Origin of the sequence: Gordonia jacobaea, assembly GCF_001186365.1 — a bacterium.
In the GTDB taxonomy this organism is placed as follows: Bacteria; Actinomycetota; Actinomycetes; order Mycobacteriales; family Mycobacteriaceae; genus Gordonia; species Gordonia jacobaea.
In genome coordinates, this window is the sequence record NZ_LDTZ01000013.1 from 345,095 (window position 1) to 402,765 (window position 57,671).

54 protein-coding genes and 1 riboswitch (2 of these 55 running past the window's edge) are annotated in these 57,671 nt (G+C 66.6%); of the genes, 46 read left to right on the forward strand and 8 right to left on the reverse strand.

Annotated elements, in window-relative coordinates; all coding sequences use genetic code 11:
- The 4 genes from ABW18_RS01685 to ABW18_RS01700 all read left to right on the forward strand — a co-directional run.
- Nucleotides 1–832, forward strand: partial view of a circularly permuted type 2 ATP-grasp protein gene (locus ABW18_RS01685; RefSeq protein WP_049697254.1) — the end only. It extends 1,910 nt beyond the left edge of the window; 832 of the gene's 2,742 nt are visible here — the last part of the coding sequence; the start codon falls outside the window, past its left edge; it ends in the stop codon at nt 830–832.
- Nucleotides 829–1,743 (forward strand): transglutaminase family protein, encoded by a 915-nt coding sequence (locus tag ABW18_RS01690; protein ID WP_049697255.1) that lies wholly within the window; start codon nt 829–831, stop codon nt 1,741–1,743. Before ABW18_RS01685 ends, ABW18_RS01690 begins: the two co-directional genes overlap by 4 nt.
- Nucleotides 1,744–1,938: 195 nt before the next feature.
- Complete coding sequence (locus ABW18_RS01695) at nt 1,939–3,078, forward strand: protein kinase family protein (RefSeq protein WP_049697256.1); 1,140 nt, start codon at nt 1,939–1,941, stop codon at nt 3,076–3,078.
- Between the two features lie 5 nt (nt 3,079–3,083).
- A complete protein-coding gene (locus ABW18_RS01700) occupies nt 3,084–4,496 on the forward strand; it encodes a replication-associated recombination protein A (protein ID WP_049697505.1) in 1,413 nt (470 codons plus the stop codon).
- A gap of 6 nt (nt 4,497–4,502) precedes the next feature.
- On the opposite strand, the gene ABW18_RS01705 is transcribed toward ABW18_RS01700, so the two are convergent.
- The gene (locus ABW18_RS01705; protein ID WP_083444273.1) at nt 4,503–5,696 is read right to left on the reverse strand and encodes an MFS transporter; all 1,194 of its coding nucleotides are present in this window, start codon (nt 5,694–5,696) and stop codon (nt 4,503–4,505) included.
- Between the two features lie 75 nt (nt 5,697–5,771).
- The gene (locus ABW18_RS01710; protein ID WP_049697257.1) at nt 5,772–6,644 is read right to left on the reverse strand and encodes a helix-turn-helix transcriptional regulator; all 873 of its coding nucleotides are present in this window, start codon (nt 6,642–6,644) and stop codon (nt 5,772–5,774) included.
- A gap of 236 nt (nt 6,645–6,880) precedes the next feature.
- On the opposite strand from ABW18_RS01710, the gene alaS reads away from it, so the two are divergent.
- The 8 genes from alaS to aroB all read left to right on the forward strand — a co-directional run bounded on the left by alaS (nt 6,881) and on the right by aroB (nt 16,099).
- Nucleotides 6,881–9,553: an alanine--tRNA ligase gene (gene alaS, locus ABW18_RS01715; RefSeq protein ID WP_049697258.1), complete on the forward strand. Its 2,673-nt coding sequence runs from the start codon at nt 6,881–6,883 to the stop codon at nt 9,551–9,553.
- Nucleotides 9,550–9,978, forward strand: a complete 429-nt coding sequence (gene ruvX / locus ABW18_RS01720; protein ID WP_049697259.1) for a Holliday junction resolvase RuvX — start codon at nt 9,550–9,552, stop codon at nt 9,976–9,978. Before alaS ends, ruvX begins: the two co-directional genes overlap by 4 nt.
- Before the next feature lie 67 nt (nt 9,979–10,045).
- Nucleotides 10,046–11,842, forward strand: a complete 1,797-nt coding sequence (gene mltG / locus ABW18_RS01725) for an endolytic transglycosylase MltG (RefSeq protein ID WP_049697260.1) — start codon at nt 10,046–10,048, stop codon at nt 11,840–11,842.
- A gap of 4 nt (nt 11,843–11,846) precedes the next feature.
- Nucleotides 11,847–12,704, forward strand: a complete 858-nt coding sequence (locus ABW18_RS01730; RefSeq protein ID WP_049697261.1) for a shikimate dehydrogenase — start codon at nt 11,847–11,849, stop codon at nt 12,702–12,704.
- 108 nt (nt 12,705–12,812) lie between these two features.
- Nucleotides 12,813–13,199: a prepilin peptidase gene (locus ABW18_RS01735; protein ID WP_049697262.1), complete on the forward strand. Its 387-nt coding sequence runs from the start codon at nt 12,813–12,815 to the stop codon at nt 13,197–13,199.
- Nucleotides 13,200–13,230: 31 nt separating this feature from the next.
- Nucleotides 13,231–14,439 carry a chorismate synthase gene (gene aroC, locus ABW18_RS01740; protein WP_049697263.1) on the forward strand — a complete coding sequence of 403 codons (1,209 nt, stop codon included), beginning with the start codon at nt 13,231–13,233 and terminating at the stop codon, nt 14,437–14,439.
- Between the two features lie 62 nt (nt 14,440–14,501).
- Nucleotides 14,502–14,996, forward strand: a complete 495-nt coding sequence (locus tag ABW18_RS01745) for a shikimate kinase (protein WP_197494645.1) — start codon at nt 14,502–14,504, stop codon at nt 14,994–14,996.
- Complete coding sequence (gene aroB / locus ABW18_RS01750; protein ID WP_049697265.1) at nt 14,993–16,099, forward strand: 3-dehydroquinate synthase; 1,107 nt, start codon at nt 14,993–14,995, stop codon at nt 16,097–16,099. Before ABW18_RS01745 ends, aroB begins: the two co-directional genes overlap by 4 nt.
- A gap of 15 nt (nt 16,100–16,114) precedes the next feature.
- Here aroB and ABW18_RS01755 read toward each other — a convergent pair whose 3' ends face one another.
- The 4 genes from ABW18_RS01755 to ABW18_RS01770 all read right to left on the reverse strand — a co-directional run bounded on the left by ABW18_RS01755 (nt 16,115) and on the right by ABW18_RS01770 (nt 19,815).
- A complete protein-coding gene (locus ABW18_RS01755) occupies nt 16,115–16,675 on the reverse strand; it encodes a B-4DMT family transporter (RefSeq protein WP_049697266.1) in 561 nt (186 codons plus the stop codon).
- An 85-nt stretch (nt 16,676–16,760) separates the two neighbouring features.
- Entirely contained in the window at nt 16,761–18,113 is a 1,353-nt protein-coding gene (locus tag ABW18_RS01760) for an MFS transporter (RefSeq protein WP_049697267.1), read from the reverse strand.
- A 43-nt stretch (nt 18,114–18,156) separates the two neighbouring features.
- Nucleotides 18,157–19,029 carry a shikimate dehydrogenase gene (locus tag ABW18_RS01765; RefSeq protein WP_049697268.1) on the reverse strand — a complete coding sequence of 291 codons (873 nt, stop codon included), beginning with the start codon at nt 19,027–19,029 and terminating at the stop codon, nt 18,157–18,159.
- A 141-nt stretch (nt 19,030–19,170) separates the two neighbouring features.
- Nucleotides 19,171–19,815 carry a TetR/AcrR family transcriptional regulator gene (locus ABW18_RS01770; protein WP_049697269.1) on the reverse strand — a complete coding sequence of 215 codons (645 nt, stop codon included), beginning with the start codon at nt 19,813–19,815 and terminating at the stop codon, nt 19,171–19,173.
- Nucleotides 19,816–19,892: 77 nt separating this feature from the next.
- Between ABW18_RS01770 and ABW18_RS01775 the strand changes: the two genes are divergently transcribed.
- The 11 genes from ABW18_RS01775 to pyrF all read left to right on the forward strand — a co-directional run bounded on the left by ABW18_RS01775 (nt 19,893) and on the right by pyrF (nt 32,783).
- Complete coding sequence (locus ABW18_RS01775; RefSeq protein WP_049697270.1) at nt 19,893–21,665, forward strand: bifunctional sugar phosphate isomerase/epimerase/4-hydroxyphenylpyruvate dioxygenase family protein; 1,773 nt, start codon at nt 19,893–19,895, stop codon at nt 21,663–21,665.
- Between the two features lie 56 nt (nt 21,666–21,721).
- Nucleotides 21,722–22,837 (forward strand): M24 family metallopeptidase, encoded by a 1,116-nt coding sequence (locus tag ABW18_RS01780; RefSeq protein WP_049697271.1) that lies wholly within the window; start codon nt 21,722–21,724, stop codon nt 22,835–22,837.
- A 66-nt stretch (nt 22,838–22,903) separates the two neighbouring features.
- Complete coding sequence (gene efp / locus ABW18_RS01785; protein WP_049697272.1) at nt 22,904–23,467, forward strand: elongation factor P; 564 nt, start codon at nt 22,904–22,906, stop codon at nt 23,465–23,467.
- A gap of 30 nt (nt 23,468–23,497) precedes the next feature.
- A complete protein-coding gene (nusB, locus tag ABW18_RS01790) occupies nt 23,498–23,962 on the forward strand; it encodes a transcription antitermination factor NusB (RefSeq protein WP_049697273.1) in 465 nt (154 codons plus the stop codon).
- Between the two features lie 88 nt (nt 23,963–24,050).
- A complete protein-coding gene (gene pyrR / locus ABW18_RS01795; protein ID WP_049697274.1) occupies nt 24,051–24,623 on the forward strand; it encodes a bifunctional pyr operon transcriptional regulator/uracil phosphoribosyltransferase PyrR in 573 nt (190 codons plus the stop codon).
- Entirely contained in the window at nt 24,623–25,594 is a 972-nt protein-coding gene (locus tag ABW18_RS01800) for an aspartate carbamoyltransferase catalytic subunit (protein ID WP_049697275.1), read from the forward strand. The genes pyrR and ABW18_RS01800 overlap by 1 nt, the downstream gene beginning before the upstream one ends.
- Nucleotides 25,591–26,922 (forward strand): dihydroorotase, encoded by a 1,332-nt coding sequence (locus tag ABW18_RS01805; protein WP_049697276.1) that lies wholly within the window; start codon nt 25,591–25,593, stop codon nt 26,920–26,922. Before ABW18_RS01800 ends, ABW18_RS01805 begins: the two co-directional genes overlap by 4 nt.
- Complete coding sequence (locus ABW18_RS01810; RefSeq protein ID WP_049697277.1) at nt 26,919–27,440, forward strand: PH-like domain-containing protein; 522 nt, start codon at nt 26,919–26,921, stop codon at nt 27,438–27,440. Before ABW18_RS01805 ends, ABW18_RS01810 begins: the two co-directional genes overlap by 4 nt.
- A complete protein-coding gene (gene carA, locus ABW18_RS01815) occupies nt 27,437–28,606 on the forward strand; it encodes a glutamine-hydrolyzing carbamoyl-phosphate synthase small subunit (RefSeq protein ID WP_049697278.1) in 1,170 nt (389 codons plus the stop codon). The genes ABW18_RS01810 and carA overlap by 4 nt, the downstream gene beginning before the upstream one ends.
- Nucleotides 28,606–31,941, forward strand: coding sequence for a carbamoyl-phosphate synthase large subunit (carB, locus tag ABW18_RS01820; protein ID WP_049697279.1), 3,336 nt, complete (start codon nt 28,606–28,608; stop codon nt 31,939–31,941). The genes carA and carB overlap by 1 nt, the downstream gene beginning before the upstream one ends.
- Entirely contained in the window at nt 31,941–32,783 is an 843-nt protein-coding gene (gene pyrF / locus ABW18_RS01825; RefSeq protein WP_049697280.1) for an orotidine-5'-phosphate decarboxylase, read from the forward strand. Before carB ends, pyrF begins: the two co-directional genes overlap by 1 nt.
- A gap of 69 nt (nt 32,784–32,852) precedes the next feature.
- Here pyrF and ABW18_RS01830 read toward each other — a convergent pair whose 3' ends face one another.
- On the reverse strand, nt 32,853–33,407 hold the full coding sequence (locus ABW18_RS01830) for a hypothetical protein (RefSeq protein WP_235434262.1): 555 nt from the start codon (nt 33,405–33,407) through the stop codon (nt 32,853–32,855).
- A 614-nt stretch (nt 33,408–34,021) separates the two neighbouring features.
- Here ABW18_RS01830 and mihF point away from each other — a divergent pair.
- The 12 genes from mihF to ribD all read left to right on the forward strand — a co-directional run bounded on the left by mihF (nt 34,022) and on the right by ribD (nt 46,113).
- Entirely contained in the window at nt 34,022–34,336 is a 315-nt protein-coding gene (gene mihF / locus ABW18_RS01840) for an integration host factor, actinobacterial type (protein WP_005173231.1), read from the forward strand.
- Nucleotides 34,333–34,935 carry a guanylate kinase gene (gene gmk / locus ABW18_RS01845; protein ID WP_197500791.1) on the forward strand — a complete coding sequence of 201 codons (603 nt, stop codon included), beginning with the start codon at nt 34,333–34,335 and terminating at the stop codon, nt 34,933–34,935. The genes mihF and gmk overlap by 4 nt, the downstream gene beginning before the upstream one ends.
- Nucleotides 34,932–35,231, forward strand: a complete 300-nt coding sequence (gene rpoZ / locus ABW18_RS01850) for a DNA-directed RNA polymerase subunit omega (protein ID WP_005202695.1) — start codon at nt 34,932–34,934, stop codon at nt 35,229–35,231. Before gmk ends, rpoZ begins: the two co-directional genes overlap by 4 nt.
- A gap of 12 nt (nt 35,232–35,243) precedes the next feature.
- The gene (gene coaBC / locus ABW18_RS01855) at nt 35,244–36,488 is read left to right on the forward strand and encodes a bifunctional phosphopantothenoylcysteine decarboxylase/phosphopantothenate--cysteine ligase CoaBC (RefSeq protein WP_049697283.1); all 1,245 of its coding nucleotides are present in this window, start codon (nt 35,244–35,246) and stop codon (nt 36,486–36,488) included.
- A gap of 129 nt (nt 36,489–36,617) precedes the next feature.
- Nucleotides 36,618–37,829 carry a methionine adenosyltransferase gene (metK, locus tag ABW18_RS01860; protein ID WP_005202699.1) on the forward strand — a complete coding sequence of 404 codons (1,212 nt, stop codon included), beginning with the start codon at nt 36,618–36,620 and terminating at the stop codon, nt 37,827–37,829.
- 64 nt (nt 37,830–37,893) lie between these two features.
- A complete protein-coding gene (locus ABW18_RS01865) occupies nt 37,894–39,825 on the forward strand; it encodes a primosomal protein N' (protein ID WP_049697284.1) in 1,932 nt (643 codons plus the stop codon).
- A gap of 39 nt (nt 39,826–39,864) precedes the next feature.
- A complete protein-coding gene (gene fmt, locus ABW18_RS01870; RefSeq protein ID WP_049697285.1) occupies nt 39,865–40,809 on the forward strand; it encodes a methionyl-tRNA formyltransferase in 945 nt (314 codons plus the stop codon).
- A complete protein-coding gene (locus ABW18_RS01875; RefSeq protein WP_049697286.1) occupies nt 40,806–42,179 on the forward strand; it encodes an RsmB/NOP family class I SAM-dependent RNA methyltransferase in 1,374 nt (457 codons plus the stop codon). The genes fmt and ABW18_RS01875 overlap by 4 nt, the downstream gene beginning before the upstream one ends.
- Before the next feature lie 110 nt (nt 42,180–42,289).
- Entirely contained in the window at nt 42,290–43,600 is a 1,311-nt protein-coding gene (locus ABW18_RS01880) for an HNH endonuclease (protein WP_083444274.1), read from the forward strand.
- Nucleotides 43,601–43,831: 231 nt separating this feature from the next.
- Complete coding sequence (locus tag ABW18_RS01885; RefSeq protein ID WP_049697509.1) at nt 43,832–44,398, forward strand: GtrA family protein; 567 nt, start codon at nt 43,832–43,834, stop codon at nt 44,396–44,398.
- A gap of 10 nt (nt 44,399–44,408) precedes the next feature.
- Nucleotides 44,409–45,107, forward strand: coding sequence for a ribulose-phosphate 3-epimerase (rpe, locus tag ABW18_RS01890; protein ID WP_235434263.1), 699 nt, complete (start codon nt 44,409–44,411; stop codon nt 45,105–45,107).
- A 22-nt stretch (nt 45,108–45,129) separates the two neighbouring features.
- Nucleotides 45,130–46,113 carry a bifunctional diaminohydroxyphosphoribosylaminopyrimidine deaminase/5-amino-6-(5-phosphoribosylamino)uracil reductase RibD gene (ribD, locus tag ABW18_RS01895; protein WP_049697511.1) on the forward strand — a complete coding sequence of 328 codons (984 nt, stop codon included), beginning with the start codon at nt 45,130–45,132 and terminating at the stop codon, nt 46,111–46,113.
- A gap of 2 nt (nt 46,114–46,115) precedes the next feature.
- Here the strand turns inward: ribD and ABW18_RS01900 are convergent, their stop codons facing one another.
- Nucleotides 46,116–46,373 carry a lipopolysaccharide assembly protein LapA domain-containing protein gene (locus tag ABW18_RS01900; RefSeq protein WP_049697512.1) on the reverse strand — a complete coding sequence of 86 codons (258 nt, stop codon included), beginning with the start codon at nt 46,371–46,373 and terminating at the stop codon, nt 46,116–46,118.
- 176 nt (nt 46,374–46,549) lie between these two features.
- Nucleotides 46,550–46,708: riboswitch (FMN riboswitch) on the forward strand.
- A gap of 118 nt (nt 46,709–46,826) precedes the next feature.
- Here ABW18_RS01900 and ABW18_RS01905 point away from each other — a divergent pair.
- From ABW18_RS01905 to tpiA, 11 genes are all read left to right on the forward strand, one after another.
- Nucleotides 46,827–47,477: a riboflavin synthase gene (locus tag ABW18_RS01905; protein ID WP_049697287.1), complete on the forward strand. Its 651-nt coding sequence runs from the start codon at nt 46,827–46,829 to the stop codon at nt 47,475–47,477.
- Nucleotides 47,478–47,482: 5 nt separating this feature from the next.
- Entirely contained in the window at nt 47,483–48,823 is a 1,341-nt protein-coding gene (locus ABW18_RS01910) for a bifunctional 3,4-dihydroxy-2-butanone-4-phosphate synthase/GTP cyclohydrolase II (protein ID WP_049697513.1), read from the forward strand.
- The gene (gene ribH / locus ABW18_RS01915; protein ID WP_049697288.1) at nt 48,820–49,308 is read left to right on the forward strand and encodes a 6,7-dimethyl-8-ribityllumazine synthase; all 489 of its coding nucleotides are present in this window, start codon (nt 48,820–48,822) and stop codon (nt 49,306–49,308) included. Before ABW18_RS01910 ends, ribH begins: the two co-directional genes overlap by 4 nt.
- Nucleotides 49,309–49,325: 17 nt before the next feature.
- Complete coding sequence (locus ABW18_RS01920) at nt 49,326–49,811, forward strand: PH domain-containing protein (protein ID WP_200903204.1); 486 nt, start codon at nt 49,326–49,328, stop codon at nt 49,809–49,811.
- 48 nt (nt 49,812–49,859) lie between these two features.
- Entirely contained in the window at nt 49,860–51,890 is a 2,031-nt protein-coding gene (gene uvrC, locus ABW18_RS01925; RefSeq protein WP_049697290.1) for an excinuclease ABC subunit UvrC, read from the forward strand.
- Entirely contained in the window at nt 51,883–52,785 is a 903-nt protein-coding gene (gene rapZ / locus ABW18_RS01930; RefSeq protein WP_049697291.1) for an RNase adapter RapZ, read from the forward strand. The genes uvrC and rapZ overlap by 8 nt, the downstream gene beginning before the upstream one ends.
- Nucleotides 52,782–53,792 (forward strand): gluconeogenesis factor YvcK family protein, encoded by a 1,011-nt coding sequence (locus ABW18_RS01935; RefSeq protein ID WP_049697292.1) that lies wholly within the window; start codon nt 52,782–52,784, stop codon nt 53,790–53,792. Before rapZ ends, ABW18_RS01935 begins: the two co-directional genes overlap by 4 nt.
- Before the next feature lie 108 nt (nt 53,793–53,900).
- Complete coding sequence (gene whiA / locus ABW18_RS01940) at nt 53,901–54,878, forward strand: DNA-binding protein WhiA (protein ID WP_200903193.1); 978 nt, start codon at nt 53,901–53,903, stop codon at nt 54,876–54,878.
- Between the two features lie 139 nt (nt 54,879–55,017).
- A complete protein-coding gene (gene gap, locus ABW18_RS01945; protein WP_049697293.1) occupies nt 55,018–56,040 on the forward strand; it encodes a type I glyceraldehyde-3-phosphate dehydrogenase in 1,023 nt (340 codons plus the stop codon).
- Entirely contained in the window at nt 56,040–57,251 is a 1,212-nt protein-coding gene (locus ABW18_RS01950; RefSeq protein ID WP_049697294.1) for a phosphoglycerate kinase, read from the forward strand. The genes gap and ABW18_RS01950 overlap by 1 nt, the downstream gene beginning before the upstream one ends.
- Nucleotides 57,251–57,671, forward strand: the 5' portion of a protein-coding gene (gene tpiA / locus ABW18_RS01955; RefSeq protein WP_049697295.1) for a triose-phosphate isomerase. It continues 368 nt past the right edge of the window; only the first 421 of its 789 coding nucleotides appear in the window; it begins with the start codon at nt 57,251–57,253; its stop codon lies off the right edge, out of view. The genes ABW18_RS01950 and tpiA overlap by 1 nt, the downstream gene beginning before the upstream one ends.

Consider the following 57,671-nt stretch of genomic DNA (forward strand, 5'->3'; position numbering starts at 1 on the left):
CGTGAAGATCGCCGAACTGACCGTCAATCGGTACACGCAGGGCACCATCGCGCACTCGACCGAACGCCTCGTCGCCACCGCCAGGGCCGTCCGCGACCAGATGTCGACGAGTACGTGGATGGTGTTGACCCCGATGGAGCGCGCGCTGGAGGCGATGACACGCCAGATCGAGCGCGCCCGCGACGACGTCGGGGCGGGCACGGGGGTGTTCGGCGACGCAGCACTCGACCTCGGACCCGATCTGGCCCGTACGCACGAGCACATCCTGCACGGCGCTCTCGCGCTGTCCGGTCTGCAGGCCGAATCGATGGTGCACGACGCCGCCTGGCTGCTCATGGATCTCGGTAGGCGTATCGAGCGGGTGATCACGCTCGCCGACCTCACCCGCGCGCTGTTCGAGTACGAGCACCCGCTGGACATGGAACAGACCCTGTTGGAGTCGTACCTGAGCGCCACCGAGTCGTCGGTCATCTACCGTCGACGCAACCGTGGTCTCTACCGTGCCGAGGCCGTCGCCGAGCTGCTGATGTTCGACGAGACCAACCCGCGCGCGATGATCTACCAGCTCGCCAAGATGCACGACGATCTGACGTCGCTGCCCGAGGCGTTGCGCTCGGCTGCTGCTGAGCGCGCGGTCGAGGAGATGACAGCGGAATTGCGTCGCTGCGACCCGGCCGATCTGAGTAGCGTCGACGGATACGGCAAGCGCGCCGACCTCGTCGAACTGACAAGCACTCTGCGCGACCGCGCACGGGCGTTGTCCGATCTGCTCAACCGCACGCGGTTCGCTCCGCCTCGTACCGCGCAACCGATCTGGGGAGGTCAGCTGTGACGACACCCGACGAGACGCCCGCAACGCGCAAGTACCGCGTCTTCCACCGCACCTGCTACACCTACGACGACGAGGTGTCGTCGTCGTACGGCCGGTGCTATCTGACCCCGCGCGACCTCCCGTATCAGCGTGTCCGTGAAACCGAGACGGTGATCTCGCCCGAGCCTGCCGACCGGTCTGTCGGTGTGGACGTCTACGGCAACATCGACGCGTACTTCCATGTCCGCACCGCGCACCGGGCCCTGGAGGTGACCACGACGTCGATCGTCGAGGTCGACCCCATCGACCAAGGACTCGTGCACAGCGTCGCCGCACGGGCGCCGTGGGAGGACGCTCGACCGGCTGTCACGGGCGCTGTTCTCGTCGACGAGTTCGTTCTCGATCTCGACCCACCGGAGATCACGCCCGCGGTGCGCGACTACGCCGCAGCGGTCTTCACGCCGGGTCGTCCGCTCGTCGACGCGATCATCGACCTGACGTCGCGCATCTTCTCCGACTTCACCTACCGCTCCGGATCGACGGCGATCAGCACGCGCGTCGATACTGTGCTCGAACGTCGGATGGGCGTCTGTCAGGACTTCGCCCGCGTGGCCATCGCCTGCCTACGGTCGGTGGGACTCGCGGCGCGCTACGAGTCCGGCTACCTCGCGACCGACCCGCCCCCCGGTACCGAGCGCATCTTCGGCGCCGATGCCAGCCATGCGTGGGCCGCGGTCTGGTTGCCCGGTGATCGGTGGCTGGCCTTCGATCCGACGAACAACAAACTCGTCGACGAACGTCATGTCACCGTCGCGTGGGGTCGTGACTACGACGACGTCCCGCCGCTGCGTGGCGTGATCTACACCGACGCGTCGAAGAGCGAGATCGAGGTCTCGGTCGATGTCAGTCCCTTGTCAGAGGTGATTACGTGAGTGCTGCGCGAGGCAGCCGAGCGGGGCCGGGTCGGTCGAAAAGCCGTCGTCGCAACGAATTGTTGTCTTTTGCGACGCAAAAGGATCTCGCGAACGAAAACTGCAGGTCGAAGCCGTGCCGTGCAGTTCGCTCTTCAAGTCAGTCGCATAACCCGGTGACGCGTGTCGGCGCCGACGAGTAGGTTGGTTGGTGCCATGACGGTCATCACAGAAAGCCGCGTCACCAGCGTGGTGCGTGCCGCAGAAAACATGTTGTCCCGCAGAGCGGGGTCGCCGGTGGTTCTCGCCGATCCCGAGGATCTCGGAGGGAGCGGCCGAACCACAGTCGTCCGGGTACGCGTGGCGCAGAACCCACTGTCGATGGACCGCACCCTCGTCATCAAGGCGCTCCCGAGTCACGAGGACCCGCAGGCGTTTCACCGCGAGATCGCATCGTACAAATACGCGACGGCACTGCCGACGGAGTCACGGCCCGGTCCGCAACTGATTGCCTCCGACCCCGACAACCGGTTGATGGTGCTCTCCGACCTCGGCCGCGGGCACCCGTTGACGGTGCTGCTCGCCGACGCCGACGTGGTCGAGATGAGCCGCGCGGTGAGCGCGTGGGGCCAGGCGCTCGGCCGGATGCATGCCGCAACAGTCGGCGGAGAAGGCGACTTCGACGCCCTCGTGCGCCACGGTGCGGCGGGCACCGCGGGCAGGGACATCCTCCGCGACGAAGCGATCCGTGCGGTGTCCGCAGCATCGGCGCGGGTTGCCGACCTCGGGCTGACGCTTCCCGACGCCGTCGCCGAGGCGCTGACGTCGGCCTGCGCACTCTTCGACGAGGGTGATCACCGCGCGTTCAGTCCCTCCGACGTCGGCCCCGAGAACATCCTCCTCAACGACGACGGCGTGCAGTTCATGGATTACGAGTGGGGCGGATTCCGCGACGCCACACTCGACATCGCCTACGGGTTGGTCACCTTTGCCCCGCAACTCGGGCCGGCGGGCGTCGCCCACCGCCTCGACCTCGAGGTGTCGATGGTCGACGCCTGGCGCTCAGAAGTGGTGCCGATCTGGCCCGCCCTCGAGCGCGATCGCTACATGGCGCGCCAGTTGCTCACGGCTCGGCTGCTGTGGGTGTGGTTGTCGACGGTGTGGATGCTGCCCGATTCGTCGACCGACACCGTTCCGATGACGCACTACGCCCACGACTGGGCGCTGCACACCAACGATCCCCGCGTCCTCGTGGCACGCTGGTCCGATCTCGCCGCCGCGGCGACGAGCAACGCCGAGATCTCTGAGTTCGCAACCGAAGTGGGCCTCGCGCTGCAGCGTGCGTGGCTGGACTGACCGCAGTGGGGGGATTGTTCGACCCGCCGCCTCAGAGTTCGACGAGCGGCGCCACATCGCTGACATCACCGCCGTCACCATCCGCACCGCTGGCGGTGCGGATGCGTCCGCAGAGTCTCGACGACATCGTCGGCCAGCAACATCTCCTCGGCGCCGGGTCGCCATTGCGGCGTCTGATCAACGGGTCGGGCGCGGCGTCCGTGATGCTCTACGGCCCGCCGGGAACCGGAAAGACGACGATGGCGTCGCTCATCTCGAGCGCTGCGGGAGGTCGCTTCGAAGCGCTTTCCGCGTTGTCCGCGGGCGTGAAGGAGGTGCGCGCGGTCATCGAGGTCGCGCGGCGCCGACTGGCGGCGGGTGAGCAGACCGTCTTGTTCATCGACGAGGTCCACAGGTTCTCCAAGACCCAGCAGGATGCACTGCTCGACGCCGTCGAGAACCGCATCGTCCTCCTCGTCGCCGCGACCACCGAGAATCCGTCGTTCTCCGTCGTGTCGCCGCTATTGTCCAGATCGCTTGTGCTGCAGCTGCGTTCGCTCACCGACGACGACATTCGCACGGTGCTGCGCCGCGCGGTCGCCGACGAACGCGGACTCGGCGGCGCGGTCACCGTCACCGACGACGCATACGCCCACCTCGTGGCCGTCGCGGGCGGCGACGCGCGCAGAGCACTGACCGCACTCGAAGCCAGCGCCGACGCAGCGCTGCGCGAACCGGCACCCGGTGCCGAGGAGATCGGTGAGGAGGGGGTAGGCGAGATCCCCGAGATCGGTGTGTCCGACGTCGAGGCGGCCATCGACCGTGCGGCTGTGCGGTACGACCGCGACGGCGACCAGCACTACGACGTGACCAGCGCGTTCATCAAGTCGATCCGCGGGTCCGACGTCGACGCCGCGGTGCACTACCTCGCCCGGATGATCGCCGCGGGCGAAGATCCCAGATTCATCGCACGACGTCTGATGATCCACGCGAGCGAAGACATCGGGATGGCCGATCCGATGGCGTTGCAGACCGCTGTCGCCGCGGCGCAGGTGGTGGCTCTCGTGGGGATGCCGGAGGCCAAGCTGGCGCTCACGCAGGCGACGATCCACCTCGCGACCGCACCGAAGTCCGCGGGCGTCGTCAGCGCCATCGGCGCTGCGCTCGCCGACGTCGAAGCGGGCAAGGCCGGAGCGGTGCCGCCCGGATTGCGCGATGCCCACTACAGCGGCGCCAAGAAGCTGGGTAGCGGCGTCGGATATCAATACCCGCACAACGATCCCGACGGTGTTGTGCCGCAACAGTATCCACCCGACGAGCTCGTCGGCGTCGACTACTACGTGCCGACCGATCACGGTTTCGAGCGCGAGATCGGGCCGCGGGTGGCCAAACTGCGGTCGATCGTGCGACGGGCGACGCGCCGGTCCAAGAAGGCGTGACGCGACTCAGCGGTGGCGTGTTGCGAACGCCAGAACTGTTGCTGCCGCGGCCATTCCGGCGCCGACCCACACCGGCGACACCCAACCGAGTCCTGCACCGATCGTCAGTCCACCGAGGAACGTGCCGATCGCATTGCCCACGTTGAACGCGGCGATGTTCGCTGCCGACGCCATGGTCGGAGCATCGCCCGCGAAGTGCATGACACGCAGTTGCAGTGGCGGGCTCGTCGCGAAGCCCACGAGTCCCATGACGAAGAGCAGGATCGCGACGGCGACCGGCACGTGTGCAAGCAGTGCGTAGGCGACGAGGGTGAGGGTCAGCAGCACGGCCAGGATGCGCAGCGTGAGTGAGAGGTTGCGATCTGCGGCCCAGCCGCCCGCGACGTTGCCGACGCACAATCCGAGTCCGAAGATGATCAGCAGCCAGGCCACCGCGGACTCCGGATAGCCCGTCACATGCGTGACGAGGGGCTCGACGTAGATGAACGCGCCGAAGACTCCGCCGAAGAGCACCATTGTCAGGACGATCGAGATCAGCACCTGCGGGCGGAGCAGCACGCGGTAGGCCGATCCGCCGTTCGACGTCGGCGCGGGGCGTGACGGGACGAGTGCCACGATCCCGACCAGTGCGACAAGCCCGACGACGCTCACCATCCAGAACGCCGCACGCCAGCCGAAGTGTTGGCCCACAACGGTTCCGAAGGGAACCCCGATCACATTCGCCGCAGTCAAGCCGGTGAACATGACCGCTATGGCGCTGGCTCTGCGGTGCGGCGCCACGAGGTCGGCCGCCAGCACGGCGCCGATACCGAAGTAGCCGCCGTGGCACATCGCTGTGACCACGCGGCCGAGCAACGCCACGTCGAACGTCGGTGCGAGGGCGGTGAGCACGTTGCCGACGATGAACAGGCACAGCAGCACCACCAGCGCGCGTTTGGGTGGTCGCCTGCTGAGGAATGCGGTGACGGTGAAGGCTCCGACGGCGACGGCGAGCGCATATCCCCAGATCAACGCGCCCGCGGAGGGCACCGATACGCGCAGCGACTCGGCGACGTCGGACAGCAGTCCGGAGATGATGAACTCGGTCAGGCCGATGCCGAATCCGCCGACAGCCAGTGCGGTCAGGGCCGCTCGGGCGTGTGGTCTGGCGGTGGTCTTGTCCGGGGTGGAATCTGTTGCGGGCGTTGTCGTCTCGCTCATGGTGTTTCCTTCACGACGAAATGACGCGCGGTCGGGTGACCGGCGTGGGAAAAGGGCGAACGGGGTGGCGCGGGCTCAGCCCGAGAGAGTTGTGCTCGCGAGCAGACGTAGCGCGTCGTCGTGCGACGAACCGGGCGTGGCGTGCATGAGCATCAATCGATGCCCGTCCTCCTGGGGGAGATGCAGCATGTCGTAGGTGAGGTCGAGCTCGCCGACGATGGGATGTCGGAAGCGTTTGGTGCCGCTCGAACAGGATTCGACGGGGTGCTGCGCCCAGATGCGAGCGAAATCGGCGCTGCTGGAGGCGAGGTCCGAGACGAGATCGGCGATGTCGTCGTTGGCGCCGTTGGCGTTCACGTGTCCGGTGACCAGCGGCCCCGTGACGTATCTCAGCGAGGCGACTGCCAGTCGTGCCTCGAACTCCCAGTCACGGTGCAGCGCACGCGTGGCCGGGTCGGTGAACAGCATCGACACCTTGTTCGGTGGTGTGTCGGACGTCGGGGCCGCAGGGTCGAGGTGACTTGCCAGCACCGCGTGGCCAAGGCGGTTCCACCCGACGATGTCCTGCACGGGCGACAGTGCGATCGCCGCGACGTCGGGCATCGCGTCGAGCAACGTCGCGAGACCGGGACGCATCCGCGACCGGACGGGCCGGGGCGTCGCCGAGCCCGCGAGGTGATAGAGATGTGCGCGCTCGACCTCGTCGAGGCGCAGCGCGCGTGCCAACGCGTCGATCACCTGCGTCGACGGATTCGACGCCGCGCCCTGTTCGAGGCGGGTGTAATAGGTGAGCGAGACACCTGCGAGTTCTGCGAGTTCTTCGCGACGCAGCCCCGGTACCCGCCGGAGACCCGTCGTGACGACGCCGAGGTCGGCGGGTACGAGCGCGGCGCGGCGGCTGCGCAGGAAGTCGGCGAGTTGCTCGGCGGCGGTGGATGCGTTGGTCACCGATCCATGGTCGCGCGATCGGCCGCGGCGTGCCTGTCCCTGTCGGTGACAGTCGACCAGACGGCCACAACACCGCTGTCCAGCACGGCCTTCTCGTGCTGCTGACGACGCAATTCAGGTGTCCTCGTCGCGCGGCGGTAGGCTGGTATGTCGCAGATCGTCGGATTCGCGCACGCCCCGAGTCAGTCCGACGCAGACCTTCCAGACGCACCACGACGACCGAGGACGAGAACCCAGTGCAGACGCATGAGATCCGGCAGCGATTCCTTGATCACTTCATCAAGGCCGGACACACCGAGGTGCCCAGTGCCTCACTGATCCTCGACGATCCCAACCTGCTGTTCGTCAACGCCGGCATGGTGCCGTTCAAGCCCTACTTCCTCGGTGAGCAGACCCCGCCGTTCGACCGCGCCACCAGCGTGCAGAAGTGTGTCCGCACACTCGACATCGAAGAGGTGGGCATCACCACCCGCCACAACACCTTCTTCCAGATGGCGGGCAACTTCTCGTTCGGCGACTACTTCAAGCGCGAGGCCATCCGCTTCGCGTGGGATCTGCTCACCTCGTCGGTGGACGACGGCGGATACGGCATCGACCCGCAGAAGCTGTGGCCGACGGTCTACCTCGACGACGACGAGGCATTCGCGATCTGGCGTGACGAGATCGGTGTTCCCGCAGAGCGCATCCAGCGGCGCGGGATGAAGGACAACTACTGGTCGATGGGCGTGCCCGGCCCGTGCGGTCCGTGCTCGGAGATCTTCTACGACCGTGGCCCCGACTACGGCGTCGAAGGCGGACCCGAAGCCGACGAGGATCGCTACATCGAGATCTGGAATCTCGTGTTCATGCAGAACGAGCGAGGCCCCGGCGGAGCCAAGGAAAATTACGAGATCCTCGGCCCGCTGCCGAAGAAGAACATCGACACCGGCATGGGTGTCGAGCGCGTGGCCTGCCTGCTGCAGGGCGTCGACAACGTCTACGAGACCGACCTGCTCAAGCCGCTGATCGACCTTGCGTCGGAGCTGACCGGTCGGGGCTACGGGGCGGGCAATCACGACGACGACGTGAGGTTCCGCGTCATCGCCGACCACGCCCGCACCGCGGTGATGCTCATCGGCGACGGCGTGCTCCCCGGCAACGACGGACGCGGCTACGTGCTGCGGCGCCTGTTGCGCCGTGTGGTGCGCTCCATGCGGTTGCTCGGCGATGCCAAGCCGACGATGGAGATCATCGTGAACACGGTGATCGACGTCATGTCGCCGTCCTATCCCGAACTCGCCGAGCAGCGCGCCCACATCGTCTCGGTCGCCGTCGGGGAGGAGACGTCCTTCGCGAAGACGCTCGAGGCAGGCTCCAAGCTGTTCGCCGACGCCGCACAGGCCACCAAGGCCGCACACAAGAAGACGATCAGCGGCAACGACGCCTTCACCCTGCACGACACCTACGGATTCCCGATCGATCTGACGCTCGAGATGGCCGCGGAAGCGGGCCTCGACGTCGACCAGCAGGGATTCACCGAACTGATGGCGGAGCAGAAGCAGCGCGCGAAGGACGACGCGGTCGCCCGCAAGACCGGGCACACCGACGCCGCTGTGTACCGCGAGTTCCTCGACCGCGGTCCCACGGAGTTCACCGGCTTCGACGAACTGGTGTCGGAGGCGCGAGTGCTCGGCCTCATCACCGACGGCACGCGTGTGCGGTCGGCGGGGCCGGGGGAGCAGACCACGGTGGTCCTCGACCGCACCCCGTTGTACGCGGAGTCGGGCGGCCAGATGGCCGACGTCGGCACCATCACCACCAGCGACGGCACCCGCCTCACCGTCAGCGACGTGCAGAAGGTCGGCAAGTCGGTGTGGCTACACAAGGCCACTGTCGACGCCGGTGAGATCCACGACGGCGACGAGGTCATCGCTTCCGTCGATCAGTCGTGGAGACACGGTGCGACACAAGGGCATTCGGGTACGCACATGGTGCATGCCGCGCTGCGCGAGGTGCTCGGCCCCAGTGCGACACAGGCCGGATCGCTCAACCGGCCCGGCTACCTCCGATTCGACTTCCACTCCGGCTCGGCGCTGAGCGAGGATCAGCGACAGCAGATCGAGGAGATCTCGAACGCCGCCGTCGAATCCAATTACCCGGTGCACACCTTCGAGACCGGCCTGAGTGAGGCGAAGGCGATGGGCGCGATGGCGCTCTTCGGCGAGAACTACGGCGACGTCGTCCGCGTCGTCGAGATCGGCGGTCCCTTCTCGATGGAGCTCTGCGGCGGAACGCATGTGGCGTCGTCGGCGCAGATCGGGCCGGTCACGCTGATCGGCGAATCCTCCGTCGGATCGGGTGTGCGGCGCGTCGAGGCATACGTCGGAATGGACTCGTTCCGCTACCTGTCCAAGGAGCGTGCGTTGCTCGCGGGACTGGCCTCGTCGCTCAAGGTCCCGTCCGCTGAGGTCCCCGGTCGCGTCGAGCAACTCGTCACCCGCCTGCGCGACGCGGAGAAGCAGCTCGAGAAGGTTCGCGCCGATGCCGCTCGCTCGGCGGCCGGAGGTCTGCTCGATTCCGCCGACACCGTCGGCTCGACACTCGTGGTCGGTGGGGTGGTCCCGGGAGTCGGGGCGAACGACCTACGCGGCATCGCGACCGATCTGCGAGGCCGTGTCGGTGATCGGCAGGCCGTGATCGCGTTGTTCTCGACGACGGGTGAGGGTGACGAGACCAAGGTTCCGTTCGTCATCGCCACCACCGATGCCGCACGAGGCGCAGGCATCAAAGCGGGCGATCTGGTCAAGGAGATCGCGCCACTCGTGGGCGGACGCGGCGGCGGCAAACCCGACCTCGCGCAGGGATCGGGGACCGACGCCGCGGGGATCGACGCGGCGCGGACCCGCATTCGGGAGATCGTCGGCCGATGAGTCTGACTCGGGGGCGTCGTCTCGGCGTCGACGTGGGGAGCGTGCGGATCGGGGTCGCCGTGAGCGATCCCGACGGCATCCTCGCGACACCCGTCGAGACGGTCGCCGGAGCCGATGTCGACGCCGCTGTGGCGCGACTGCGCGCGCTGGTCGAGGAGTACGAAGCCGTCGAGGTGATCGTCGGGTTACCCAAGACGCTGCGCAACACGGACGGTCCGGCAGCCGAGAAGGCGCGCGCCTTCGGGGCCCGACTCGCCGAAGAACTTGAGGGGATTTCAGTCGTGTTTTCTGACGAACGACTCACCACCGTAGCTGCGCAGCAGGCGCTGCACGCCAGTGGACGCAGCGTCAAGGCGTCGCGTGGGGTGATTGATCAGGCGGCGGCGGTCGCTATTCTTCAGGGGTGGCTGGATTCGCGACGATGAGTGGTTCAACGCTGTCCACGGACCATCTCGCCGTGCGAGCCGTTCGATGTGAGGGAGGGGACGTTCGGTGACCGACGAACGGCATCGGAATCGTCATCGTGAAGCCTCTGATCACCCTACCGAAGGACTCGATCTCGAGCGACTGCGGTACTTCACCCAACCGGCCGATGGCAAGCCGCACAATCGACATCGGCGTCGGCGTACCGGCACCACCGGACAGATACCGGTAGTCCGAACCGACACCCCGAGATCCGAACGACCGCGACCCGACGGCGCGCAGGCGCCACAGCCGACGCGGAACGTCGCAGAGGGTCGTGCTCCGCGTCCGGTGCAGCGTGCGCCACAGGCCCCCGCCACGTCGCCGCGGCCGGCTGATCGGCCAGTCCGCCGTCCGGAACCGGTCTCCGACGTCGAGCCGGTGGACACCTTCCACATGGCCGCACCGCGTCGCGCCCGCCCGCAACGGATCGCGCCGACACCTCCCGTCGACAAGCAACTCGACACCGCACCGGTCGAGCCGACTCCGGTCGAAGCCCCGGTGGCGTCGAGGGCGTCGGTTTCACAGGACTCATACGATGCGCGCGACTACCAGAGCGCAGGCGTCGCACTCGAGTCGATCGAGACCGACGAGTCGTACGACTCGATAGACCACGACCAGCCGATCTCGCCGACGCGCAGGGGGAGGGTTCGCGCCCACACTCCCGAATCGCGACGCAGGCGACGTAAGCGACGAACCGTGCTCGCAGCGGTCATCGCCATCATGCTGATCGCGGTGGTCGGGGTCGGCTACTACGGATTGCGTGCGGCGGGCATGCTCGACTCGCGCAAGGACTACACCAACGCCGCGGGTACCGGCGACGTGATCGTCGACATTCCGCAAAACTCCACGCTGAAGGATTTCGGGCGAATCCTCGCAGACGACAACGTCGTCGGCAGTCAGCGCGCATTCATCAATGCTGCTGATGGACAAGCGATTTCGGGCGGCTACTACAAGCTGCGCACCGAGATTCCCGCGTCGACAGCAGTGCAGATGCTGACAGATGGGACGACGCACCGGGTCGGTCGGGTCGTGGTTCCGGAGGGTCTGCAGCTCGACACGAAGAAGGGTGCCGACGGCAAGACGACGCCCGGCATCTTCCAGATGATCTCCGACGCCACATCCGTCACCGTCAACGGACAGAAGGTCGGGGTATCGGTCGACGACCTGCAGAAGGCAGCAGCAGGCACCTCCGCGCAGGAACTCGGTGTTCCCGATTGGGCGGTGGCCGACGTCGAGAAACTCAATGGTGATCACCGGCGGATCGAGGGGCTGATCGCTCCCGGAACGTGGGAGACGATCGACCCGCACATGTCGGCAACACAGATCCTGCAGCAGTTGATCTCGCAGAGTGCGCAGCGTTTCGCGCAGTGGGGCCTGAGCGATCAGGGTTCCAACGACTCGGGTCTGACGCCGTACCAGACCTTGGTGTCGGCGTCTGTTGTCGAGCGCGAGGTCGCCAAGCCCGACGACTACGCCAAGGTCGCGCGGGTGATCCTCAATCGCCTCGACAAAGACCAGCGTCTCGAGATGGATTCGACCGCCAACTACACCGCGACGGTGACCAACATCGACCTCGACGGTGAGGCGTACAAGTCGGACAACGCGTGGAACACCTATCAGATGAAGGGGCTCCCTGCGACGCCGATCGGAGCGGTCGGCGAGCGTGCGCTCGAGGCGACCGAGCATCCGGAGGACGGCAACTGGCTCTACTTCGTCACCGTCGACCGCGAGGGTACGACGCTGTTCGCCGACACCTTCGATCAGCACAAACGCAATCGTGAGCAGGCGTGCAACAACAAGCTCCTGACCACCGGGTGTAGTTGAGTCGATGGATCTGACACCTCCGCCGCGGCGCGCTCCCGTCGGTGGCGCGGTCGGGCGCCGCGCTGCGGTCCTCGGCTCGCCCGTCTCGCATTCGCGCTCACCCGACCTGCATCTCGCGGCCTACCGGTCGCTGGGCCTCGACGACTGGACCTACGAGCGGATCGAATGCGACGAGCGTCGGCTTCCCGACCTGGTGGGCGAGCTCTCACCTGAATGGGTGGGTCTGTCGGTCACCATGCCCGGCAAGCGTGTCGCACTCGAGGTCGCGGACGAACGCACCGAGCGGGCAGTCCTCGTGGGTTCGGCGAACACCCTGGTGCGCACCGAGACCGGTTGGCGCGCCGACTGCACCGACATCGACGGCATGATCGGTGCCCTGCGGGAGGTCGACGTCGCGGCGTCGCAGCACCCGTACGCGGTGCTCGTCGGGGCAGGCGGAACCGCGCTACCGAGCGTTGCCGCCCTCGCAGAGGCCGGGTTCGGTGAACTGACGGTGGTCGCGCGCGACGAGACACGCGCGTCCGACGTGGTCGACCTCGCGCAGCGACTCGATCTCGACGTGCGCTTCCTCCCGTTTCGCCAGTCCCGAGAACTCCTCGACGCGAGCGCGGACGCGGGCGTCGTCGTATCGACGGTCCCCGCCGCGGCGGTCGAACCGATCATCGACTCGCTCACGCACACACGCGCGCTCGTCGACGTGATCTACAACCCGTGGCCGACGCCGCTTGCCGACGCCGTGTCGGCGAGCGGGGGGCGCGTTGTCGGGGGTCTGGTGATGTTGCTGAATCAGGCCTACAGCCAGGTGGAGCAGTTCACAGGACGTGTCGCACCGCGTGAGGCGATGGCCGCGGCGCTCGACTGATCCCTCCCCAGACCCTGTTCTGTCCCCAGACACAGCCCTGTCCACAGGTTCGCCGCACATGTCGGCCGCGGGGCGTCGGATCGCGCCGCGTCGCCGAGACTGTCGTGCATGGAACTCGTCGGCTGCGTGGTTGCGCTGTGGCTGGTCGCGCTCGCCGACATCGACCGTCGCACCTCGCGGCTGCCGACCGTGCTGCTGTGGCCAGGTCTCGTCGCAGTCGGGGTTTCGTGCTGCGTGCGGCCGTCCATCGCGCTCGCAGCGGTCGCTGCCGCAGGTCCCTATCTCGTGGGGTGGCTGGCCGGTCTCTGCGGTGGTGGCGACGTGAAGTTGGCGCTCGTGCTCGGCGGCATGCTCGCCGACCCGGCGTCGGCGTTGCTGATGGTGCTTGCCGCTCAGGTACTCGGGCTGCTGACGCGACGAGGGCGGCAGCGCTGGCCGCACGGGCCGCCGATGATCGCCTCGGGTGCGACGCTGTTCGTGGCCGGCTCGGGATGAGAAGACGTGGTTGGGGTGTCGCCGCCGTCACATGGAACAATTGATCCTTGTGTTGCGCTGGATAACCGCCGGAGAGTCTCATGGCCCGGCCCTTGTTGCCATTGTCGAAGGCATGGTCGCCGGGGTGGAGATCACCTCGACCGACATCGCCGAACAACTCGCACGCCGCAGGCTCGGCTACGGGCGTGGTGCGCGCATGAAGTTCGAGGCCGACAAGGTGAGTGTGCTCGGAGGTGTGCGGCACGGGCTGACGCTCGGAGGGCCGGTGGCGATCGAGATCGCCAACAGCGAGTGGCCCAAGTGGGAGACCGTGATGGCCGCCGATCCCGTCGACCCCGCAGAGCTAGAGGGCAGCGCGCGCAACGCCGCGCTGACCCGACCCCGGCCGGGTCACGCCGACTACTCCGGCATGCTCAAGTACGGATTCGACGACGCTCGTCCGGTGCTCGAGCGCGCGAGCGCCCGCGAGACCGCTGCGCGCGTCGCGGCAGGTACCGTCGCGCGCAACTTCCTGCGCCAGGTTTTCGGGATCGAGGTGATCTCGCACGTGATCTCGATCGGTGGCAGCACCCCGTATGTCGGTCCGCCGCCGACGATTTCGGACCTCACGGCGATCGACGAGAGCCCGGTGCGTGCCTTCGACAAGGCCGCCGAGGAATCGATGATCGCCGAGATCGAGACCGCGAAGAAAGAGGGCGACACACTCGGCGGCGTCGTCGAGATCGTCGCGACCGGTGTCCCTGTCGGGCTCGGTTCTCATGTCAGCGGCGAGACCCGTCTCGATTCGCGGCTGGCGGGCGCGCTGATGGGCATCCAAGCCATCAAGGGTGTCGAGGTCGGCGACGGCTTCGAGACCGCACGTCGTCGTGGCAGCGCCGCGCACGACGAGATGGTGCCCGGGCCCGACGGAGTACTCCGGTCGACCAACCGCGCAGGCGGCCTCGAGGGCGGCATGACCAACGGCGAGGACATCCGCGTTCGCGTCGCCATGAAGCCTATTTCCACGGTGCCGCGCGCACTCTCGACCATCGACATGGCGACCGGTGAGCAGGCGCAGGCCATTCACCAGCGTTCCGACGTCGTCGCTGTGCCCGCGGCGGGTGTCGTCGCCGAGTCGATGGTCGCGCTCGTCGTCGCGCAGGCTGCTCTCGAGAAGTTCGGTGGCGATTCGGCGACCGAGACCTCCGACAACCTGGCCGGATACCTCAAGCGCGTCGCGCAGCGCGGAGCGCGGTCGTGAACACTCCTGCGGCAGCGGGCGTGACATCGACGAACAAGCCCGCGGCCGTACTCGTCGGGTTCATGGGGGCGGGTAAATCGACCGTCGGCCGGTTGCTCGCCGACAGGCTCGGCGTCGACTTCATCGACACCGACCACGAGATCGTGCGACGAACCGGCCGCTCCATCCCGGACATCTTCGTCGCCGATGGCCCCGAGAAGTTCAGGGAACTCGAAGCCGACGTCGTCGCCGATGTACTCGCGACGCACGGCGGCATCGTCGCCCTCGGCGGGGGTGCGGTCACCACCGCGGACGTGCGTGCGGCCCTCGATACGCATCGTGTCTTCTACCTGCGCGTCAGCGCGGAGTCGGGATTCGCCAGGGTCCGCGAGTCGGATCGCCCGCTCCTGGCCTCAGACGATCCGGCAGAGCGCTACCGCTCTCTGCTCGCAGAACGCGAGGACACGTACTCGGCGGTGGCGGGCGTCGAGGTCGACGCGCACGGCGACCCCGACGCCGTCGCCGATCTGATCATTCTGGCGTTGGCCGACGAACTGACAGCAGGGAGAACCTCATGACCGAGCCGATCTCTATCAGAGTCGACGGTGCGTCGCCCTACGACGTCGTCATCGGGCGCGGCCTCCTCGACGAGGTCGCGCAGGCCGCCGCAGGCGCCGACCGGATCGCTGTGCTGTACCAGCCGACGCTCGCGCAGACGGCAGAGCAGGTGCGAGAGTTCTTGGCGGACAAGGGTTTCGATGCGCATCGCGTGGAGATCCCCGATGCGGAGGCGGGTAAAGACCTGTCGGTGGCCGCATTCTGCTGGGACGTCTTCGGGCGAATCGGCCTCAAGCGCAACGACAAGGTCATCGCGCTCGGCGGGGGAGCGGCAACCGATCTCGCCGGTTTCGTTGCCGCCACCTGGATGCGCGGAATCGGTGTAATCCACGTTCCGACGACGCTGCTCGCTATGGTCGACGCCGCGGTCGGTGGCAAAACCGGCATCAACACCGACGCGGGTAAAAATCTCGTCGGCTCGTTCCACGAACCCGACACCGTGCTCATCGACATCGCCACGTTGGAGACGGTGCCGCGCAACGAGATCATCGCGGGCCTCGCCGAGGTCATCAAGACCGGATTCATCGCCGATCCCACCATCCTCGACATCATCGAGGCCGATCCCGCCGCTGCCACCGACCCGACCGGTCCGGTGCTACCGGAGCTGATCCGACGTTCGGTCCAGGTGAAGGCAGACGTCGTCTCGGCCGACCTCAAAGAGTCGTCACTGCGCGAGATCTTGAACTACGGACACACGATGGGGCACGCGATCGAGCGTCGCGAACGCTACCGGTGGCGTCACGGTGCCGCCGTGGCTGTCGGACTTGTCTATGTCGCCGAATTGGCGCGGCTCGCAGGACGACTCGACGACGAGACGGCCGATCGCCATCGGAGCATCCTCGAACTCGTCGGCTTGCCGACCACCTACGACGCCGACGCATTTCCCGATCTGTTGGACGGGATGTCGGGCGACAAGAAGAACCGGTCGGGTGTCCTGCGGTTCGTCGTACTCGACGGGCTGGCCAAGCCGGGCAGGCTCGAGGGTCCCGATCCGAGCCTGCTGGTCGCGGCCTACTCGGCTATCGCGTCGGAGCGTCCGACTGCGGGCACCACACTGCTCTGATCTCGCGGATACCGATCAGGCCGGATCGGCGCCCGAGTTCGCGACTCTGCGGTCGTCGGTGCGCTCGATGACGGCGGTGTCGTCGTCGCGGTCGGAAGTCTCGCGGTTGGATTCGTCGTCGAGACGTCGTTGCTCTTTGCGCTGGTCACGCCGGGTGAGCCAGCGGCCGATGGACGCGCCGAAGAACGCCGGGAAGAAGATGAGAAGCGCGATGAACGAGCCGCCGGCGATGATCTCGATGAAGAAGCTCGACTCGCTGATTCCCTGAACACCGATGGTGCCGAGAATCCAGCAGATCAGGCACGAGAACAGGCCCGCGAAGACGCCGGCCTTGAGCCAACGGATCGTGAGGTCGTCGTAGTCGTCGGGGTCGGGGTGTGCCCGGGCGTCGCGGATACCGTCGAAACCGCCCCATACCAGCGCAATGAAGACAACCGCAGCGACCGCGATGGTCTTCCATGCCGTCGAGTGAAGTGGTGATTGAACGACTGCGATACCGAGGAGAATACGAGCGACGACGTGGACCGCGGTCATGACGACACCGCGCAGCAACCAGGACACCATGGCCGACAGCATACTCATGGGTAGCGTGATCTCGAACACGCGGGAGTGGAGTGGCGTGGTTCGCCACCCCACTCCCGCGCGGGAAATCGTTGCGATGTCAGGCCGCGAGCGCCGTGGCGCTGCGGGGTGTCGCCGTCACCGGCGCGGCTCCGAGGTCGTCGGTCGCGACATCCTTGGTCTCGCGGGCGGTGAGCGCGGCCGCAGCCGCGATCAGGCAGATGGCCGCGGTGAAGATGCTGATCACCACCCAGCCGCCGTCTCCGACGCCTCCCAGTGCGGTCACGATCGACGGCGCGAAGCCCGCCATGAGGAATCCGAGCTGCGTACCGATGGCGAGGCCGGAGAAGCGGACCCGGGTGGAGAACATCTCGCCGTAGAAGGCGGGCCACACGGCGTTGGCAGCTGCGTAGCCGAACGAGAAGGTGAGCACGGCGAGCACGAAGGTCAGCAGGTGATTGCCCTGACTCATCGAGAGCATGTAGAAGGGCATCAGGATGGCCGACGTGAGCGCGCCGTAGATGAAGACGGGCTTGCGTCCGATGCGGTCGGCGAGGGCACCGAAGAGCGGCTGGGTGATCAACGCGCCGATATTGGCGACGACCACGAGCCACAGGGTGAGCCCGGCGTCGAGCCCGACGTGCTTGCCGTAGGCGAGAGCGAGATTGGCGAAAACCGTCGAGACCGCTGCGATGAAGGCGCACAACACGACTCGCGCTACATCACGCCAGTGGTCGCGCATCAGGGGTACCAGTGGCATGCGTGCGATGTCGCCGGATTCGCGGGCCTCGGTGAATTGCGGTGTCTCGTGCAGTCGACGTCGGATGAAGAAGGCGACGAGAACGACGACGGCCGACAGCCAGAACGGAACACGCCAGCCCCACGAATACTTCGCGTCGTCGGGAAGTGCCATGAAGGGGATCAGCACGAGCGAGGCCAGGATGAGTCCGCCCTGGGTTCCGGTCAGCGTCCAGGACGTGAAGAACGCACGACGGTGGTCGGGCGCGTGCTCGAGTGCCAACGAGCTGGCGCCTGCCTGTTCACCTGCTGCGGAGAACCCCTGGAGCAGACGACAGATCACGAGCAGGGTTGGCGCGAGCCAACCGATCTGATCGAAGGTCGGCAGACACCCGATGACGAACGTCGACACGCCCATCAGCAAGAGTGTGAACATCAGTACGCGCTGGCGACCGATGCGATCACCGAAATGGCCGAGGATCAACGCTCCGATCGGGCGCGCGATGTAGGCGACACCGAACGTGGCGAACGACATCACGAGCGCCGCGTTGTCGTCCGACGGGAAGAACACGTGCGGGAAGATCAGCGCTGCGGCGGAGCCGAAGAGGAAGAAGTCGTAGTACTCGACCGCACTGCCCATGAAACCCGCGAGTGCGGCGTGTCGTGGTGTGCGTTTCCCGACGGCTCCGGTGCCGTCGGATTCGGTGGTGGTCATGTTGGGTACTCCTCTGGTGCGATTGTGCCTGGTGGCAGGGCGGTCAGGACGCGTTTGCGACGAGTTGGCGGAAGTGACGGGTCATTCGATCGGCATCCGGGTTCAGCCCGGTGATCAGCGCGAATGCGTCGACGGCCTGGTAGACGGCCATGTGGCCTCCGTCGAGGGTTGGTGCACCCACCGCACGCGCGGCCTGCAGCAGCGCGGTGTCGAGGGGGCGGTAGACGATGTCGGCGACCCAGAGGTCGGGCCGCAGCAGCGCGGCGTCGAACGCGATGCCGGGATGCTCGGCCATTCCGGTCGGCGTCGCGTGGACGACGCCGGAACTCTCCGGAAGCAGTGCGGGGAGCTTGTCGAACGCCGCGGCGTCGACACTCGGTAGTGGGTGGCGGGTGGCGAGGTCGTGTGCGAGGGCTCCGGCACGGTCGACGTCGAGGTCGACGACGGTGAGATGGGCGGCACCGAGCCGAAGTAGCGCGTCCGCGACCGCCGTTCCCGCGCCGCCCGCGCCGACCAGTACGACGTCGGCGAGGTCGGCGTCGGGCAGACCCTCGGTGAAGCCGTGCGCGAATCCCGTTGTGTCGGTGTTGTATCCGACGTCGCCGTCGTCGGTGAACAGGACGGTGTTCACCGCGCCGAGCGTGGCCGCGACGGGATCGACATGGTCGAGATGCGCCATGACCAACTGCTTGCACGGATGGGTGACGTTGACCGCGTCGAATCCGAGCGCGCGGGCCCAGGACAGCACCTCGCCGATGCGATCGGGGGAGATGTCCGCCGCGGCAAGGTCGATCGGCCGGTAGCTGTAGTCGAGGCCGAACGCGCGGCCCTCGGCCATGTGCATCGCCGGGGTCAACGACGGTCCGACGCCAGTGCCGATGAGTCCGACCAGATAGCTGGTCTCGGAAGGTTCCATGAGCTGCTCCGTAATGTACGAACTAGTACGTTCGCAATCGAGTAGAGCACTGTGCGCTGCGTCTCGTCAACAGTTTCGTGTGATTGGAATCGCACAAGAAGACGCAGAGGATCCTGACGGGCCTCGCTCGAGGAAGTGGGTTCAGGCGGTGGTCGTGAGCCATCCGACGACGACGTCGCCGATCATTCTGCGCAGGTGAGCGCGGTGCGACGTCTCGGTCAGATCGACGTCGAAGAGGTAGCCGAACGTGTAGCGATTGGCCACCTGGAACACGCAGTACGAGCTGATCACCAGGTGGACATCGAGTGCACTGACGTCGGTCCGGAACAGGCCGGCTGCACGACCGTCGGCGAGTATTTCGTCGAGGAGCGACGTCGCGGGTGCGCTCAACTGCGGGAGATCGGTGAGTCTCCGGATGAAGTCACCGCGATGGATGTTCTCGATCGAGACCAGGCGGATGAAGTCGTCGTTGTCGATGTGATGGTCGAAGGTGACTTCGGCGAGTCGTCGGATCGCCTCGATCGGATCGGCGTGGTCGACGCGCAGCTTCTGTTCCGCCTGACGGATTCCTCGGTACGCCCGGTCCAGAACCGCCAGGTAGAGGCCCTCTTTGCCGCCGAAGTAGTAGTAGATCATCCGTTTGGTGGTGCGCGTGCGTTCGGCGATCTCGTCTACGCGGGCGCCCGAGTATCCCGACTCGGCGAAGACCTCGGTGGCAACGTCGAGCAGTTCTGCACGTGTGCGCTCGGGATCGCGCTGGAGTTCGGATTTCGGCTTGGCGGCCACGGTGGGAGCTTACTTGCGAGGCGTCTGTCCGTGACGAACCATTGCCACCGCAATGTACCAATTGGTACATTGATGTGATGAAGACCTCGATTGCGACCGTCTCGGTGTCTGGCTCACTCGTCGAGAAACTGCACGCGTGCGCCGACGCGGGGTTCGACGGCGTGGAGATCTTCGAGCCCGATCTGATCGCCGCAGACCAGTCCCCGGAGGAGATTCGAGCTCTCGCACACAGGCTCGGGCTGGCGCTGTACCTATATCAGCCGCTACGCGACATCGAAGGTGTCAGCGAGGCGAGATTCGCCGACAATCTGCGACGCGCGGACGCGACATTCGCCACGGCTGCGCGACTGGGTATCGACACGGTCCTCGTGTGCAGCAATGTCGCCACCGCAACGATCGACGACGACGCGGTGTCCGCCGATCAGCTCCGACGCGTCGGCGATCTCGCGGCCGGACACGGCCTTCGCATCGCCTTCGAAGCCCTCGCCTGGGGACGGTTCGTCGACGACTACCGGCGTTCATGGCGCATCGTCGAGCTCGCCGACCATCCGGCAGTCGGCCTGTGTCTCGACAGTTTTCACGTGCTCTCGCGCGGGCACGATCCGTCGGCGATCCGAGCGATCCCGGGGGAGAAGATCTTCTTTCTCCAACTCGCCGACGCCCCGGCACTGTCCATGGACGTGTTGTCGTGGAGTCGGCACCATCGCTTGTTCCCTGGCGAAGGCGCGTTCGATCTCGAGGACTTCGTCGGTCATGTCCTGGCTGCCGGATACACCGGCCCGCTGTCGTTGGAGGTCTTCAATGACACGTTCCGACAGACCGACCCCGTACCGACGGCGGCGCACGCGCATCGGTCGCTGCTGTGGTTGCAGGATCGGCTCGACCTGATCGACATCCCGGATCCCAAGCCCCCGACAGGATTCGACTTCGTCGAGATCAAATCCGAGGACACCCGCGAGGTCGAGGCCATGTTGCACCAGCTTGGCTTCGTCGGCCGCGGCCGACATCGGAGCAAGCCGGTCACGTTGTGGACGGCGGGTCAGGCGCGGGTGGTTCTCAACGAGCAACAGGCGCGTGACGAGTCGCCGCACATCGCGGCCATCGGACTCCAGGTATCCGACCCGGACGCGGTGAGCAGACGCGCTTCGATCCTCGGTGCGCCTGCGGTCAATCGGCGCACGCACGCGTCGGAGCACGCGTTCGGCACGACGATCGTGCCGGGCGGCACCGAGGTCTTCTGGACGGGCGCGACCGCCGACTCGCCCCGCTGGGTCGACGAGTTCGACGACGGACTGCCGACAACAAGCACGACGATTCGCGCGATCGACCACGTCAACCTCACCCAGCAGTGGGAGACCGCCGACGACGCACGGCTCTTCCTGATGAGCGTGTTCGGTCTCGACGCCGACGACCCCGTCGAAGTGCCAGGACCGCGCGGGTTGATCCGCAGCCAGGTGTTGCGCTCTGCGGACGGTGCCGTCCGGGTTCCGCTCAACGTCGCACCGCACGTCCTCGACTCCGAGGCGATCGCGCAGCACGTCGCGTTTGCCTGTGATGACGTGCTCGGACTCGCGCGTCGCGCACACGACGCCGGCCTGCAGTTCCTGCGTGTCCCGGACAACTACTACGACTACGTCCGCGGACGCTTCGGTATTGACGAGGATCTGCTGGCGCAACTGCGCGAGCTCGGCGTGCTCTACGACCGCAGCTCTGATCCGGCCGGCGGCTACCTGCTGCACTTCTACACCCGCACGGTGGGCCGAGTCTTCTTCGAATTCGTCCAACGGTTCGACGCCTACGACGGATACGGCATCGACAACGCACCCGTGCGGCTCGCCGCACAGCAGTGACACCGCGGCTCGCCGCGCAGCAGTGACGCCGCGGCCCTCCGAGTAGCGTGAGTGGCATGCTCACAGCTCCGTTGCCCGATGAATTCGCGCGTCGTCGCGAGCGTTTTCGTGCACTGATCTCGACCGGCCCCGAACCCGTCGACGTCTTCGTGGTCTCCGATCTCACCAACATCCGCTACCTGAGCGGGTTCACGGGCTCGAACGCCGCGCTGTCGATCTCCGCCGCGGGCAGTGACGGCGACCGGATCTGCACGGATGGGCGCTACATCACGCAAGTCGCCGAGCAATCGGGCGACCTCGTCGCCGTCATCGCGCGCAACTGCACCGAAGAGCTCGTCGGAGCCGCGCTCGTATCGGGGGCGTCGCGGGTCGGCTTCGAGTCGGACATCCTCACCGTTGCGACCCACGCGAATCTGACAGGTGGTCTCGCGCAGGGGAGCGAACTCGTCGGACGGACCGGCCTCGTCGCCGAGTTGCGTGAGGTCAAAGACGACGCAGAGGTCGAACTGCTGCGGCGTGCGTGTGCCATCGGCGACGTAGCGCTCGCCGAGATCATCTCCGACGGCGTGATCCGCGCCGGCGCGACCGAACGCGAGGTGGCACGCGCGCTCGAGAACGCGATGTTCCGGCACGGCGCCGACGAGATCTCCTTCGAGACCATCGTCGCGGCCGGTGCCAACTCGGCGATCCCGCATCATCGCCCGACGTCGGCGGTGCTCGCCGACGGTGACTTCGTGAAGATCGACTTCGGGGCGGTCGCAGGCGGCTACCACTCGGACATGACCCGCACCTATGTGCTCGCGCGCGCTGCGGACTGGCAGCGAGAGATCTACGACCTGGTCTTGACGGCACAGACCGCGGGCCGTGAGGCGCTGAAAGCGGGTGCCGACCTGAGGTCGATCGACGCCGCTGCGAGGTCGGTCATCGACGACGCGGGTTACGGGGACCAGTACGTCCACGGACTCGGCCACGGCGTCGGACTCGAGATCCACGAAGCGCCCGGCATCGGAAAACTGGCGACGGGTACACTACCTTCCGGCGCAGCGGTGACTGTGGAGCCCGGTGTCTACCTCCCCGGAAGAGGTGGCGTCCGGATCGAGGACACGCTCATCGTCACAGATGGCGAGCCCGACCTGCTGACCACCACCGACAAGACCTTTACCGTCATCTGACGGCCCGCGCACCCCGATGCGCAGGAGATGCACACATACCGACGTAGAAGATTGAGGAACTGATTCATGGCGACCACCGCCGATTTCAAGAACGGTCTCGTACTCCGCATGGACAACCAGCTTTGGCAGATCCTGGAGTTCCAGCACGTCAAGCCCGGCAAGGGGCCTGCGTTCGTGCGTACGAAGATCAAGAACGTGCTCAGCGGTAAGACCGTCGACAAGACGTTCAACGCGGGCGTCAAGGTCGAGACCGCGACCGTCGACCGTCGCGACATGCAGTTCCTGTACAACGACGGCACCGACTACGTCTTCATGGACGCCCAGGACTACGAGCAGTACCCGATCGCGCCGGAGACCGTCGGCGACGGTGCGCGCTTCCTGCTCGAGAACATGACCGTCCAGGTTTCCCTGAACGAGGGTCAGCCGCTCTTCGTCGAGCTCCCGGTCACCGTCGAGCTCACCGTCACGCACACCGACCCGGGCCTGCAGGGCGACCGGTCGACCGGCGGCACCAAGCCGGCCACGGTCGAGACCGGCACCGAGATCCAGGTGCCGCTGTTCATCAACACCGGCGACAAGCTGAAGATCGACTCGCGCGACGGCAACTACCTCGGCCGCGTCAACAGCTGATCACCAATCTCGGTCAACGAAGGTAGATCAGTGAAGCAACCCGGAACCCGGCACAAGGCTCGCCGGCGCGCAGTGGACCTGTTGTTCGAGGCTGAGGCCAAGCAGGTCAGCCCCGCGCAGCTCGTCGCGGAACGGCGCGAGTTCGTACGCGACGACGAGAGCGTCGGCGAGATCCACGACTACACCGCGACGGTGATCGAGGGACTGGCCGACGATCAGACGCAGATCGACTCCGTCGTTGCGTCGCATCTGAAGGGCTGGACCCTGGAGCGGCTTCCCGCCGTCGACCGTGCGATTCTCCGTCTCGCGACGTGGGAGCTCTTCAACTCGACCGACGTCGATCCGATCGTGATCGTCGACGAGGCCGTCGAATTGGCCAAGGAACTGTCCACCGACGACTCACCCGCGTTCGTCAACGGTGTGTTGGCAAAGATCGCCGAGCTCGCCCCGCAGGTGCGGGCAGCGCAGGCGGCCGGGTCCGACGGGCAGGGCTGAACAGCCCGATGCCTACCGGCGTGTAGAGTATTCGGCGACAGACATCCTTTAACGATCCGTCCAGTGAGGCGGAGAAGGAGGTCCATACATGGGCGAACGTGTTCTGCTCGACGCCGCGGATGTGTCCCGCACCATCGCGCGCGTCGCGCACCAGGTCATCGAGAAGACGGCTCTGGACTCACCTGATGCACCCCGCGTGGTGATCATCGGAATCCCGACGCGCGGAACGACTCTCGCCAATCGGCTGGCCGCGAGGATCAAAGAGTTCTCCGGCGTCGACGTTCCCGTCGGATACCTCGACATCACGCTCTACCGCGACGATCTCCGCGCCAAACCGCACCGCCCGCTCGAACGCACGATGGTGCCTGCCGGTGGCGTCGACAACGCGGTCGTCGTACTCGTCGACGACGTGCTCTACTCGGGCCGAACCGTTCGCGCCGCACTCGACGCGCTGCGCGACCTCGGCCGTCCCGCCGCGGTCCAACTCGCAGTCCTCGTCGACCGCGGCCACCGCGAACTACCGCTACGCGCCGACTACGTCGGCAAGAACATCCCCACCTCGCGTGACGAGACCGTGTCGGTCCACCTGACCGAGCACGACGGCGTCGACGAGGTTGTGCTCGGCTCGAAGGGGTCGGGCGACGAGCAGGCGGCTCAGTGATGCGCCACCTACTCTCGACTGCCGACCTGACCCGCGACGACGCCACCGATCTTCTCGACGAGGCCGAGCGCTTCGAACAAGCGCTGACCGGTCGCGAGATCCGCAAACTCCCGACGCTGCGCGGACGCACCGTCATGACGGTGTTCTACGAGAACTCCACTCGCACAAGGGTTTCCTTCGAAGTCGCGGGCAAATGGATGAGCGCCGACGTCATCAATGTGAGCGCGTCGAGCTCGTCGGTCAACAAGGGCGAATCGCTGCGCGACACCGCAAAGACGTTGCGGGCGGCGGGAGCCGATGCGCTCATCGTGCGGCATCCCGCGTCGGGCGCGGCACATCAGATCGCGGCGTGGACATCCGGCGGATTCGGCCCCGACGGCCCGGATGCGGAAGGTACCGGACCTGCGGTGATCAACGCGGGCGACGGCACCCATGAGCACCCGACGCAGGCGCTTCTCGACGCGCTCACGCTCCGCCAGCGACTCGGCAGCATCGAGGGACGTCGGATCGCCCTCGTCGGCGATGTGCTGCACTCGCGCGTCGCGCGGTCGAATGCGCACCTGCTCTCCACACTCGGCGCCGACGTCGTGCTGGTCGCGCCGCCGACGTTGCTCCCGGTGGGAGTCGACGAGTGGCCGGTCGAGACGTCGGGCAACCTCGACGCCGAACTACCGGGCGCCGACGCCGTGATGATGCTGCGGGTGCAGGCGGAGCGCATGAACGGTGGCTTCTTCCCGTCCGCGCGCGAATACTCGGTGCGCTACGGCCTCAACGAGCGTCGGATGGGGTTGCTGTCCGACGACGCCGTCGTGCTGCATCCGGGTCCGATGCTGCGCGGCATGGAGATCGGCTACTCGGTCGCCGACTCGCCGCGCGCGACCATTCTCGAACAGGTGCGCAACGGCGTGCATGTCCGCATGGCGGTGCTCTTCCGGCTGCTCGCGGGCACAGAATCAGGAGGTGCGCTGTGACCGGCCCCAGCTCGGCAGCAGGATCGGTTGCCACCGGATCAGTGCTGATCCGCTCGGTCCGCCCGTACGGCGAGGGCGACCCGGTCGACGTGCTTGTCACCGACGGCGAGATCGCGGAGATCGGAACGTCGATCGACGCCCCGGACGACATCGAGGTCGTCGACGGTAACGGCGCCATCGTGCTGCCGGGCTTCGTCGACATGCACACGCATCTGCGTGAACCCGGCCGCGAAGACACCGAGACGATCCGAAGTGGTTCTGCCGCAGCGGCTCTCGGTGGATATACGGCCGTGTTCGCGATGGCCAACACCGCGCCCGTCGCCGACAACTCGACGGTGACCGACAACGTCTGGCGTTCCGGACGCGAAGTCGGACTCGTCGACGTCTACCCGGTCGGGGCCGTCACCGTCGGACTCGAGGGCAAGCAACTCGCCGAGATGGGCATGATGGCGTCGGGAGCCGCAGGCGTCCGCATGTTCAGTGACGACGGAAAGTGCGTCTCCGACCCGCTGCTCATGCGGCGTGCGCTCGAATACGCCAAGGGACTCGGCGTGCTCATCGCCCAACACGCAGAAGAGCCACGCCTCACAGTCGGCGCCGTCGCGCACGAGGGCCCGACGGCGGCACGGCTCGGACTCGCGGGCTGGCCGCGCGCGGCCGAGGAGTCGATCGTCGTCCGCGACGCCCTGCTGGCACGCGACGCCGGGGCGCGGGTGCACATCTGTCACGCGTCGACCGAGGGCACCGTCGCACTGCTGCGCTGGGCCAAGGAGCAGGGGATCGACGTGACCGCCGAGGTCACACCGCATCACCTGCTGCTCGACGACTCGCGGCTGCAGACGTACGACGCCATCAACAAGGTCAATCCGCCGCTGCGTGAGGAGCGCGACAAGGTCGCGCTGCGTCAGGCGTTGGCCGACGGGATCGTCGACTGCGTCGCGACAGATCATGCGCCGCATGCCGCGCAGGAGAAGTGCTGCGAGTTCGCGCAGGCCAAGCCGGGAATGCTCGGCTTACAGACCGCGCTGCCCATCATCGTCGAGACCATGGTCAACCCGGGCCTGCTCGACTGGCGAGGCGTTGCCCGCGTTATGAGTGAACGTCCGGCACAGATCGTCGGGCTCACCGATCAGGGCCGCCCGGTCGCCGTCGGCGAACCCGCGAATCTGACGCTGGTCGACCCGGAGACGTCGTGGGTGGTGCACGGGCGCGAGCTCGCTAGCCTTTCCGACAACACCCCCTACGAGTCGATGTCGATGCCCGCCACCGTCGTGGCAACACTGCTGCGCGGCGTGGTCACGGCGCGCGACGGCGAGGTGACACGGTGAGTGCGTCGGAGATCCTCATCGTGATCGTCGTCGTGCTGGTGTGGCTGGGACTGATCTCACTGGTGCTGCGCGGATGGCGCAACCGAGGCCGTGGCCAGGCAGAGTTGATCGGCGAGATGCCCGTGGCTCCAACCGAACTCGGCGAGCCGCAGCTCGGCCCCGACTCCGGTTTGTACGTCGGTTCGACGCTCGCGCCGAGTTGGCAGAACCGGGTGGCCGTCGGCGACGTCGGCGATCGTGCCACCGCAACCATCTCGGCCTACCCCGACGGTGTGCTGCTCGAACGGCGTGGTGCCAGCGATATCTGGATTCCGCGTTCGTCGATCACCGCCGTCCGCACCGAGCGCGGACTCGCGGGCAAGGTCATGACGGCCGACGGACTGCTGGTGATCCGCTGGGTGCTGCCGACGGGAACCGAAATCGATTCAGGAATACGTGCCGACGACAAGACCGTCTACCCGGGATGGGTGGCCGCATTCGACACACAGCCCGATACAGAACAGAGGAAAGACCAATGACCGCAGCGGTTCTGGTGCTCGAAAACGGCCAGGTGTTCCGCGGCCGGGAATACGGCGCCGTCGGCGAGACGCTCGGCGAAGCGGTGTTCTGCACTGCGATGACCGGCTATCAGGAGACACTGACCGACCCCAGCTACCACCGTCAGATCGTCGTCGCGACCGCCCCGCAGATCGGTAACACCGGCTGGAACAACGAGGACGGCGAATCGACGGGCAGTGCGGGCAGTGAGGGCGAGGTCGGCGACTCGGGCAAGATCTGGGTTGCCGGGTACGCGGTGCGCAATCCCACACGGCGCGTGTCGAATTGGCGCGCGACCACGTCACTGGAGGCGGAGCTCGAGCGTCAGGGCATCGTCGGTATCTCGGGTATCGACACCCGGACCGTAGTGCGTGTGCTGCGCGACCACGGATCGATGCGGGCCGGGGTCTTCTCCGGTGCTGCGCTCGCAGACGACGACGAGCTCATCTCCCGGGTGCGTAGCCAGCCGTCGATGAAGGGCGCGAACCTCGCCGGCGAGGTCAGCACCGACACCGGCTACCTCGTAGAACCGGGCTCCGATCCGCAATTCACCGTTGCCGCAATCGATCTCGGTATCAAGACCAACACCCCACGCATGTTCGCCGAACGCGGAGTCGCGGTACACGTGCTGCCCGCGGACGCCGGATTCGACGCGATCGCCGAGCTGAAGCCCGACGGCGTGTTCCTGTCGAACGGCCCGGGCGACCCGGCGACCGCCGACGATGCCGTCGAGCTGACCCGTCAGGTCCTCGGAGCCGATCTGCCACTGTTCGGCATCTGCTTCGGTAACCAGATCCTCGGCCGCGCATTCGGCCGGAACACCTACAAGATGAAGTTCGGCCACCGCGGCATCAACATCCCGGTGATCGACGCTGCGACCGGCAAGGTGTCGATCACCGCACAGAATCACGGCTTCGCGCTCGAGGGCGAAGCGGGCGAAGAGTTCGACACCGACTTCGGACGTGCCCGCGTCAGCCACGTCTGCGCCAACGACGGAACCGTCGAAGGCGTCGAATTGCTCTCCGGCCGAGCGTTTTCGGTCCAATACCACCCAGAAGCGGCGGCCGGTCCACACGACGCCGCCTATCTGTTCGACAGATTCGTCTCCCTGCTGGAGGCTGATCGCGCCAACGGAACGAGGTCCTAATGCCGCGCCGCGACGACATCAATCACGTCCTGGTGATCGGCTCCGGCCCGATCGTCATCGGACAGGCCTGCGAGTTCGACTACTCGGGCACCCAGGCGTGCCGCGTCCTCAAGGCCGAGGGCCTGCGCGTGAGCCTGGTCAACTCCAACCCGGCGACCATCATGACCGATCCGGAGTTCGCCGACGCCACCTACATCGAGCCGATCACGGCCGAGTACGTCGAGAAGGTCATCGAGGCCGAGCGCGACGCCGGTCATCCGATCGACGCGGTACTCGCCACCCTCGGTGGGCAGACTGCGCTGAACACCGCTGTGGCCCTGCATGATCGGGGTTCTCTCGAGAAGTACGACATCGAACTGATCGGTGCCGACTTCGACGCCATCCAGCGCGGCGAGGACAGGCAGATGTTCAAGGACATCGTCGCCAAGGTCGGGGGAGAGAGCGCACGGTCGCGCGTCTGTCACACCATGGAAGAAGTGCGTGAGACCGTCGCCGACCTCGGGTATCCCGTGGTCGTGCGCCCGTCGTTCACGATGGGTGGCCTCGGTTCGGGTATGGCCTACAACACCGACGACCTCGACCGCATCGCGGGTGGCGGCCTCGCGGCGTCGCCGACCGCCAACGTGCTCATCGAGGAGTCGATCCTCGGGTGGAAGGAATACGAGCTCGAGCTGATGCGCGACAACCGCGACAACGTGGTCGTCGTCTGTTCGATCGAGAACGTCGACCCGGTCGGAGTGCACACCGGCGATTCGATCACCGTCGCACCGGCAATGACCCTGACCGACCGCGAATACCAGAAGATGCGCGATCTCTCGATCGACATTCTGCGCGAGGTCGGCGTCGACACCGGCGGCTGCAACATCCAGTTCGCGCAGGACCCGCGCGACGGACGACTCATCGTGATCGAGATGAATCCGCGAGTGTCCCGTTCGTCGGCATTGGCTTCCAAGGCAACGGGTTTCCCGATCGCCAAGATCGCCGCGAAGCTCGCGATCGGCTACAGCCTCGACGAGATCACCAACGACATCACGAAAGAGACCCCTGCCTGCTTCGAGCCGACGCTCGACTACGTCGTGGTCAAGGCGCCGCGTTTCGCGTTCGAGAAGTTCCCCGGCGCCGACGACACGCTGACCACCACGATGAAGTCGGTGGGCGAGGCGATGAGTCTCGGACGTAGCTTCGCCGAGGCGTTCGGCAAGGTGATGCGCTCGCTCGAGACCAAGGCGGCCGGATTCTGGACCGAGCCGAACCGACCCGATCCGGCGACCGTCGACCTCGAGGCCCTGCTGGAGGAGATCGCGACGCCCAAGGACGGTCGCATCTACAAGGTGATGCTCGCGTTCGACGCCGGAGCCACCATCGAGCAGGTCTACGACGCCACCGCCATCGACCCGTGGTTCCTCGCCGAGATCGCGGGGATCGGGGCGCTCGGCGCGCAGATCCGTGACGCCGACGAACTCACCGAGGATCTGCTCCGCGACGCGAAGTCGAACGGCTTCTCCGATCGTCAGATCGCGGCTCTGCGTGACGATTTCGCCGACGAGAATGCCGTTCGCGCCCACCGTCACGGGCTCGGCGTCCGACCGGTCTACAAGACCGTCGACACCTGTGCCGCGGAATTCGAGGCAAAGACGCCGTACCACTACTCGACCTACGAGCTCGATCCCGCGGCAACCAGCGAGATCGCTCCGCAGACCGAGCGGCCCAAGGTGCTGATCCTCGGCTCGGGTCCCAACCGCATCGGCCAGGGCATCGAGTTCGACTACTCGTGCGTGCATGCGGCGCTGACCCTGTCGGAGGCCGGCTACGAGACGGTCATGGTCAACTGCAACCCGGAGACGGTCTCGACCGACTACGACACCGCCGACCGCCTCTACTTCGAGCCGCTGACCTTCGAGGATGTGCTCGAGGTATACCACGCGGAGTCGGAGTCGGGCACGGTCGCGGGAGTGATCGTCCAACTCGGCGGACAGACACCGCTCGGACTCGCCGACCGTCTCGAGGCCGCCGGGGTGCCGATCGTCGGAACCAGCCCTGCGGCAATCGATCTCGCGGAGGACCGTGGCGAGTTCGGCAAGGTACTGACCGACGCCGGACTGCCCGCGCCCGCGTTCGGTACGGCCACCTCGTTCGAGGAGGCACGCGACACCGCCGCCCGGATCGGCTACCCGGTACTGGTGCGCCCGTCCTACGTGCTCGGCGGTCGCGGCATGGAGATCGTGTACGACGAGGCATCGCTCGCCGACTACATCTCGCGCGCAACAGAATTGACGCCCGACCACCCGGTGCTCGTCGACCGCTTCCTCGAAGACGCGGTCGAGATCGACGTCGACGCGCTGTGCGATGGCACCGAGGTGTACATCGGTGGCGTCATGGAGCACATCGAGGAGGCCGGTATCCACTCCGGCGATTCGGCGTGCGCGCTGCCGCCGATCACGCTGGGCCGATCGGATCTCGAGATGGTCCGACGCTCGACCGAGGCATTGGCCAAGGGTATCGGCGTGCGCGGACTGATGAACGTCCAGTACGCGCTCAAGGACGACATCCTGTATGTCCTGGAGGCGAATCCGCGTGCCAGCCGCACCGTGCCGTTCGTGTCGAAGGCGACGTCTGTCCCGCTCGCAAAGGCGTGCGCACGCGTCATGCTCGGCGAGACCATCGCCGAACTGCGTGAGCAGCAACTGCTGCCTGCCACCGGAGACGGCGGCACCGCGCCGATCGACGCTCCCATCGCGGTCAAAGAAGCGGTATTGCCGTTCAACCGCTTCCGCCGCTTCGACGGCACCGGAGTCGACGCGCTGCTGAGCCCGGAGATGAAGTCGACGGGCGAGGTCATGGGAATCGACGCCGATTTCGGGCGGGCGTTTGCCAAGTCGCAGACCGCGGCATACGGCTCACTGCCCACCCAGGGCGCCGTCTTCGTGTCGGTGGCCAACAAGGACAAGCGCGCTCTGCTCTTCCCGGTCAAGCACCTCGCCGACCTCGGGTTCACCATCCTGGCCACCGAGGGCACCGCAGAGGTGTTGCGGCGCAACGGAATCGTCGCGACGACAGTGCCCAAGCACTTCGAGGCCAAGCCGGGGGAGCGCACGATTGTCGATGCGATTCTTGCCGGTGAGGTCGCGATGGTGATCAACACGCCCTACGGCCAGTCGGGTCCGCGCGTCGACGGTTACGAGATCCGCAGCGCTGCAGTCACCGCGGGAATTCCGTGCATCACCACCGTGCAGGGAGCCAGCGCAGCGGTCCAGGGCATCGAGGCCGCGTTGCGAGAAGAGATCGGCGTCGAATCGCTGCAGCGTCGGCACGCAACGTTGATCAACGAGGGGTGATGAGTGTGACACGTTCGGACACAACAGGTTTCGCGGTTCATTACCGATCTGCTGTTGCCGAACGTGGCAGGCTGTGCGCCGGGATCGACCCCCACGTCGAGCTGCTCGAGCAGTGGGGGTTGCCCGTCGACACCAGCGGACTGCGGCAATTCGCCGACATCTGCGTCGACGCGCTCGGCCCGGTCGCAGCCGTGATCAAACCGCAGGTGGCCTTCTTCGAGGCGTTCGGCGCCGCGGGATTCGCGGTGTTGGAGTCGGTCATCGCGGGGTGCCGGGCGGCGGGTGCCGTCGTACTCGCCGACGCCAAGCGCGGCGACATCGGCTCCACGATGCAGGCGTACGCGCACGCGTGGCTCGACGAACGGTCACCGCTGTGCGCCGACGCCGTCACCGTCTCGCCGTATCTGGGATTCGGCTCACTGTCGCCCGCGATCGACGCCGCGCGCAGCGGTGGGCGCGGTGTCTTCGTGCTCGCGCGCACGTCCAACCCCGAGGGTGCCGGCCTGCAGCTCGCCACGACGGGCGACCGGACCGTCGGACAGACGATCGTCGACGACGCCGCTGAACAGAACGCTGACGGATCGGCGACGGTCGGGCTTGTCGTCGGAGCAACTCGTGCGCACGGGCTCGATCTGAGCGCACTGAACGGCCCCATCCTGGCTCCCGGTCTCGGAGCGCAGGGTGCGACGGCCGCCGACCTGCCCGAGGTCTTCGACGGCGCCGACCCTGCGTGGGTGCTGCCCGCGAGTTCCCGCGGCGTGCTGCGCGCCGGCCCCGACGTTGCGGCGCTGCGGGCGGCGTTCGCGGTTGCTCGTGACGAGGTAGAGGCCGCCCTGGGCTGATCGTCGGATTCTCGACGACGAGACGCCCGCCCGACACATCCGTGCCGGACGGGCGCCTGCTCGTTCCTATCACCACAGGTCATAGACGGCGTTCGCGTTGGGGAATCCGCTCGCGACCGAGGCATTGACGAAGTAGTGACCACCGGTGGTGCCGGTCATGTTGGTGTTCACATCGCCGCGCACGTTCTCCAGCTCGTAGATCGCACGCGGGCCGAAGGCGCCGACCTGATAGTTGACGAACACCGTCTCCGACGCCGCGTTCGGTGCACTGGCGGTGACGACCTCACTGGCACCCGGGGCCAGAGCGAACTGAGGCGCGTTGATCCACTGACCGGAGCCCGGTGTGCCGCCCGCGTAGAACTCGGTGTGATCGGTGTGGTTGGTGATCGTCATGGCGACGGTCGGCTCTCCCGGATGGTTCACGGGCAAGGTGCCCGCGTGTGCCGCGCCGACTCCGGCGGCTGCCAGTGTGCCGGCGATTCCGAGTCCTGCGACGACGGCCGCGGTGCGGATTGCGAAGGTCTTGCGGTGACGCGGCGTGGTCTGCCCGGTGCTTGCGGTGTTGCCGGTCTCGGTGCTTGCGGCGGCGGTGTTGGTCTCAGGGGTGGTGTTGTTGGCGTTCATGGTGTTTCTCCTTGCGACGGGGCCGCGTCCTTTGGGGGCGTGGTCGCTGTTTCTGACACCAATGACTTTGCCGCTCAGAAGCCCTTCGCAACCTCCGCCTACGGGCTGATCAGCAGGATGATCAGCGCATCCCCCGATCGGTGGATGTGGGCGTCGGCACAGCAGAACGTCGAGGACGCAGGCGCGCGACACGCTCAACGAGTGCATCAATTCGCTGAGTTTGTCGGTCGCAACTGCTGTCACAGCAGTACCAGGCAGGATTCGACGAGCATCGACGACTTCGGGGCGTCGGAAACGATCGTGTCACGGAGCCGGGTCTGTGACCTGCGGGTTTATTCGGATTCGTGGTCTGTCACAGCGAACGCGTAGGCTCTGCCGGGTCGTCGGTGAGCAGGGAGTTTCCGAACCCTCTACATCACCGAGGCCGACCGAAAACGCGGGGGTGCCTCTCGCAAATGCCTGTTCAGATGGGTACGGTCGCTTTCGCTGCAGTCATTCGAGGTGATGTCGCCCCAGATCGGGGCGAGTACACGTCGGGACCCGCGGCCACACGCCGCCGGAGCCTGCCCCGGGCGCCGGTGTAGTCAGTTCGAGAACGAAAGACGGAGGAACCCGTGGCGCTTCCCCAGTTGACAGACGAGCAGCGCGCCGCTGCGTTGGAGAAGGCAGCTGCCGCTCGCCGAGTACGCGCCGAGCTCAAGGAGCGTCTCAAGCGCGGCGGCACCGATCTCTCGCAGGTGCTCAAGGATGCCGAGACCGATGAGATCCTCGGCAAGATGAAGGTCTCGGCTCTGCTCGAGGCGTTGCCGAAGGTTGGCAAGGTCAAGGCGCAGGAAATCATGACCGAACTCGAGATCGCCCCGACGCGCCGCCTGCGCGGCCTCGGCGATCGTCAGCGCAAGGCGCTGCTCGAGAAGTTCCCGTCCTGAGCGGGCAGAACACACACACGAGGGGCCGACTGGTTATTCTGGTCGGCCCCTCGGCCGTGGGTAAGTCGACCGTCGTGAGACGAGTCCGCGAGCTCGTGCCAACCCTGTTCTTCAGCGTCTCCGCCACGACGCGCGCGCCGCGCCCCGGCGAGGTCGACGGCCGCGACTATTACTTCGTTTCCGACGCCGAGTTCGATCGCATGATCGCCGACGACGAGTTCCTCGAGTGGGCAGAGATCCACGGCGGACTCCAGCGATCGGGCACGCCGGCGAAGCCTGTCGAAAACGCGCTCGCCAAGGGACAGCCGGTACTGTTGGAGGTCGACCTGGCCGGCGCACGCAACGCGGTACGCCGACTTCCCGAGGCCATCACCGTCTTCCTCGCGCCGCCGAGTTGGGACGATCTCGTCGAACGACTCGCAGGTCGCGGCACCGAAACACCCGAGGCGGCACAGCGTCGTCTCGAAACCGCCAGAACCGAAATGGACGCGCAGGGCGAGTTCGACCACGTGGTGGTCAACAACGAAGTCGACTCAGCCGCCCGCCAGTTGGTATCCTTGCTGGTTGGATCCGACAATACAAAGCAGGAGTTCGCGTGAGCACGCAGACCAATTTCGACACCCCCGAGATCGTCGACGCACCGTCGTACGACACACCGCTCGGAATCACCAATCCTCCGATCGACGATCTGCTCGAGCGCGCATCGTCGAAGTACGCCCTGGTGATCTACGCGGCAAAGCGCGCACGTCAGATCAACGACTACTACAACCAGCTCGGCGACGGCATCCTCGAGTACGTTGGCCCGCTCGTCGAGCCGGGTATGCAGGAGAAGCCGCTGTCGATCGCCATGCGTGAGATCCACTCGGATCTGCTGCAGCACACCGAGGGCGAGTAGTACCCACAGGAGATGACCACTCCGGGCGCCAAGCGGCGCATTCTGGTCGGCGTCGGCGGCGGTATCGCCGCGTACAAGGTGTGCTCGGTCATCCGACACTTCACCGAGGCCGGACACGAGGTGCGGGTCATCCCGACTCGTGCGGCCCTCGAATTCGTCGGCGCGGCGACCCTGGAGGCACTGTCGGGTCATCCGGTGTCCACCGAGGTCTTCGAGCACGTCGACGAGGTGCCGCACGTCCGATTGGGGCAGGGCGCCGACCTGGTGATCGTCGCGCCTGCCACAGCCGACCTCATGGCGCGGGCCGCGACGGGGCGCGCCGACGACCTGCTGACCGCGTCGCTGCTGACGGTCACGTGTCCGGTGATGTTCGTGCCCGCCATGCACACGGAGATGTGGGAGCACCCCGCAACGCAGGCCAACGTCGCCACGTTGCGTGAGCGCGGCGCCACCGTCGTGACACCGGCCTCCGGAAGGCTGACCGGTCGCGACACCGGTGCCGGACGCCTACCCGAGCCGCAGGAGATCGCGCTTCTCGGCGAACTGCTGCTCGACCGCTCCGACGCGCTGCCATACGACCTGGCCGGAGCGCGCATCGTGATCAGCGCCGGAGGCACCCGCGAACCGCTCGACCCCGTGCGCTACCTCGGCAACCGCAGTTCGGGCAAGCAGGGATTCGCTCTCGCACGCGCCGCAGCGCAGCGCGGAGCCCACGTGACCGTCGTCGCGGGTTCGACCAACGAGGCGGGCGAACCGGCAGGCGTCGACGTCGTCCACATCGAGGATGCGCGAGAACTCGCCGACGAGATGACCAAGCGTGCCGCAGACGCCGACGCGGTGATCATGGCGGCGGCCGTCGCCGACTTCCGGCCGATCACCGTCAACGACACCAAGATCAAGAAGAACGACGACGGCCCCGCGCCGATCGAGCTGACGACCAATCCGGATATCTTGCGGGGTCTCGTGCAGTCCCGCGAGTCCGGAGCCATCCCGTCCGAGGTCGTGATCGTCGGCTTCGCGGCCGAGACCGGAGACGAACACGGCGGCGTGCTCGACCACGGCCGCGAGAAGCTGCGCCGAAAGGGCTGCGATCTACTCGTCGTGAACGCGGTCGGCGACGGCAAGGCCTTCGGAACCGAGGACAATACCGGCTGGTTACTCGCAGCGAACGGCAACGAAACGTCGCTTCCGTACGGTTCGAAAACACTCATGGCGAGCCGAATACTTGACGAAGTTCACGCTTTGCTGCCTGATTAGGTTCGCGCTCCACCTCGTCAATCGGATGTCGGGACGAGTGTGTAGGTTTGTAATCCACGAGACCACCAACGGCGATCATTCGAATTGCCGTGTGCTCCCAGTGGGGGGACACATGTTTGAGAGGATCAGATGACCAGCTCTGCGTCACGCCTGTTCACCAGTGAGTCGGTCACGGAGGGCCATCCGGACAAGATCTGCGACGCCATCAGCGATTCGGTCCTCGACGCGATCCTCACCGACGACCCGAAGGCCCGCGTTGCCGTCGAGACCCTCGTCACCACCGGGCAGGTTCACGTGGCAGGAGAGGTCACGACGACCGCCTACGTCGATATCCCCGGCATCGTCCGCAGCAAGATCCTCGAAATCGGCTACGACTCGTCCACCAAGGGCTTCGACGGCGCGTCGTGCGGTGTGAACGTGGCAATCGGCGCTCAGTCGCCCGATATCGCGGGCGGTGTGTTCAACTCGCACGAGAGCCGCAGCGGCATCTCCGAGGACGAGATCGACGCTCAGGGCGCGGGCGACCAGGGACTCATGTTCGGGTACGCCACCGACGAGACACCCGAGCTGATGCCGGTGCCGATCGCGCTCGCCCATCGACTGTCGCGTCGGCTCACCGAGGTTCGCAAGAACGGCACGCTGCCGTACCTGCGACCCGACGGCAAGACCCAGGTCACCATCGAATACGACGGCGACAAGCCGGTCCGACTCGACACCGTCGTCGTCTCGACGCAGCACGCAGCCGATATCGACCTCGAGAAGATGCTCACCCCCGACATCAAGTCGCAGGTGATCGATCCCGTCCTCGCCGAGCTGGATCTGCCCGGCTTCACCACCGAGGGCTACCGACTGCTGGTCAACCCCACGGGCAAGTTCGTGCTCGGCGGCCCCATGGGCGACGCCGGCTTGACCGGACGCAAGATCATCGTCGACACCTACGGCGGCATGGCCCGCCACGGTGGTGGTGCCTTCTCGGGTAAGGATCCGTCGAAGGTCGACCGCAGCGCGGCGTACGCCATGCGCTGGGTCGCCAAGAACGCTGTCGCTGCCGGTCTCGCCAGCCGCATCGAGGTGCAGGTCGCCTACGCCATCGGCAAGGCAGCTCCCGTCGGACTCTTCGTCGAGACCTTCGGCACGGAGAAGACCGATCCCGAGGTCATCCGCAAGGCGATCTCCGAGACCTTCGATCTGCGGCCGCTCGCGATCATCCGCGATCTCGACCTGCTGCGCCCGATCTACGGCCCGACGGCGGCCTACGGCCACTTCGGACGCACCGATCTGGACCTGCCCTGGGAGAACACCGACCGGGCCGACAAGCTGCGCTCGGCAGCGGGTCTCTAAGACATAAGCCGCAGTTCTGCAGAAAGAACGTGCAGCGTCGAAGCCGGTCGCGAAGGTCCTGCCCATGCTCGGGCTGGCCCATCTCGACCGGCCTTTCGATTATCTGATCGACGCCGAGCAAGATGCCGATGCCGTCCCGGGTGTCCGTGTGCGGGTTCGGTTCTCCGGCCGACTCGTCGACGGCTTCCTTCTCGACCGCGTCGAAGAATCCGAGCATCCCGGCAAGCTGGGGTGGCTCGAACGGATCGTCTCACCCGAGCCGGTGCTCTCACCCGAGATGATGCTCGTGTGCCGTGCCGTGGCCGAGCGCTACGCAGGCACGATGTCCGACGTGATCCGACTTGCCGTGCCGCCTCGACATGCGCGCACCGAGAAGGGGGAGACGCCTGCGCCGACGTCGGACGTCGTCGTTCCCGAACGTGATGGGTGGCGTGCGTATCTCAACGCAGACTCCTTCGTAGACTCACTCGCCGACGGCGCTCCGCGCGCGCTGTGGCAGGCGACGCCGGGGGAGGACTGGCCTGCCCGACTCGCCGAACTCGCTGCCCACGTCGCCGCAGCGGGACGCGGGGTGGTCGTCGTGGTGCCCGATCAACGTGACCTCGACCGATTGTCGGCAGCATGTGAGCCGCTGCTCGGCGACCGGTGCGTCACCCTCGCCGCCGGACTCGGCCCGACCGCCAGGTATCGGCGGTGGTTGGCGGTGCGGCGTGGTGCTGCCGACGTCGTGCTCGGGACCCGTAGCGCGGTGTTCGCGCCCGTGCACGATCTGGGACTGATGGTCATCTGGGACGACGGCGACGACAGCCTGGATGAGCCGCGAGCGCCGTATCCGCATCCGCGCGAGGTCGCGGTGTTGCGGGCGCACATCGAGCGCGCCGGACTCGTGATCGGTGGTTTCGCACGAACCGCCGAGGCGCAGGTGCTCGCCGAGGCGGGCTGGGCACACGACCTCGTGGCCGCGCGCGCGACGGTCCGCGACCGCAGCCCCAGGATCGACGCGATCAGCGACGAGGATTCGCGCGTGGCACGTGATCCGCTGGCGCACAGTGCACGTATACCCGAGGTGGCGTTCGACGCCGCGCGCAAGGCCATCGCCGCCGACACCCCGGTCCTGTTCAGCGTGCCGCGGCGCGGCTACATCCCATCGCTCGCGTGTGCGCGGTGTCGTACCCACGTGCGCTGCCGGTCGTGTCACGGGCCGGTACAGATGGGCGCCGACCAGCAGCTCACCTGCCGATGGTGTGGCCGTGTGGAGTTGCGCTTTCGCTGTGTCGAGTGCGGCGGTACGCAGGTCAGGGCGCTGACGACGGGCGCTCGTCGCACCGCAGAGGAATTAGGACGGGCGTTCGCGGGGGTCCCGGTACTCACCAGCGGTGGCTCGTCGATCCACGACCGGGTCGACGGCGGTGCGCGCGTCGTCGTGTCGACGCCGGGCGCCGAGCCGGTTGCCGACGGCGGTTACGGAGCCGCGGTCGTCCTCGACACGTGGGCCCAGCTCGACAGATTCGACCTACGCGTCGACGAGAACGCGGTCCGCCGATGGATGGCGATCGGTGCGCTGATCCGCGCGCGCCACGACGGCGGCGCGATGGTGATCGTCGCCGACGCCTCACTGAGCCCGGTACAAGCGGTCATCCGGTGGGACCCGGTGGGCTTCGCCGCGCACGAACTCGCCAATCGGGTCGAGCTGGGTTTTCCGCCCGCGGTCACGATGGCGTCGATCGACGGCGACACCGCGTCGATCAACGCGTTCACCGATCTGATCGAATTGCCCGCCGGCGCAGACGTTCTCGGGCCCGTGCCACTGCCGCCGGGTGTGCGTCCTCCCGCAGGTGTTCCCGACGGCGCTGAGATCGAACGCATTCTGGTGCGCACCGATCGTCGGCACGGGCGCGAACTGACGGCGGCGCTGACCGAGGCGCAGGTGCGGCGCAACACACATCATGAGACCGGGCCGATCCGTGTGCAGGTCGATCCACCTACCATCGGATGAGCGCAATGTCTGCGCCCAACGATGCCGAAGGAGTCTGACGTGCGGATCGTGTTCGCCGGAACACCCGAGGTCGCGGTGCCCTCGCTGCAGCGGCTCCTCGAGTCACCCGACCATGAGGTCGTCGGTGTGATCTCACGACCCGATGCGGTCGCGGGGCGTGGTCGTAAGGTGTCGCGGTCACCGATCGCCGAGCTGGCCGATGCGAACGGCATCGAGGTCATCACTCCGCGTCGGATGTCCGACGCCGACGTCGCCGAGGCTCTCGCTCGGTGGCAACCCGCCGTCGGGGCCGTCGTCGCTTATGGCGGGCTGATTCCGCCGGACGTTCTCGAAATCCCACCGCATGGCTGGATCAACCTGCACTTCTCGGTGTTGCCCGCATGGCGTGGCGCCGCACCGGTGCAGGCCGCGATCGCCGCGGGTGACGAGACCACGGGCGCCAGCACCTTCCTGCTGGAGAAGGGACTCGACACCGGCCCCGTGTACGGCGTGCTGACCGAGACGATCCGCCCGACCGACACCAGCGGAGAACTGCTGGACAGATTGGCCGTCGCCGGGTCGACGCTGCTTCTGTCCACCCTGGACGGGATCGCCGCGGGTGCGCTGTCGCCGGTGCTGCAGCCCGCGGACGGGGTCAGCCACGCACCCAAGGTCGAGGTCGACGACGCGCGGGTGCGGTGGGATCTGCCTGCGCACCTGCTCGATCGACGTATTCGTGCGCACACTCCCGCACCGGGCGCATGGACGACGCTCGGCGACGCGCGTGTGAAGGTCGGCCCGGTCGGTCTCGTCGGCTCCGACGACCCTTCCGCGCCAAAGGATCTGGCGCCTGGGCGCGTCGTCGTGACCAAGAAGGTGGTGTTCGTGGGTACGGCCACCGATCCCGTGCGGCTCGGGTGGGTGCAGCCGCCGGGTAAGAAGCAGATGCCGGCCACAGATTGGGCGCGTGGGGCGCGCCTCGACGAGGAGACGGTGCTGTCATGAGTGATCCGAAGCTGCGGAAGAAGGCCGCCGATCCGGTACGCGAGGTCGCCCGAGACGTCCTGCGCGCCGTCCGCGAGCGCGACGCCTACGCCAACCTCGTACTTCCGAAGCTATTGCGGGAACGCAAGATCACCGGACGTGACGCCGCGCTGGCCACGGAGCTGACCTACGGCACCGCGCGTGCGTTCGGCACTCTCGACGCGATCATCGCCGCGGCCGCGAATCGTCCGGTGTCCGAGATCGATGGCGACGTCCTCGATGTACTGCGTCTCGGTGCCTACCAGTTGCTGCGGACCCGCATCGGGGCGCACGCGGCGGTCTCGACGTCCGTCGACCTCATTCGTAGCGAAAAGGGCATGGGCCCTTCGGGTTTCGTGAATGCCGTGCTGCGCAAGATCTCTCAACGCGACGAGGACCTGTGGGTTGACGAACTGGCTCCGCCGATCTGGGACGACCTCGTAGGAAACCTGGCGTTCCGATATGCGCACCCGCGCTGGATCGCGGAGGTCTTCTCCGACGCGCTCGGTGGTTCCGCAGGCGAACTGCAGGCCGCGCTCGCCGCCGACGACGACCGACCACCCGTGCACCTCGTCGCACGCCCGGGACTCATCACCGCAGAGGAATTGGCCCTCACGAGCGGTGGCGAGGTCGGTCGCTACTCGCCGTACGCGGTGTACCTGCCGGGCGGAGACCCCGGCGACATCGAGGCTGTGCGTCAGGGTTATGCGGGAGTTCAGGACGAGGGGAGTCAGCTCGTCGCACGGGCTGTCACCGCCGCCGACGTCGGCGAGGACGGCGGCCGATGGTTGGACATGTGCGCGGGCCCCGGCGGTAAGGCCGCGCTGATCGGCGCGATCGCCGACATCGACGGTGCGCATCTCGACGCCGTCGAGGTGAGTGAACACCGCGCCGACCTGATCCGGGGTGTCACCCGCGACATGCCCGTCGACGTACACGTCGGCGACGCGCGCAACCTCACGCCCGAGACGGGCCTGGCCCCGGGCTACGACAGGATTCTGCTGGACGCCCCGTGCTCGGGACTCGGCTCGCTTCGTCGTCGACCGGAGGCCCGCTGGCGGCGCACTCCCGACGACGTGACCGAACTCGTAGGCCTGCAGCGTGAACTGCTTACGGAGGCTTTACGAATGGTGCGCCCCGGCGGCGTCGTCGTCTATTCGACGTGCTCGCCGCACCCCGCGGAGACGACCGAGCTCGTCGCCTCTGTTCTCGACGACGTCCCGGAGGCCCGCCAGCTCGACGCCCGGCCGCTGGTGGGTACCGAGGAGATCGGCGACGGGCCGCACGTACAGCTCTGGCCCCATCGGCAGGGCACCGACGCCATGTTCCTGGCCGCGCTGACGAAGGAGTGACCACTACTCCTCGGCGCGTTCGATCCAGTGCTGCATTGATCGAAAATGCTTGCGGCACCGCCTGATTCGAGGTAGTCTAGAACAAATATTCGACGGCGTCGGGGGGTCTCATGCTCGCAGAAATCAGTGACCTGGAATCGCTGGTTTCTGCGCTCGGTGAGATGCCTGCCGCTGAGTCTGAAGCCGATGCCGCCGCCCGGCTGACCGTTCTGGAAGAGATCAAATCCGCCTGTGCCGCAGCGCAAGCGCGTGAGGCCGCCCGGCTGGATGAACTCCGTCGCGCCGATGAGGAACTGCGTGGCGTGCCGAAGGCGAGGCAGGGCAGGGGACTCTCGGCCGAAGTCGGAATCGCTCGAAAAGCCTCTTCGCAGAAGGGTTCTCAGTATCTCGGGTTCGCGCGGGCGATCCAGCACGAGATGCCCCACACGCGAGACGCGCTGGCGTCGGGTCGGCTGACGGAGTGGCGTGCCACCATTCTGGTCCGCGAGACGGCCTACCTCACCCGCGAAACACGCGAGGAGATCGACCGACGAGTCTGCGCAGATCCGACGACGCTCGACGGTGTCGGCGACCGCCAACTCGAGGCGCTCGCCAAGCAGCACGCGTACGAGTTGGAACCTCAGGCCGTGGTGGATCGAAAAGCGAAGGCCGAGAAGGATCGTCGAGTGTCGGTACGTCCGGCGCCCGATCTGATGACTCAGTTGTCCGCGCTGCTGCCGATGAAGCAGGGAATCTCGGTCTACGCGGCACTCAAGCGATACGCCGACTCGGTCGTCGGTGCAGACGACCGAAGCCACGCGCAGATCATGGCCGACACGCTCGTCGAGCGGGTCACCGGACAGAAATCGGCCGACGCCGTCCCCGTCGCGGTCAACGTCGTCATGTCGGCCGACACGATGCTCGGGGGCGAGAAGGCGGCGGAGGTTCCGGGATACGGGCCGATTCCGGCGTCTATTGCACGTCAGCTCATCTCCGAGGGCTTCGACCCCGATAGTGAGATCGCGTCAACGTTCAGACGCCTGTACGCGAGGCCGTCCGACGGCACGCTGGTCTCGATGGACGCAAAGTCGCGCTGCTTTCCCGCGGCACTGGCGCTCTTCGTCGCCCGGCGCGACAGGCGATGCAGGGTTGCCTACTGCAACGGCCACGTCGAACACATCGACCACATCCTCGCTCACCGCAGTGGTGGGCCAACCACCGCGGAGAACGGCGAGGGGCTGTGCCGTCTCCACAATCTGGTCAAGGAACTACCCGGCTGGAAGTACCGTCGGCGCACCGAGTTCGGCGACATCACCGTGATCGACGTCATCACACCCTCGGGGCGCGAGCACCGGAGCACGTCACCGCCCGCTGTCGGCTTCCGGCCGGCGGGGGAGAGTGCGCTCGAGACCGAACTGGCGGCGCTGATCAACGCAGCGTGACGTCGGTTGCGCAACTGACGATGACGAGGGTTCCGCCGACCTCGTCGTCGACGACGACGAGTCGACATCAGCTATGGCAGATGGGCGAAATGCAGCGCATTCAGAACACTCAATTGTGATCACTTTCCACGGCGCGCGGATTCTCGGTGCGGGAGTTTGAGCGGTGACCACGTATATTGCCCTTACGTGAACGATCTTCGCGCAGCCCGGTACGCCGAACACATACGTAGCATGGGCCAATTTGTCCGTTTCGGCATTGTCGGGGCGTGCGGAGTCGTCGTCAACATGGTCGTCGCGATCCTGCTGAACAAGGCCCACGGCGGTACCTCGAAGGCGAACGACGTGGTGTGGCACGTCAGCGGAACCGACTTCAACCTTCGGTTCACCGTTATCGTCTGGATCGTCGGATTCCTCGTGGCGAATTGCGTGAATTTCCAGCTCAACCGCACATGGACCTTCAAAAGCTCCAAACATGCCAGCTGGTGGTCGGAGTTCTGGCCATTTCTGGCGGTCGGCAGCGTCGCCGCGATCGTTGGCATGTTCCTGAAGGTCGGCTTCACCAATCCGACGTCGCCGATCTACCTCTCGTCGTCGTTCTTCCACGAGGGGGCAGGCCTGCATTCGCGCGAATACTGGGCCCAGATCATCACGATCGTGATCACGATGCCCATCAACTTCGCCGTCAACAAGCTGTGGACGTTCCGTGCGGTGCGGTCACCGATCGCCGAGCGTGAAGAGCAGGTGCCGCCGACTGCCTCCGCGGAACCTGCCACATCGTCGGGGCCGGTGGACAGTTAGATTGGCTGCCATGACTGACGCCAACGCTCCGATGATCGCGCCGTCGATTCTCTCCGCCGATTTCGCCAATCTCGCAGCCGAATCTGCCGCGGTCGCGCATCCGGGCAGCACTCGTGCCGACTGGTTGCATGTCGACGTGATGGACGCACATTTCGTCCCGAACCTCACCCTTGGACTCCCGGTCGTCGAGAGCCTGCTCAAGGCAACCGACATCCCCCTCGACTGCCACCTGATGATCGACGATCCCAAGCGCTGGGCTCCGCCCTACGCCGAGGCCGGTGCCTACAACGTCACGTTCCATGCCGAGGCGACGTCGGATCCCGTCGACGTCGCGCGCGACATCCGCGCCGCAGGCGCAAAGGCGGGCCTCGCGATCAAGCCGAACACGCCGCTCGAGCCATATCTGGAGATCCTGCGCGACATCGACACGCTGCTCGTGATGAGTGTCGAGCCGGGCTTCGGCGGACAGAAGTTCATCGCAGAGGTGCTGGAGAAGGTCAAGATCGTGCGCACGATTGTCGACTCGTCGGATCTGCGACTGCTCGTCGAGATCGACGGCGGAATCAACGCCGACACCATCGAGCAGGCCGCGGAGGCGGGCGTCGACTGCTTCGTCGCGGGCTCTGCCGTCTACGGCGCCGACGATCCCGGTAAGGCCGTCGCAGCGTTGCGCGAGCAGGCCGCCACGGCCAGGGCTCGTGTCGACTGACGACCCCCTGCTCGATTCTTCGATGCGGTCAGCCATCGAGGAATCGGTCGGCGCGCTGGGACTCAGCTCTCCCAACCCGCCCGTCGGGGCGGTGATCGTGTCGCCCGACGGCGAGATCATCGCGCGCGGCCACACGCAGCCGCCTGGTGGGCCGCATGCCGAGATCATGGCGCTGCGTGCTGCGGGGGACGCGGCGCGCGGCGCGACCGCGGTGGTGACACTCGAACCCTGCAATCACACAGGCCGCACGGGCCCCTGTTCGCAAGCTCTGGTCGACGCGGGGATCGCGCGCGTGGTGTTCGCGGTGGCCGACCCCAATCCCACCGCCAGCGGGGGGGACATGCGGCTGCGCGACGCGGGCGTCGACGTCGAGTCCGGTCGCCTCGACGTCGAGGCGCGCACCGGACCGCTGCGCCACTGGCTGTTCACGCAGGAGCACGGCAGACCGTTCGTCACCGCGAAGATCGCGTCGACCGTCGACGGCCGGGTCGCAGCACCCGACGGCACGAGTCGGTGGATCACCGGCCCTCAGTCGCGGGCGCGCGCACACCGGCAGCGTGGGCAGATCGACGCCATCGTCGTCGGCACCGGAACCGTTCTCGCCGACGATCCCTCGCTCACCGCGCGCCTGCCCGACGACACTCTCGCACCTCACCAGCCGACCAGGGTGGCGATGGGGTTGCGCGACGTCGACTCGTCGGCGCGCATCCGCGACGACGCCGCACCGTTTCTGCATGTCCGCAGCCGCGAGCCGGCAGACGTCCTCGCGGCGCTTCCGGACGCCACCTGGGTGCTCGTCGAGGGTGGACCGGCGATCATCGGTGCGTTCGTCGACGCGGGTCTCGTCGATGAGATCGAGGCCTACGTTGCGCCGACAGTGCTCGGCGCAGGTGCTGCATCTGTCGATCGGCCGACACTCACGACACTCGCGCAAGCGCAGAGATTCGCCACCACCGACGTCGAGCGACTCGGCGACGACGTTCTCATTCGCATGGCGCGCGGCTGAACCTACTTGCGCTTCAAGCGGTTCCGGCCGATGAACCATCCCGCGATGACGCCCGCGAGCGCGATGATCGTCAGGACGAGCCACAGCGACGCTCCGACGTGGATGAACAAGAAATTGATGCGCACATGTTGGGTGTTCTGCGCGATGAAGATGACGCCCAGAACGATGAGCAGGAGTGGAATCCAGTTGCGTGCGGCGAGTCCGAGGAGCTTCGACGACGTCGTCTGTCCTGTTGAACTGCGCTCGGTGTTCGCGGTCACGGCGACACCGCCTTTCCATGAGGTTGAACATTGCGGTTGAGTGCTGCGGTTGAGCACTGCGGCGTGGGCGATGTACGCCCGCTGATCGGAATTATCACCCGGTGAGGGGCACCGGTGGCGGATTGCGGGTTTCGGGTGAGTGTCGAACCCCTTCACCTGCGTGCTAGCGTCGAAAGTGACGTTCTCGGGGCGGGGTGAAAGTCCCCACCGGCGGTGAGTGGTCGCGATCAGGTTCGCGACGACAAGCCCGCGAGCGCCCGGCCACAAGGTCGGGGTCAGCAGATCCGGTGTGATTCCGGAGCCGACGGTCATAGTCCGGATGCGAGAGAACAAGACGGCACACGTGTGCCGCCCTGTCCGCCCCAGCGGGTTGCCGACAGTGTTCGCCAGAACACGCCGGGTAGCCCAGAACGCAGCGGGTCGCCCACAACGAGGGCAGGACAGGAGCGCATATTGTTCACCGGCATCGTCGAAGAACTCGGCACGATCGTCGCGCGCGACGACCTTTCGGATTCGGCCCGATTCACCATTTCCGGACCGCTCGTCACCTCTGACGCCTCACACGGTGACTCGATCGCGGTCAACGGCGTGTGCCTGACCGTCGTGGAGCTTTCGTCCGACGGCGCGTTCACCGTCGACGTGATGGCCGAATCCCTCAATCGCAGCTCGCTCGATGTCCTCGCGACCGGCAGCCGCGTCAACCTCGAACGCGCAATGGCTGCGGACGGACGCTTCGGGGGCCACATCGTGCAGGGCCACGTCGACGGAACCGGATCGGTGACCTCCGTGACCCCCTCCGAGCACTGGACCGTCGTGCGCATCGCGGTTCCCGACACGCTGTCGCGCTACCTCGTGGAGAAGGGATCGATCACTGTCGACGGAGTGTCCCTCACGGTTTCGGCCATCGGTACCGAACCCGGCGGGAACGGGCAGAGCTGGTTCGAAATTTCCCTGATCCCCACCACGTTGAACGAGACGAACTTGGGTACGGCGCAGGTGGGTGCCGTGGTCAACCTCGAAGTCGACGTCATCGCCAAGTACGTCGAACGTCTCGCGTCGGCGAATACCACCGCGACACCCGCGGACGCAGCAGGAGTGAAGTGACACAGATGAGCACCGACAACAGCGCCCTCACCGAGAGCCCAGTCACCGATGACACCGGTACGCACACGGCGGTCGAGCTCGACACCGTTGAGCGCGCCATCGCCGACATCGCCGCCGGTAAGGCTGTCGTCGTCGTCGACGACGAGGACCGCGAGAACGAGGGCGATCTGATCTTCGCCGCCGAGAAGGCGACCCCGGAACTGGTTGCGTTCATGGTGCGCTACACCTCGGGCTACCTGTGCGTGCCCCTCGACGGCGACACCTGCGACCGGCTCGGCCTGCCCCCGATGTACTCGGTGAACCAGGACAAGCACGGCACCGCCTACACCGTGACGGTCGACGCGCGTGAGGGCATCGGCACCGGCATCAGCGCGTCCGACCGTGCGACGACCATGCGGAAGCTCTCCGACCCGGAGAGCACCGCGAACGACTTCACCCGACCCGGCCACGTGGTGCCGCTCCGGGCCAAGGACGGGGGAGTTCTTCGACGCCCCGGACACACCGAAGCCGCGGTCGACCTCGCGCGCCTCGCAGGCTTCACCCCCGCGGGCGTGATCTGCGAAATCGTCTCGCAGAAGGACGAGGGCTCGATGGCGCAGACTCCCGAACTGCGGGTCTTCGCCGACGAACACGACCTTGCGCTCATCTCGATCGCCGACCTCATCGCGTGGCGGCGTCGACACGAGAAGCACGTCGTCCGCGTCGCCGACGCACGGATCCCGACCAGGCACGGCGAGTTCCGCGCGGTCGGCTACACGAGCATTCACGACGACGTCGAGCACGTCGCGTTGGTGATGGGCGACATCGCGGGCGAGGACGGAACCGGCAGCGACGTGCTGGTGCGCGTGCACTCCGAATGCCTGACCGGTGACGTGTTCGGATCGCTTCGTTGTGACTGCGGGCCGCAACTCGACGCCGCGATGGAGATGGTCGCCACCGAGGGTCGCGGCGTGGTGCTCTACATGCGCGGTCACGAGGGCCGCGGCATCGGGCTCATGCACAAGCTGCAGGCCTACCAGCTGCAGGACGCGGGCTCTGACACCGTCGACGCCAATCTTCAGCTCGGGCTGCCCGCAGACTCGCGTGACTACGGACTCGGCGCGCAGATCCTCGCCGACCTCGGCGTCACCTCGATGCGGTTGCTGACCAACAATCCCGCGAAGCGGGTCGGACTCGACGGCTACGGTCTGCAGATCGTCGAACGTGTACCGATGCCGGTGCGCGCGAACAAGGAGAACCTGCGGTATCTGCGCACCAAACGCGACCGTATGGGCCACGACATCATCGGACTCGACGAACCGCTCGCCGATGGCGCAGCGGTCGCAGGTGAGGCGGGACAGGCATGAGCGGCGCGGGCGAACCCGAACTCGACCTCGGCGATGCGGGCGACATCTCGCTCGCCATCGTGTCGTCGCAGTGGCACGCAACGATCTGTACCGCGCTCCTCGACGGTGCGGTGCGGGAGGCAGCCAAGTACGGCGTCGACAACCCGACCATCGTCCAGGTCGCGGGCGCCATCGAACTGCCGGTCATCGTGCAGGCGCTGGCGCGGACCCACGACGCGGTCGTGGCACTCGGGGTCGTGATCAAGGGCGAGACGCCTCATTTCGAATACGTCTGCGACGCGGTGACCGCTGGTCTGACCCGTGTGTCGCTCGACGAGTCGACCCCTGTCGGCAACGGCGTCCTGACCACGCTCAACGAGCAGCAGGCCCTCGACCGCGCCGGGCTTCCCGACTCCAAGGAGGACAAGGGTGCCCAGGCGACCGCCGCGGCGTTGGCGTCGGCGCTCACACTGCGCGCGTTGAGCACCGCCGGGTCGCCCGCGTGACCGAGAGCAGTCCGCAGATGGCGTCGACAGATTCCCCCCGCAACGGTGACGCCGAGTGGGACATGATCTACCGACCACGCCGACTCGCGCGGATCGCCGTCGTTGTCGCCATCGTCGTGCTGGCCATCCACATCGTCTTCGGCGTGTTGCTGACGATCTCCGACACCGGCCCGGAGAACATCGGGGCGTCGGATCAGGCGGCGATCATCATCATCGGACTGATCATCGCGGCCGCCATCCTGCTCTTCACCCGGCCGCGGCTGCGCGTCGGACGCCAGGGTGTATCGGTGCGCAACCTGTGGGGAGACCGACTGTTCGGGTGGGATCGGGTGCGCGGATTGACCTACCCGGACCGCGGGTTCGGCGCGCAGTTGCTCCTGCCGGCCGACGAGCACATCCCCGTGTTGGCGGTCCAAGCGGGCGACGGAGACAGGGCTGTCGAGGCGATGGATCGCTATCGCGTACTCGCAGCGCGGTACCAGAGCGGTTCGACATCGACCTGACCGGCGGGTGCGCCGCTGCGGTCGGTACCGCGTACTAGCCTGGAATCCGTGGCAGACCCGACTACCTACCGTCCCGCACCGGGGACGATTCCGACCGACCCCGGGGTCTACCGTTTCCGCGATGCACACGGCCGCGTCATCTACGTGGGCAAGGCCAAGAACCTCCGCTCGCGTCTCACGTCGTACTTCGCCGATGTGGCGTCGCTGCATCCACGCACGCGTCGGATGGTCACGACCGCGGCGTCGGTCGAGTGGACGGTCGTCGGCACCGAGGTCGAGGCGCTTCAGCTCGAGTACAACTGGATCAAGGAATTCGATCCGCGGTTCAACGTCCGCTATCGCGACGACAAGACCTACCCGATGCTCGCGGTCACCATGAACGAGGAGTACCCGCGGTTGTTCGTCTACCGCGGTCCGCGTAAGAAGGGCGTCCGGTATTTCGGTCCCTACTCGCATGCGTGGGCGATCCGCGAGACGGTCGACCTCCTCACTCGCGTCTTTCCCGCCAGAACCTGCTCCGCCGGTGTGTTCAAACGTCATCGCCAGATCGATCGTCCGTGCCTGCTCGGCTACATCGACAAGTGCGCTGCGCCGTGCATCGGACGCGTGAGTGCCGATGAGCACCGTGCAATCGTCAACGACTTCTGCGACTTCCTCGCCGGACGCACCGATCAGATGATTCGACGCCTCGAACGCGAGATGAACACGGCGGCAGAGCAACTCGACTTCGAGCGCGCGGCGCGGCTGCGCGACGACGTCGGCGCGATGCGACGCGCGATGGAGAAGCAGGCCGTAGTGCTCGGCGACGGAACCGACGCCGACGTCGTCGCGATGGTCGGCGACGACCTCGAGGTCTCGGTGCAGATCTTCCACGTCCGCGACGGTCGCGTGCGCGGGCAGCGAGGGTGGGTCGTCGAGAAGCCGGACGACGAGTCGACGGCCGAGCAGGTCTCGCAGTTCCTCACCCAGTTCTACGGTCGGCAGGACGACCTCGACGGCAGCGAGGCGATCCCACGAGAAGTCCTGGTCCCGGAGTTGCCACCGGACGAGGAGCAACTCGCCGAGTGGCTCTCGGGCCTGCGTGGGTCGAAGGTCCGGCTGCGCGTGCCGCAGAGAGGCGACAAGCGCGCACTCTTCGAGACCGTCGAGCGTAATGCGGGTGAGGCGCTCGCCCAGCACAAGCTCAGGCGCGCAGGCGATCTCACCACGCGGTCGGCCGCGCTGACCGAATTGCAGGAAGCGCTCGGACTCGACCAGGCACCACTGCGGATCGAATGCGTCGACATCTCGCACGTCCAGGGAACCGACGTCGTCGCATCGCTCGTCGTGTTCGAGGACGGGCTGCCACGCAAGTCCGACTACCGTCACTACTCGATTCGGCAGGCAGCCGGTGACGGACACTCCGACGACGTGGCATCCATCGCGGAGGTGACCCGCAGGCGATTCCTGCGTCACCGCGCCGACCAGGAGGCCGCCGCGTCGGCAGCGGTGCACGTGACATCGGGCGAGATCTCCGCGCGTGCGGTCGATTCCGCGCCGCCTCCGCCGAAGAAGTTCGCGTATCCGCCCAACCTGTACGTCGTCGACGGCGGCGCGCCCCAGGTCCACGCTGCGGCAGCCGTTCTCGACGAACTCGGCGTCAACGACGTCTCCGTCATCGGCCTCGCCAAGCGTCTCGAAGAGGTGTGGGTACCCGGCGACGACGATCCGGTGATCCTGCCACGCAACAGCGAGGCGTTGTTCCTCCTGCAACGGGTGCGCGACGAAGCCCACCGGTTCGCGATCACCTTCCATCGCAGTAAACGCAGTAAGCGGATGACCGAATCGGTGCTCGACGGCGTCGCCGGCCTCGGGCGTGCGCGCCGCACCGCGCTGGTCACCCACTTCGGTTCGGTTGCCCGACTGCGCGAGGCGTCGATCGACGAGATCGCACAGGTCCCCGGCATCGGCGAGGCGACGGCGCGCGCGGTCCACGACGCGCTGGAGCCCGTCAACGCGGGCGCTCCCGCCCAGAGCGATGTTTCAGATCAGAACGGTGTCCCAAGTGTTCCAACCCAGACGGGAGCAGAGAGTGGCTGAGATCGCCGACGACGATCAACTCGTCGTCCTGTTTGTGGCAGGTATGTCGGGTGCAGGCCGATCGACTGTCGCCAACATCTTGGAGGACGACGGCTGGTACGTGGCCGACAACGTCCCCGCTCCGCTGCTCTCGACGCTCGTCGAGACCGTGCGCGAGTCCGACCCGCCGGTCACCCGACTGGCGGTGGTGCTGCGGGCATCCGATCCGACGATCGGCGCCCAGTTGGAGTCTCTGCGCACCCAGCTCGAACTCGCGGGGATCGCTACGAAGGTCCTGTTCCTCGACGCGACCGATCCGGTGCTCGTCCGCAGATTCGAGCAGGTTCGTCGTCGACATCCGTTGCAGGGCAGCGAAACTCTCGTCGAAGGTATCGCTCGCGAACGTGTCATCCTCGCCCCGATCAAGAACTCGGCCGACCTCGTCGTCGAGACGTCGTCGTTGACGGTCTCGAAGCTGCGTGAGCTCGTCGAGGAGGTCTATCCGCACGACGGCGAGCCACGACTGTCCGTCGCGGTGCAGTCGTTCGGGTTCAAGTACGGATTGCCGATCGACTCCGACATGGTGGCCGATGTCCGATTCCTGCCGAACCCCTACTGGGTGTCGGAGTTGCGTGAGAAGAACGGCCGCGACGAATCGGTTCGCGACTACGTGCTCGGTCACGACGAGGCAGGGCATTTCCTCGATCTCTACACCGACCTCGTCGGTGTCGTCGGCAAGGGCTACCTGCGTGAGGGTAAGCGGTACATGACGATCAGCGTCGGGTGCACCGGCGGCAAGCATCGCAGCGTCGCGATCGCCGAAGAACTCGCTTCGCGGTTGAAAGCTGCGGGAGACGACGCCGGTTCGACCCGGTACGACGTACGCGTGATGCACCGCGATCTGGGGCGCGAATGAGCAGCCCGGAACGCATCGTCGCGCTCGGTGGAGGCCACGGCCTGTACGCGACGTTGACGGCGATGAGGTATCTCAGCCAGAACGTCACGGCGGTGGTGACGGTTGCCGACGACGGCGGCTCGTCCGGCAGGCTCCGGAGTGAGCTCGACATCATCCCTCCGGGTGATCTGCGAATGGCGATGGTCGCGCTGATGAGCGCGCCCGCCGCGCTCGACGATCGCGACGACGATCCCGAACCGGGCGCGATGGAGCGCTCCCGTCACGAGCTGTGGGCTCGCACTCTGCAGCATCGTTTCGGTGGATACGGCGCACTCGCAGGGCATCCCGTCGGCAATCTGCTCCTCGCGGGCCTGTCCGAGGTTCTCGGTGACCCGGTCGCGGCCCTCGATGAATTGGGCAGACTTTTCGACATCGACGGCCGGGTACTTCCCATGTCGACCGGCCCATTGGAGATCGAGGCGGATGTCTCCGGCCTCGAATCCGATCCACGGATCAGTCGGGTCATCCGGGGACAGGTCGCGGTCGCGACGACGCCGGGCAAGGTGCGTCGCGTGCGTCTGATGCCGCCCGACCCGCCCGCCTGTGACGACGCTCTCGACGCCATCGCTGCCGCCGACCTCGTGGTGCTCGGTCCCGGCTCGTGGTTCTCGAGCGTCATCCCGCACGTGCTTGTGCCTGCCCAGCGAAAGGCGTTGCGGCAGAGCGCAGCCCGCAAGATGTTGTTCGTCAACCTGGCACCCGAACCAGGGGAGACGCCCGGCTTCTCGGTCGAGCGTCACCTTCACGTCCTGCACGCGCACGACGACACGTTGTCGATCGACGACGTCGTCGTCGACTCGGCGTCTGTACCGTCGGGTGCCGAGCGTGATCACCTGGTGCGGGCGGCGAAAAACTTCGGCGCACAACTGCGTGTCGGTGATCTGGCCGTCCCCGGTCAGCACGTACACGACCCCGTCAAGGTTGCATCGCTGGTGAAGGAACTGTGCGAAGGTGAAGGCACCGACTAGGCTGGGTCTATTGTCTGCAGCGCGGGCGTTGCGTGACTCGGGTGTCTGCACAATCGCCCGATCGAGGGGTTTGGGAACCAGGTGACAGGAGGCAAGGGACCGGTGGCAATGACCGCGGCCGTGAAGGACGAGTTGAGCCGGCTCACGGTGACACAGGTGAGTTGCCGCAAAGCCGAGGTGTCTGCACTGTTGCGGTTCGCGGGCGGCCTGCACATCGTCGCCGGTCGCGTGGTGGTCGAGGCCGAGGTCGACATGGGCAACGTTGCGCGCCGCCTACGGCGCGACATCCACGACCTCTACGGCTATGCCTCCGATGTCCACGTTCTCCGCAGCGGCGGCATCCGTAAAAGCGCGCGCTACATCGTGCGTGTCACCAAAGACGGCGAGGGACTCGCGCGTCAGACGGGACTTCTCGACCTGCGTGGCCGACCGGTCCGTGGACTGCCTGCACAGGTTGTCGGCGGTAGCGTCGCCGACGCCGAAGCTGCTTGGCGCGGAGCATTTCTCGCGCACGGATCACTCACCGAACCCGGGCGTTCGTCGGCCCTTGAGGTCAGTTGTCCCGGGCCCGAGGCGGCGCTCGCACTCGTCGGCGCCGCTCGTCGGCTCGGTGTGTCTGCCAAGGCACGCGAGGTGCGCGGAGCCGATCGCGTGGTGATCCGCGACGGCGAGGCCATCGGTGCCCTGCTTACCCGCATGGGCGCACATGACACTCGTCTGGTGTGGGAGGAACGACGGATGCGACGCGAGGTGCGCGCAACCGCGAACCGCCTCGCGAACTTCGACGACGCGAATCTACGACGGTCCGCGCGTGCCGCCGTCGCCGCGGCCGCGCGGGTCGAACGGGCGTTGGAGATCCTCGGCGACGAAGTCCCCGACCACCTCATCGCCGCGGGGCAATTGCGTGTCACGCACAGGCAGGCGTCGTTGGAGGAGCTCGGTCAACTCGCCGATCCGCCGATGACCAAAGACGCCGTCGCGGGACGGATCCGGCGCCTGTTGTCGATGGCCGACAAGAAGGCGCGCACCGAGGGGATTCCCGATACCGAGTCGGCGGTCACGTCGGATCTTCTCGACGACGCCTGACGCTAGCGACCCTAATGGGTGCCGGAGCAGTTCGGGACCACTAGGCTGGACGGTGACTGGGTTCGCGGAGGCACTTTGGCTGCGCCCATGACCCGGGCCGTGAGGCCCGAGACCGATGAAACCGCTTAAGGAGCACACAGTGACTGTTCGGGTAGGCGTCAACGGATTCGGCCGAATCGGCCGCAATTTCTTCCGTGCCGTTGAGGCACAAAAGAAGCTGGGCCAGACCGACATCGAGATCGTCGCGGTCAACGACCTGGCCGACAACAAGTCCCTCGCACACCTGCTGAAGTTCGACTCCGTCGGCGGCATCCTCGACGAGGACGTGTCGCTCGAGGGTGAGGACACCATCGTCGTCGGCAACCAGAAGATCAAGGCGCTCGAGGTCCGCGAGGGTCCGGCAGCGCTTCCCTGGGGCGACCTCGGCGTCGACGTCGTCGTCGAATCGACGGGTATCTTCACCAACGCCGAGAAGGCGAAGGGCCACCTCGAGGCCGGCGCGAAGAAGGTCGTCATCTCGGCACCCGCGACCGGTGAGGACATCACCATCGTCATGGGCGTCAACGACGACAAGTACGACGGCAGCCAGAACATCATCTCCAACGCGTCGTGCACCACCAACTGCCTCGGCCCGTTCGCGAAGGTGATCAACGACGAGTTCGGCATCATCAAGGGCCTGATGACCACGGTCCACGCCTACACCGCCGACCAGAACCTGCAGGACGGTCCGCACAAGGACCTGCGTCGCGCACGTGCAGCGGCGATCAACATCGTCCCGACCTCGACCGGTGCCGCCAAGGCCATCGGCCTCGTGCTGCCCGAGCTGAAGGGCAAGCTCGACGGCTTCGCGCTGCGTGTGCCGATCCCGACCGGCTCGATCACCGACCTCACCGTCGAACTCGAGAAGGGCGCGTCGGTCGACGAGATCAACGCCGCGATGAAGGCTGCCGCCGACGGACCGCTCAAGGGCATCCTGCGGTACTACGACGCACCGATCGTCTCCTCGGACATCGTCGGCGACCCGCACTCGTCGATCTTCGACGCGGGCCTGACCAAGGTCATCGAGGGCAATCTCGCCAAGGTCAGCTCCTGGTACGACAACGAGTGGGGTTACTCCAACCGCCTCGTCGACCTCTCCGATCTGGTGGGTAAGTCGCTGTAATGAGTGTAAAGACTCTGAAAGACCTTCTGGCCGAAGGCGTTTCAGGGCGCGCGGTGCTGGTCCGGTCGGATTTCAACGTTCCGCTCGACGGAACGAAGATCACCGACCCGGGCCGCATCATCGCGTCGCTGCCGACGCTCAACGCGTTGATCGACGCGGGCGCCAAGGTTGTCATCGCCGCCCACCTCGGTCGTCCCAAGGGCGAACCCGACCCGAAGTACTCGTTGGCACCGGTCGCCGCGCGCCTCGGTGAAGAACTCGGCCGCAACGTGCAACTCGCCGCCGACGTCGTCGGTCCCGATGCGCTCGCACGCGCCGAGGGTCTGACCGACGGCGACGTGCTCCTGCTCGAGAACGTTCGATTCGACGCCCGCGAGACGTCGAAGGTCGATGCCGAGCGCGAGTCGATGGCTGCCCAGCTCGCCGAGCTCGTGGGCGACGACGGCGCGTTCGTCTCCGACGGTTTCGGTGTGGTGCACCGCAAGCAGGCGTCGGTGTACGACGTCGCCAAGCTGCTGCCGCACTACGCGGGTCAGCTCGTCGAGCGTGAGGTCGACGTGTTGACCAAACTGACTACCGATCCGGCGCGGCCCTATGCCGTCGTGCTCGGTGGCTCGAAGGTGTCGGACAAGCTCGGCGTGATCGAATCGCTGGCCCCCAAGGTCGACACCCTGGTCATCGGCGGCGGTATGGCGTTCACTTTCCTTGCCGCACAAGGACATTCCGTCGGAAAGTCGTTGCTGCAGGAAGATCAGATCGACGTCTGCAAAGACCTTCTCGACCGGTTCGCCGACGTCATCCATCTTCCGGTCGACGTCGTCGTCGGCGACAAGTTCGCCGCCGATGCCGAGTCCGACACCGTCTCGGTCGAGGACATCCCCGACGAGTGGATGGGCCTCGACATCGGGCCGGAGTCGGTCAACCGCTTCGCCGCGGTCCTGACCGGGGCCAAGACCATCTTCTGGAACGGTCCGATGGGCGTGTTCGAGTTTCCGAAGTTCGCCGCGGGCACCAAGGGTGTGGCCGAGGCGATCATCACCGCAACCAACAACGGCGCGTTCAGCGTCGTCGGCGGTGGCGACTCCGCAGCGGCCGTGCGCACGCTCGGGCTGCCGGAAGAGGGCTTCTCGCACATCTCGACCGGTGGCGGTGCGTCGTTGGAGTTCCTCGAAGGCAAGGAGCTTCCGGGTCTGAAGGTGCTGGAGGACTGATGGCTGCTCGTAAACCGCTCATCGCAGGCAACTGGAAGATGAATCTCAACCATCTCGAGGCCATCGCCCTGGTGCAGAAGATCGCGTTCGCACTGCCGGCGAAGTACTTCGAGAAGGTCGACGTGACGGTGATCCCGCCGTTCACCGACATCCGCAGTGTGCAGACCGTCGTCGACGGCGACAAGCTGCTGCTCACTTACGGGGCGCAGGATCTGTCCGAGCACGACTCGGGCGCCTACACCGGCGAGATCAGCGGAGCCTTCCTCGCGAAGCTCGGCTGCACCTTCGTCATCGTCGGGCACTCGGAGCGTCGGACCATGCACGGTGAGACCGACGAGGTGGTGCTGGCCAAGACCAAGGCGGCGCTGCGTCACGGACTGACCCCCATCGTATGTATCGGCGAGCACCTCGACGTTCGTG

What these genes read in the sequence shown, in the direction of transcription:
- ABW18_RS01695 (WP_049697256.1), top strand. Translation starts at nt 1,939, where the DNA reads ATGACGGTCATCACAGAAAGCCGCGTCACCAGCGTGGTGCGTGCCGCA.
- ABW18_RS01705 (WP_083444273.1), bottom strand. Translation starts at nt 5,696, where the DNA reads ATGAGCGAGACGACAACGCCCGCAACAGATTCCACCCCGGACAAGACC.
- ruvX (WP_049697259.1), top strand. Translation starts at nt 9,550, where the DNA reads ATGAGTCTGACTCGGGGGCGTCGTCTCGGCGTCGACGTGGGGAGCGTG.
- ABW18_RS01730 (WP_049697261.1), top strand. Translation starts at nt 11,847, where the DNA reads ATGGATCTGACACCTCCGCCGCGGCGCGCTCCCGTCGGTGGCGCGGTC.
- ABW18_RS01735 (WP_049697262.1), top strand. Translation starts at nt 12,813, where the DNA reads ATGGAACTCGTCGGCTGCGTGGTTGCGCTGTGGCTGGTCGCGCTCGCC.
- aroC (WP_049697263.1), top strand. Translation starts at nt 13,231, where the DNA reads ATGGAACAATTGATCCTTGTGTTGCGCTGGATAACCGCCGGAGAGTCT.
- ABW18_RS01745 (WP_197494645.1), top strand. Translation starts at nt 14,502, where the DNA reads ATGGGGGCGGGTAAATCGACCGTCGGCCGGTTGCTCGCCGACAGGCTC.
- aroB (WP_049697265.1), top strand. Translation starts at nt 14,993, where the DNA reads ATGACCGAGCCGATCTCTATCAGAGTCGACGGTGCGTCGCCCTACGAC.
- ABW18_RS01755 (WP_049697266.1), bottom strand. Translation starts at nt 16,675, where the DNA reads ATGCTGTCGGCCATGGTGTCCTGGTTGCTGCGCGGTGTCGTCATGACC.
- ABW18_RS01760 (WP_049697267.1), bottom strand. Translation starts at nt 18,113, where the DNA reads ATGACCACCACCGAATCCGACGGCACCGGAGCCGTCGGGAAACGCACA.
- ABW18_RS01765 (WP_049697268.1), bottom strand. Translation starts at nt 19,029, where the DNA reads ATGGAACCTTCCGAGACCAGCTATCTGGTCGGACTCATCGGCACTGGC.
- ABW18_RS01775 (WP_049697270.1), top strand. Translation starts at nt 19,893, where the DNA reads ATGAAGACCTCGATTGCGACCGTCTCGGTGTCTGGCTCACTCGTCGAG.
- ABW18_RS01780 (WP_049697271.1), top strand. Translation starts at nt 21,722, where the DNA reads ATGCTCACAGCTCCGTTGCCCGATGAATTCGCGCGTCGTCGCGAGCGT.
- efp (WP_049697272.1), top strand. Translation starts at nt 22,904, where the DNA reads ATGGCGACCACCGCCGATTTCAAGAACGGTCTCGTACTCCGCATGGAC.
- pyrR (WP_049697274.1), top strand. Translation starts at nt 24,051, where the DNA reads ATGGGCGAACGTGTTCTGCTCGACGCCGCGGATGTGTCCCGCACCATC.
- ABW18_RS01800 (WP_049697275.1), top strand. Translation starts at nt 24,623, where the DNA reads ATGCGCCACCTACTCTCGACTGCCGACCTGACCCGCGACGACGCCACC.
- carA (WP_049697278.1), top strand. Translation starts at nt 27,437, where the DNA reads ATGACCGCAGCGGTTCTGGTGCTCGAAAACGGCCAGGTGTTCCGCGGC.
- carB (WP_049697279.1), top strand. Translation starts at nt 28,606, where the DNA reads ATGCCGCGCCGCGACGACATCAATCACGTCCTGGTGATCGGCTCCGGC.
- pyrF (WP_049697280.1), top strand. Translation starts at nt 31,941, where the DNA reads ATGAGTGTGACACGTTCGGACACAACAGGTTTCGCGGTTCATTACCGA.
- ABW18_RS01830 (WP_235434262.1), bottom strand. Translation starts at nt 33,407, where the DNA reads ATGAACGCCAACAACACCACCCCTGAGACCAACACCGCCGCCGCAAGC.
- coaBC (WP_049697283.1), top strand. Translation starts at nt 35,244, where the DNA reads ATGACCACTCCGGGCGCCAAGCGGCGCATTCTGGTCGGCGTCGGCGGC.
- metK (WP_005202699.1), top strand. Translation starts at nt 36,618, where the DNA reads ATGACCAGCTCTGCGTCACGCCTGTTCACCAGTGAGTCGGTCACGGAG.
- ABW18_RS01865 (WP_049697284.1), top strand. Translation starts at nt 37,894, where the DNA reads ATGCTCGGGCTGGCCCATCTCGACCGGCCTTTCGATTATCTGATCGAC.
- ABW18_RS01875 (WP_049697286.1), top strand. Translation starts at nt 40,806, where the DNA reads ATGAGTGATCCGAAGCTGCGGAAGAAGGCCGCCGATCCGGTACGCGAG.
- ABW18_RS01880 (WP_083444274.1), top strand. Translation starts at nt 42,290, where the DNA reads ATGCTCGCAGAAATCAGTGACCTGGAATCGCTGGTTTCTGCGCTCGGT.
- ABW18_RS01885 (WP_049697509.1), top strand. Translation starts at nt 43,832, where the DNA reads ATGGGCCAATTTGTCCGTTTCGGCATTGTCGGGGCGTGCGGAGTCGTC.
- rpe (WP_235434263.1), top strand. Translation starts at nt 44,409, where the DNA reads ATGACTGACGCCAACGCTCCGATGATCGCGCCGTCGATTCTCTCCGCC.
- ribD (WP_049697511.1), top strand. Translation starts at nt 45,130, where the DNA reads ATGCGGTCAGCCATCGAGGAATCGGTCGGCGCGCTGGGACTCAGCTCT.
- ABW18_RS01910 (WP_049697513.1), top strand. Translation starts at nt 47,483, where the DNA reads ATGAGCACCGACAACAGCGCCCTCACCGAGAGCCCAGTCACCGATGAC.
- ribH (WP_049697288.1), top strand. Translation starts at nt 48,820, where the DNA reads ATGAGCGGCGCGGGCGAACCCGAACTCGACCTCGGCGATGCGGGCGAC.
- ABW18_RS01920 (WP_200903204.1), top strand. Translation starts at nt 49,326, where the DNA reads ATGGCGTCGACAGATTCCCCCCGCAACGGTGACGCCGAGTGGGACATG.
- ABW18_RS01935 (WP_049697292.1), top strand. Translation starts at nt 52,782, where the DNA reads ATGAGCAGCCCGGAACGCATCGTCGCGCTCGGTGGAGGCCACGGCCTG.
- whiA (WP_200903193.1), top strand. Translation starts at nt 53,901, where the DNA reads ATGACCGCGGCCGTGAAGGACGAGTTGAGCCGGCTCACGGTGACACAG.
- ABW18_RS01950 (WP_049697294.1), top strand. Translation starts at nt 56,040, where the DNA reads ATGAGTGTAAAGACTCTGAAAGACCTTCTGGCCGAAGGCGTTTCAGGG.